The following is a 57,671-nucleotide window of genomic DNA, read 5'->3' as shown; positions in this document are numbered from 1 at the left end:
ATTCGATTATAAAACTATTTGTTGGAGACAAACAACAAAAGGACCTAAAATCACTACAACCGATCGTTGAAAAAGTACGATCTTTTGAAAATTCATTAAACAGTTTATCAAATGATGAATTACGGGCAAAAACAATCGAATTTAAATCGAAAATTAAAGATGCTACCAAATTTTTTAACGATAAAATAGCTGAGCTTGAGGAAGAAGCTAAAAAAGCAGACATCGATCGTCAAGAAGAAATCTATACTGAAATTGATAAATTAAAAGACGAAGCTTACGAAGCATCTGAAGCTGTTTTATTAGATATTATGCCAGAGGCCTTTGCTGTTGTGAAAGAAACAGCAAAACGTTTTGCTAACAATACTGAATTAGAAGTAACTGCCACTCCTTTTGATAGAGAATTATCAGCTACTAGAGAACACATTACTTTAGAAGATGACAAAGCTTTTTGGGCTAACTCATGGGACGCTGCTGGTAAAGAAGTAATTTGGGACATGATTCACTACGATGTACAATTAATTGGTGGATCTGTATTACACCAAGGTAAAATTGCCGAAATGATGACAGGGGAAGGTAAAACCTTAGTTTCTACACTTCCAGTATACTTAAATGCTTTAACTGGTAACGGAGTTCATGTTGTTACTGTAAACGACTACTTAGCAAAACGTGACCGTGCGTGGATGGCTCCTATTTTTGAGTTCCACGGCTTAAGTACTGACTGTATTGATTTCCACCAACCAAATTCTGAAGCACGTAGAGAAGCTTATAATGCTGATATTACTTACGGAACTAACAATGAGTTTGGTTTCGACTACTTGCGTGATAACATGGCTAACTCTAAAAAAGACTTAGTACAACGTGCACCAAACTATGCTATTATTGATGAGGTGGATTCTGTTTTAATTGATGACGCTCGTACTCCGTTAATTATTTCTGGTCCTGTGCCACAAGGAGACAATCATGAATTTAATGAATTAAAGCCTCTAGTTGCCGATTTAGTTTCTATTCAAAATAAATACTTAGTAGGTGTTTTAGCTGAAGCTAAACGTTTAATTAAAGAAGGAGACACTAAAGAAGGTGGTTTCTTATTATTAAGAGTTTACAGAGGTCTTCCAAAAAACAAAGCCTTAATTAAGTTTTTATCTCAAGAAGGAGTTAAACAAATTCTTCAAAAAACTGAAAACTTTTACATGCAAGACAACAACAAGCTAATGCCTGAAGTTGATGCAGAATTATGGTTTACTATTGAAGAAAAGAACAATCAAATTGATTTAACTGATAAAGGTATTGCACACCTTTCTGATATCACAAAAAATGAAACGTTCTTCGTTTTACCAGATATTAGTGTAAAAGTTGGTCAAATAGATAAAAGCGATGCTACTCCAGAAGAGAAAGCTGATCAAAAAGAAGAATTATACCGTGAGTTTAGTGTGAAGAGTGAGCGCATTCATACCATGAACCAACTTTTAAAAGCCTACACGGTTTTTGAAAAAGACGTGGAGTATGTGGTTATGGACAATAAGGTAATGATTGTAGATGAGCAAACAGGTCGTATTATGGACGGTCGTCGTTACTCTGATGGGTTACACCAAGCCATTGAAGCTAAGGAGAATGTAAAAATTGAAGACGCTACGCAAACGTTTGCTACTGTTACTTTACAAAACTACTTTAGAATGTACCGTAAGTTATCTGGTATGACAGGTACAGCGATTACAGAAGCAGGTGAATTCTGGGAAATTTATAAACTAGATGTTGTTGAAATTCCTACAAATAAACCAATTCAAAGAGACGATAAACAAGATTTAGTTTATAAAACTACGCGTGAAAAATACAACGCAGTAATTGAAGACATTGTAAAATTAGTTGGAGAAGGAAGACCTGTATTAGTAGGTACTACCTCGGTTGAAATCTCTGAATTATTAGGAAGAATGTTACAAATTCGTAAAATTCCTCACAATATATTAAATGCAAAATTACACAAAAGAGAAGCTGATGTAGTTGCTGAAGCTGGTAAACCAGGAGTGGTAACCATTGCTACAAACATGGCTGGTCGTGGTACCGATATTAAATTATCTGACGAAGTTAAAGCAGCAGGTGGTTTAGCTATTATTGGTACAGAACGTCATGATTCTCGTCGTGTAGACCGTCAGTTACGAGGTCGTGCAGGACGTCAAGGAGATGTAGGTTCTTCTCAATTCTATGTAGCTTTAGACGATAACTTAATGCGTTTATTTGGTTCTGAAAGAATTGCGAAAATGATGGATAGAATGGGATTAAAAGAAGGTGAAGTAATTCAGCATTCTATGATTTCTAAATCTATTGAAAGAGCTCAGAAAAAAGTAGAAGAAAACAACTTTGGTATTCGTAAGCGTTTATTAGAGTATGATGATATTATGAACGCACAGCGTGAGTTTGTATACAAACGTCGTCGTCATGCTTTAGACGGAAAACGTTTACAAATTGACATCGCAAACATGATTTACGATACCTGTGATTCAATTGTAAGACAAAATAAGGGCGCTAAAGACTTCCAAAACTTTGAGTTCGAATTAATTCGTTTCTCTGCAATGACTTCTCCTTTTTCTGAGGAAGAATTCAATAAAACATCAGAGCAAGATTTAATTGACAAGCTATACAAAATAGTAACGGAACACTACAAAAGCGATGCGGAAAGAAATGCTGAAAATGCATTCCCAGTAATTAAAAATGTTTTTGAAAACGAAGGTGACCGTTACGAGCGTATTGTTGTTCCTTTTACAGATGGTTCTAAAACATTACAGGTAGTTACCAACTTAAAAGAAGCTTACGAAAGTGAAGGAAAATCATTAGTTAACGATTTTGAGAAAAACATCACTTTAGCGATTATTGATGAAAACTGGAAGGATCACTTACGTAAAATGGATGAGCTGAAACAAACCGTTCAAAATGCTACGTACGAGCAAAAAGATCCATTATTGGTTTATAAGTTTGAAGCTTTTGAGTTATTCCAAGAAACGATTGACAAAGTAAATAAAGAAGTTTTATCGTTCTTATTTAAAGGAAAACTACCTAGTCAAGAAGCTTCACAAGTATCTGAAGCTCGTGAACAACAACGTGAGCAATTAGATTTACGTAAAGATGAAGTTCAAAACTCAACACAGCAAGCTATTAGCAATGCACGTAACCAACAAACACAGGAACAACAGGTTGTAGAAACAGTTGTTCGTGAGCAACCAAAAATTGGTCGTAACGAAAAAGTTACCATCAAAAACGTAATGTCTGGTGAAGAAAAAGAAGTTAAGTACAAACAAGCTATTCCTTTATTAGAAAAAGGAGAATGGGTATTGTACAATAAGTAATCTTCAAACAAACTATATAAAAAGCTCGGTTTTTACCGAGCTTTTTACTTTTACATAACATTCACTACACTTTTTAGTAAAGATTTTATTACCAATAATTTATAATTACTTCACTTTTTAAAAACATTCGAAAAGTAACTTTGGTAAACATCGAAGTATACTTAGAATGAAAAAACACAAAAAACGTAAATTAGATATTGCTGTAATATCAGATGTGCATTTAGGAACTTTTGGTTGTAGAGCTACTGAACTTCATAACTACCTAAAAACCATCAATCCTAAAATATTAATCTTGAACGGAGATATTATTGATATTTGGCAATTTAACAAACGTTACTTTCCTAAACCACACATGAAAGTCATTAAGCAACTGATGAATTTCATCACTTCTGGAACAAAAGTGTATTACATCACAGGAAATCACGATGAAATGCTACGTAGGTTTAAAGGTTTTCGCTTAGGAAGCTTCGAAATCGTAAACAAAGTAGTGTTAGATATTGACGGTAAAAAAGGGTGGTTTTTTCATGGAGATGTTTTTGATGTTACCATGCAACATTCAAAATGGCTTGCTAAATTAGGAGGTAAAGGGTACGATTTTTTAATCCTAATAAATACCGCTGTTAACTGGTGTAGTCATAAATTAGGTTATGGTCGATTATCTTTTTCAAAAAAAATTAAAAACAGTGTAAAAAGCGCCATTAAATTCATTAATAATTTTGAAACAACTGCTGCAGACATTGCAATTGATGAGGGATATGACTATGTAGTATGCGGTCATATTCATCAACCAGAGATAAGATCCATAAAAACTGAAAAAGGAAGTACTGTATACTTAAATTCTGGTGATTGGATAGAAAACTTAACTGCTCTGGAATACAAAAACAAAACGTGGTCTTTATATGAATATGAAAAAGATGAGATCGCTAAAAATATTCATTTAGACTACTCTGTAAAAGATCTAGAGCTCATTAGTTCTGAACACAATAATAGTGAACTTTTTACAGAGCTCCTTAAAGAGTTTAACATTAAAACCCAATAATCATGAAGCTTATAATGGGCATTAAGTTAGGAAATGGTCAATACCTACTAAATAGGTAATTTTCTAAAAACAATCAATTATAAAAATTTAAAAAGATGAAAATATTATACGCTTTTCAAGGAACAGGAAACGGACATGCAAGTAGAGCCTTAGAGATAATCCCACATTTACAAAGACGTGGTGATGTTGACATATTGGTTAGCGGCTCACAATATGAAATAGAGCTTCCTTTCAACATAAAATATAAATTACATGGCTTAGGTTTTATTTTTGGTAAAAAAGGTGGAATTGATCTAATTAGCAGCTTAAAAGACTTAAGCCTTAACAAGGTTTACAAAGAAGTTAAAACATTACCTGTAAAAGAATATGATTTAGTTATTAACGATTTTGAACCTATCTCAGCTTGGGCATGTTTATTTAGAAATGTCCCCATTATTTCTTTGAGCAATCAAAATGCTTTGTTAAACGAAAAAAACTCTGCTTTTAAAAGGTTTAGGTTAGAGCGTTTGATTATTAAATACTATGCACCTGCAAAAAATAAATTCGGGTTTCACTTTAAAACTCATTCCTCTTCAACCTTCTTGCCTATTATTCGTAAGGAAATTCGCTATAGAAATATTACAAACAAAGGACATTACACAGTGTATTTACCTTCTTACAGTGATGAAAAAATAATCAAAGTACTTTCAAAAATAAAAGACATAAAGTGGCAAGTCTTTTCTAAGAAAACAAAAGAGCATCAATTCTTTCATAATATTACTATCCTACCAATTAACGACGATGCTTTTATTCGCAGTATGGCTTCAGCTAAAGGAATTATTTGTGGTGCAGGATTTGCAACACCTACTGAGGCTCTATATTTGCGAAAAAAACTATTGGTTATTCCTATGAAAAATCAATACGAACAACAATGCAATGCTGTTACGTTAAAAGAAATGGGGGTTACGGTTGTAAAAAAATTAAGTAAAAAGCAACTTCCTAAAATTGAAAAGTGGATTAACTCAAACAAAACTGTTGAAGTCCACTACCCTGATGTTACCGAAGATATGTTAGATGCAATTATTTTACCCTATTACAACAAAACTATTTTACCAGAAATTACCATTGAATAGTTGGTGAACCAATGCTTTGTAAAAAATCGTTGGTTTTAGAAAAATGTTTGTTGCCAAACCAATACCCACGATTGGCACTTAACGGTGATGGATGACCTGAGGTTAAAATATGATGCTTCTTTTTATCAATAAGCTTTGCTTTTTTCTTAGCAAAACCACCCCAAAGTAAAAACACTACATCTTCTTTTTCTTCAGATATTTTCTCAATTACAGCATCAGTAAATTGTTCCCAACCTTGTTTTTGATGGCTTCCCGCTTCTCCCGCTCTAACCGTTAAAGTAGCATTTAACAGTAATACTCCTTGTTTTGCCCAACGAGATAAATCACCACTTTTAGGGTATGGGATGTTTACATCTTTTTCTATTTCTTTAAAAATATTAATCAATGATGGAGGATGTGCAACACCGTCATGTACCGAAAAACACAATCCGTTAGCCTGCCCTACCCCGTGGTATGGATCTTGACCCAAAATCACTACTTTTAAATCATCTAACGAACAAAAATCAAACGCTGCGAAAATATCCGACCCTTTTGGGTAACACGTATGTTTTGAATATTCATTTTTAACAAAACTGGTAAGATTTTCAAAATACGGTTTCTCAAATTCTGATTGTAAAATATTTTTCCAGCTATCATTAATTTTTACTTGCATTGTTTGTTATTTTTGTCGTGGTTTCAAATATACTATTTTGACTAAAAACATTACAGAAAAAACACTTCAAGATTTAGAATTTACAACGGTTTTAGAACAAGTTGCAACACATTGTATCTCTAATTTAGGAAAAGAGAAAACAATGCAAATTCAACCTATTCCAAACAAAAGAAAATTATTTTTTGAGTTGAATATGGTAAATGAATATCTGTCTTCTTTTGAAAATGAAAATAGAATTCCTAATCATTATTTTGAAGATATTTCTGAAGAAATTAAGCGACTTGCTATAGAAAATAGTTTTTTAGAAACAGACGGTTTCTTAAAGGTTTCAGCTGTTTCAGAAACTGTGAATGAGCAAAAGAAGTTTTTAAAGAAGTTTCAAACCTACTACCCTACGTTATTTGCCCTGAGTGATGAAGTTGAGTTTACAACAGTAATTGTAGATAGTATAAAGAAAATAATTACTCCATACGGTGAGGTTGCCGATAATGCTTCTACTGCTTTAAAACATATACGTAAAGATATTGGGGCTGTTAGAGGTAAAATTTCAGAAAGTTTTTCTCGTGCCTTGAGTAAAAATATTTCGAGTGGTTATTTAGACGATATCAAAGAAACGGTAATTGATAACCAACGTGTGTTGGCTGTTTTAGCAATGCACAGACGTAAGGTTAAAGGAAGTTTATTAGGTTCATCTAAATCAGGGAACATTGTATATATCGCTCCTCAAGCTACGTTGGCTTACAGCAGAGAGTTACAAAACCTACTGTATGAAGAAAAACAAGAAGTTGTACGTATATTACGAGCTTTAGCTACTGAAATAAGACCTTATACTCCGTTACTAACTGAGTACGTTACTTTTTTAACACATTTAGATGTTGTAGGTGCCAAAGCAAAATATGCTAAAAGCATCAACGGGTTACTACCAAAAATCACCAAAGAGAAAAAAGTATTTTTAAAAAATGCGTTTCACCCTATTTTATGGCAAAAGAATAACGCTAAAAAAATTGAAACTATTCCACAGACTCTTCAGTTAAGTGAAGAACAACAAATTATTGTTATTTCAGGTCCGAATGCTGGTGGTAAAAGTATTACGTTAAAAACAATTGGCTTGTTACAAGTCATGTTACAAAGCGGATTGTTAATTCCTGTTCATGAACGTAGTGAAACTACACTTTTCAATACTATTTTGACTGATATTGGTGATAATCAATCTATCGAAAATCAATTGAGTACTTATAGTTATCGATTAAAAAACATGCGTTACTTTTTAAGAAAATGTAATGACAATACCTTGTTTTTAATTGATGAATTTGGTACAGGTTCTGATCCTGAATTAGGAGGTGCTTTGGCTGAAATTTTCTTAGAAGAGTTTTATGAAAAGAAAGCCTTCGGAATTATTACCACACATTATGCTAACCTAAAAGTATTAGCAGATGAATTAGATAATGTTACCAATGCCAATATGCAGTTTGATGAGCGTACTTTAGAGCCTTTATACAAATTGTATATAGGACAAGCAGGGAGTTCTTTTACGTTTGAAGTAGCACAGAAAAACGGAATTCCGTACAGCTTAATCAACCGTGCTAAAAAACGTGTAGAAACCGAAAAAGTTCGTTTAGATAAAACAATCTCAAAACTTCAAAAGGAACGAAATCGTTTACAAAAAACTTCTGAAAGTTTAAACAAACAAAAATCTAAAGGACAAGAGCATATTGAAAACCTACAAGAGAAAGAACTTAAAATACGTGAAAAACTAGAAGGTTTTCAAGAATTATATGACAACAACCAACGTATGTTATCTTTAGGAAGGAATATTAATGAAATGCTTAATAAATACTTCCAAACAAATAATAAAAAAGAACTTTCTGCTAGTTTTTTTAAATGGGCAATGGCAGAAAAGACCAAGTACATAAAGAAAAATCCACCTAAGAAGAAAACCAAAACAGAAAAGAAAGAAGAAAAAGTTGCTACACAAAAACAACAAGAAGCTATTAAAAAAGTAGAAAAAGAAGTACTTCAAAAAGTTGTAAAAGTTCGAGAAGAAAAGAAAAAAGAAGCCGAAAAAATTGCAAAAGAAAGAGCTGCCTATGTTTTTAAAGTAAATGACAGAGTTCGTTTAATTGACGGGAATGCTGTAGGAACTATTGACAAAATAGAAAAGAAAAAAGCTTTTATTAATTACGGGTTATTTACTACAGAAGCTAAAATAGAACAATTAGAATTAGTGGAACGTGCTAAAAAATGATTCATTGATAATACACAAAAAGTTCACATTAAAAAAAATAAGTAAACTAAAAAGCTCAAATTGTAAAAACAATTTGAGCTTTTTCACTAATCTCTATAGTTGTCTTAAAACAGTTCTTCTACTTCAATAATTAAATCATTAATGAAGTTTTCTGCTTTCTTAATATCATTATGTAGTACTCTGTCATCATTTACTAAAGGTACATCTTCTCTAAACATTCCTACAAAAGAAGATAAAAACTCAGAAGTATTCTCTTCTCTAAAAGAAAGCCCTTGAGAAGCATTCATTAACTCTATTGCTAGTACAGAACATACATTATCTACTACTTTTTTTGCTTTCACAGCTGCATTGGCTCCCATGCTTACATGATCTTCTTGTCCATTGCTAGACACAATAGAATCTACACTAGAAGGAGTACAAAACTGTTTATTTGCACTCACAATACTTGCAGCTGTATATTGTGGAATCATAAATCCACTATTTAAACCTGGGTTCGATACCAAAAAGTCAGGTAGCCCTCTTAAACCAGAAACTAATTGATAGGTTCTTCTTTCAGAAATATTTCCTAATTCTGCAACAGCAATTGCTAAATAATCTAAAGCTAGGGCTAGTGGCTGGCCATGGAAGTTTCCTCCTGAAACAATAATATCTTCATCAACAAATATGTTTGGGTTATCTGTTACTGAATTTATTTCTGTTATGAATGTTTTCTTTACAAACTCTAACGTGTCTTTTGTTGCTCCATGAACCTGAGGCATACATCTAAAAGAATAAGGGTCTTGTACGTGTTCTTTTGGTTGCTTGATTAATTCACTTCCTTCTAATACTTCTTTAATACGTTTAGCTGTAGCTAACTGTCCGTTATGTGGACGCACTAAATGAATCAACTCATTAAAAGGCTCAATTCTTCCATCAAAAGCTTCTAAAGAAATTGCACCAATAACATCTGCTAAATAAGAAAGTTTATAAGCCTTTAATAAATTATATACACCATATGCACTCATAAATTGAGTTCCATTTAACAATGCTAATCCTTCTTTAGACTGTAAATTAATTTTCTCCCAACCAAATTTTTCTTTTAAAACATCTCCTGAAACTCGTTCTCCTTCAACATACACTTCTCCTAATCCTATCAATGGTAAAGAAAGATGTGCTAATGGTGCTAAATCACCAGATGCTCCTAACGAACCTTGTGTATATACAACAGGTAAAATGTCTTTATTATAAAACTCAATCAAACGCTCAACAGTGGCCAACTGTACACCAGAATGACCATAACTTAATGATTGTATTTTAAGCAACAACATTAACTTTACAATTTTTTGAGGAACTTCATCTCCAGTTCCACAAGCATGACTCATTACTAAGTTTTCTTGAAGTTGTTGTAAATTATCTCCATTAATTTTGACGTTACATAACGAACCAAATCCTGTGTTAATTCCATAAATAGGATCGTTATGAGTTTTCATTTTCTCATCAAGGTAAGCACGACATTTTAATATCTTTTCTTTTGATTCTTCTGATAAAGAAAGTTTTTTATCTAGTAATACAATACTATGAATATCTTCTAAACCAAGTGGTTGGGAATTTATTATATGTGTAGTATTCATTTTAATATTTTTATAGTGTACAAATAACCAAAAAAAAGAGAAAACTTCAAGCTGATTTTTTATAAAAAATAGAACTAAGTTTAAATAAAATGTTAATTTCTTTGATAAAAAAGTTAAAAAAAGTAACTTCGGCGGCTTAAACACCGTTATTCTCACTAAACATTAAAGAATGAAAAAACTAGTACTTTTAGCCCTCATAGGAGTTACCATAATTTCATGTAAAAAGGAAGAAAAACCTGTTAAAGACTACTTGGTTTTAACTGGTAAAATTGATAACCTTAAAAAAAGAACTGTTACCTTGAATGGTTTTCAATTTGAAAAGAAAATAAAATTTGACAGAAAGACTGGTTCTTTTGTTGATACTCTTAAAATTGATAGAGAAGGCTATTATACCTTGGTTTACAATACAAAGCCTATTAAAGCTATCAACTTATATTTAACAAAGACAGATGATACAGGTATTGTATTTGATTACGACAACCCAGATTTTATTAATTTTGAAGGTGCTAACAAAAAAATAAATAGCTATCTTCATGAAAAACAAAAAACTTGGCCTGAAATACTTGTTAGTGCTAATCAATATTTTGCCTTAGAAGAAGGTGAGTTTTTAGCAAAAACTAATGAATATAAAGATGCTGTAACTGAAGCATCTATTTCTAAACAATTGCCTGCTGATTTCTTAAAAAAGGAAGTCAAAAATATTGACTATGAATGTTTAAGAAACCTTTATAATTATCAAGATTATCACAGAACATTAACAGGAAATAAAGACTTTACCGTTTCTGAAAATTTTCCTGATCCATTAGAGAATTTCAACTATAATGGTAACGATTATACAATTTCATACTTCTATAGAGTGATGTTAGAGACCGAGTTAAAAAATTTAGCTCGAGAAAATAATAAAGAAGGTGATGATTATTATTTAACTTATCTAGAAACTGTACAAACTGAGGTTACTGACTCAATCGCTAAAAACGATTTGTTATATAATAGTGCTCAAAATAGTATTACATATGCTAGTGATTTAAAAGAATTCTACAGAAAATTTATGGCGTATTCTACAAATGAAACACATAAAAAAGAGATTACTAAAGACTACGATCTTTTAAAAACAACAGCAAAAGGCCAACCTGCTCCTAAGTTTAAAGACTATGTAAACTATGATGGTGGCACAACTTCTTTAGATGATTTATTAGGCCACGGAAAGTACTTATACATTGATGTTTGGGCTACTTGGTGTGCTTATTGTAAAAGAGAAATTCCTTTATTAAAGCGATTAGAGCAAGAGTACCATGGTAAAAATATTGAGTTTGTAAGTATTAATGTTGATGCTAAAGGTAATGATGAAAAATGGAAAGAAACCATTCAAGATAGGGAGATGACTGGTATACAGCTAATGGCTGGAGATAGTCACTTAAATTTAGAATGGGCTCAAAACTTCTTAATTAAAGGTTTACCGAGATTTATCTTAATCGACCCTGACGGAAATATTGTAAGCCCTAACGCTCCAGCACCATCAGAAGGAGAACGTTTAATCAATATGTTTGAAGAATTAGGTATCTAATTTACCAATAAAATAAAAAAGACCGCTAATAAAAATTAGCGGTCTTTTTTATTTACTTATATTTCTAAAACCTATTATCTCCATCTAAAATATCTCCTAAACCTCCTAAAACACTTCCTTCTCCTCTATCACCTTTTCCAGTTTGTGGAGCCATAGCCAACACTCTACCTGCTAACCTACTAAATGGTAATGATTGGATATATACAGTTCCAGGACCTCTCAGCTTTGCAAAGAACAATCCTTCTCCTCCAAAAATGGTATTCTTTATACCTCCTACAAATTCAACATCATAATCAACGTCTTGAGTAAAACCAACAATACAGCCTGTATCTACTTTTAAAACTTCTCCTGGTTGTAATACCTTTTTTGCCATTGTACCACCTGCATGCACAAAGCCTATACCATCGCCTTCCATTTTTTGCATAATAAATCCTTCTCCTCCAAACAACCCTCTTCCTAAGCGTTTTGAAAACTCAATTCCGATAGATACCCCTTTAGCTGCACATAAAAAAGCATCTTTTTGACAAATAAACTTCCCTCCAAATTCTGTTAAATCAATTGGAATTATTTTTCCTGGATAAGGGGAAGCAAAAGAAACTTGTTTTTTTCCTTGACCATCATTGGTAAAAACCGTCATAAACAGGCTTTCACCTGTTAAGATTCGTTTTCCTGCAGAAAAAATTTTCCCTAACAATCCTTTTTCTTGATTTGAACCGTCTCCAAAAATTGTGTTCATTTTCACATCAGCATCCATCATCATAAAACTACCACTTTCAGCAACTACTCCTTCTTGCGGGTCTAATTCTATTTCTACATACTGCATTTCTTCTCCAAAAATGCGATAATCTATTTCGTGTGCATTCATAATTTTTTGTTTTTATATTTATAAGAAGAGTTTTTTACTGTTTTGTTACAAAAGATTCATTTTCGCTTAATACTTTTAACACTTTTAAAGCCTTAAAAGTCACTTCTTTTCTTTCTCTACTAAAAAACTTCATATCAAAATTCTTTTTTGGAACTACATTTGTAGCAAAGAAATAAGCATTTTTTTTAACTAAAACATAGCCTACAAACCAACCATTATTTTCTTCACCTCTTACTGACCAACCTGTTTTACCTCTCAATACATACTGATTGCTTTTATGCATTATCATCATACTTTTCATGATACTATCGGTACGCTCACTAATAAGTAACTCTGAATTATGTAATCGTTTTAAAAAGTCTATTTGCTGAAATTGATTAATCTTAGATTTACCTTGTAACCAGAAATTATCTAAAGTCATTTCATTTACATCCATTGAACCAAAATTCAACTTTGCTAAACTAGATTTCATTCTTTCAACTCCAATTTTTCTAGCTACCTCTTGGTAACATGGAACGCAAGAGTAGTGAAAAGCTTCTTTAAACGTTAAATCTTGCTCCCAAATCTTTAGATACCTAGATTCTCCGTTCCATTTAAAGATTGCGCTATCATTTTTTACGACTCCAACTTCTAAAGCAATGATAGAATTCGGAATTTTAAATGTTGACGCTGGTAAATTTCCAGTTTTACACCAATCAAAATTATTAGAATAATACACATCTTTATGCAAATCATAAACTAGTATAGCTCCTTCTAACTTTGCTATATCAAGTACCCCTTGAAACTGATTATTAACTAAAAACTTTGTTTCAACTTTCTCTTTTTTACTCTCTTCTTCACTCTTACAAGAAAATAGCAGTACTATAATTATAAAAATATAATTAAACCTCACCACAAAACTAATTTTTAACCTTTAAACTCCATTCATATTCAAATTTTGAAACAGAAACCTCTTCTTCGTTAAAACCTTCTGAAGTAACAGTTATTGTTTGCCCTTCACCTGTATCAATTGCTTTTTGTATTGTTTCTCTTATTAATTTACCATCGTTACATTCAAAACGTATTTTCCCTGTAGCCTTTTTAGTAAAAGTTCCATTCATATTAGTAACCAGCATAGAAATTTTTTTATTCGAAGCATCTATTTCTTTCATTACCAAAATACCTGTAGATAATTCTGATGCCATTCCTTGTACTGCCCAAAACATTGATTTAAATGGATTTTGATTTACCCATTTGTGGGTAACTTTAACCTCTGCTCTGTCGTTAGTAAGCGACTTTAATCGCACTCCAGTAAAAAAAGCTGAGGGTAACTTAAATAATAAAAAGGCATTAACTTTTCTTGGTGTAAACTTCATTTTTTCAGTATTTACAGGCAATGTACAGCTTTTTATTTAATTATATCGCTTCATTTAAATGTTAAATTTTGTTAATTTTTAGTACTATGTATTGCATAATACCTTTTAAAAGATATATATTTGCATTGTAAAGTATTATATAAATCATTTCACTATGCAACACAACAACCAAAATACCAATGCTTTTTTAATACATATTTCTGCTTTTGCAGGGTATTTATTTCCTTTAGGAAGTATTATCACCCCGCTTATATTATGGCAAACCTTAAAAGAGAGAATTCCTTTTTTAGATGAACATGGTAAAGAGGCCGTTAATTTTAACATCAGTTATAGTTTATACATTTTTATACTAGGCCTTTCTTTTATTCCTTTTTTCTTCGGAAGAATTTTCAACGGATTTGATGGTATAGATATCGACTTTGGTGGATACCATGGACACGGAGGATTGTTTGGTATTTTTGGATTCGCTTCTGTTGTAAGTATTGTCGCTCTTATTAAAGTAGCGCTGATAATTATAGCAGCCATGAAAGCTAATAAAGGTGAAATGTATAAATATCCACTTACAATAAAATTTATAAAATAACCCATAAACCGCATTACATGAAGATAGAAAACACAAAAGCACAAATGCGTAAGGGAGTTTTAGAGTACTGTATCTTATCTATTTTACAAAAAGGAGATGCATACACCTCTGAAATACTCTCAAATCTTAAAAGTGCTGAAATGATTGTGGTTGAAGGAACCATATATCCGTTACTTACCCGCTTAAAAAATGCAGGATTATTAAGTTACAGATGGGAAGAATCAACCTCTGGACCTCCAAGAAAATATTACGTACTCACAGAAAATGGCGGAATGTTCTTGAAAGAATTAGACAAAACATGGCATAATTTAGTAAACGCAGTAAACCAAGTAACAAGTACAAAATCAACTAAAGATGAATAAGACAATAAATATAAACCTGGGCGGATTTTTCTTCCACATAGATGAAACTGCCTATCAGAAATTAAAACGATACTTAGATGCCATCGCTCGTTCGTTAAGCGATGATCCGCAAGGAAAAAATGAAATTATAGCAGATATAGAAGCTCGTATTAGTGAGTTACTATCTGAAAGAATTACCGATGCTCGTCAAGTAGTAAATGAAAGTGATATTGAAGAAATTATTGCTATCATGGGGCAACCTGAAGACTATGCGGAAGCTGAAGAAGGGTATAGCGAAAATACTTCTTTCAACTATAAGAGAAATACTTCTAACAAAAAAATGTTTAGAGATGGTGATGACAAGTTTCTAGGAGGAGTATGTTCTGGACTTGGGCATTATTTTAATATCGATGTGGTTTGGATTCGTTTAGCTTTCCTTATTTTAACATTAGCAGGATTTGGTTTTGGAATTATAGGATATATCATTTTATGGGTTATCCTTCCAGAAGCGAAAACTACTTCAGAAAAGTTACAGATGGAGGGTGAAGCTGTAAATATTGACAATATTGAAAAAAAAATTCGTAATGAGTTTGAAAACCTTTCTTCAAAGGTAAAGGAAGGCGCCCATGATTTATCGGATAAAATTTCAAATGCTGATTATCAAAAACTACGTAACCAAACTAAATCTGGTTTTCAGGATTTCATAGACACTATGGGTAAAATTTTACTAGCCGTATTCAAAGTGTTTGGTAAATTCATGGGCGTTTTATTAATATTTATCGCTGGTATTACAATCATTTCATTGCTACTAACCTTATTTTCTGTAGGAAGCTTAGAAATCTTAAATTTTGATGGAGACATGATTCACTACCCTCCTTTCTTTTATGATTCGGCTATGCCTAAATGGTTATTGATGACATTTGTATTTTTCTTAATAGGAATTCCTTTTGCTGTCCTATTTATTTTAGGATTACGAATTTTATCTCCTAATGTTAAAAGACTTGGTATTGCAACAGTTTTAACATTATTCGGGCTTTGGTTAGTATCTTTATTAGCAATCGGATTCTCTGGTATTGAATATTTTACCACACATGCTTACGATGGTGCACATGTTTCAAAACATAGTATCACCTACAATCAAGAAGAGCCTTTAAAAATACGAGTAGTAAACGATGATAATATTTACTATCAACATAGTTTGCGTAATAGAGATAATTCAGTATCTGTTCATGTAAATGATAAAGAAATGAAATACTCTAACGATATAAATATCGATGTCCGTAAGAGTGAAACTGGTAATGCTTATATAGAAATAAAGAAAACTTCTGAAGGAAGAAAGCGAAATGATGCCAACAGTAATGCAGAAGCTATTCAGTACAACTTTAAAACAGCAAACAATACTATTGTTTTTGATGCCTTTTTTATTAGCGAATACAAGAACATGTGGAAAGATGAAGAAATTGATGCTGTTTTATACATTCCTGAAGGAACAACTATATACTTTGAAGGTTCGTCTCGTAACTTTTTAGATGATGTAAAAAACGTCCAAAATGTATACGACCGTGATATGGCCAACCATCATTTTAAAATGACTTCTAAAGGCTTTAACTGTTTAGATTGTGATGAAGAAGATATTAATAATGAAGATTCTGACGATTGGGATTCTGATAATGATGATGAGGTAAGCTTCTTATTTGACAGCACAATTAATAATACAAAAGCTGAATTTATTATCTCAAAGAAAACTACTGAAAGTGAACTTAACAAATTAATCAACTGGTTTAAAGATCGTAAAAACATAGATATTGATATTGTTAGCGCTAAATTTAATAATGATAAAACAATTGATAATCTAGTTTTAGGAATTGATTGTAACGACGGATATGTAGGTAGTATTAAAGTTTCAAACAGTACATTAGATACTGTATCAAAAGGATTCCGTAGACTGTATAATGAAGAAGGAGCTTTAAGCTTTAAAACTTGGTAAATACATAAACTGGAAAACTATGAATGATTTATTTGACTTCTTCTTTAAGGGTAACTTTTTTATGAAAATAGTTACACTTCTATACACACTTTTACTTTCATGGGTAATGAATGGACAAGTACAAGAAATTCCTAACTACAAACCTGTTGATATTGATCTACACAATCAAATTGTAAAAATGGATAGTATATTCTTTAACGCTTATAATACTTGTGACATGAAAACACAAGCAGGTATTTTAAGTGATGATATTGAATTCTTTCATGACAAGGGTGGTTTATCTACCTCTAAAAATGAAATCATAGCTGCCACTAAAAAAAATATTTGCGGTAAGGTTACTCGTACCTTGATAAAGGGTAGCATTGAAGTATACCCTATTAATAAGTATGGAGCCGTTCAAATAGGTTATCATAAGTTTTTTAATAATAGAGAACCTAACGCTAAATCTATTCCTAGCAAGTTTATTGCTATCTGGAAAAAAGAACATGAAAAGTGGTTAATGACAAAAATTATTAGCCTGCATTAAAAATATAGTTGACACTAACAACATTAGTTCATTGGTTAGCTAACTCCGATGACACTAATACTTGGTTTTATTAGTTAAGCCAAAGCTGTACAGCTTTGGCTTTTTCTTTGCATGAATCTCACTTATTAAAATACTAAAACCTATATCTTTGTTTAAAACATTCCTTGTATGAATTTAACCATTGAGAACATTTTATTAATAGGGTCTTTATTACTTTTAATAAGTATTATTGTAGGAAAAACATCTTATAAATTTGGAGTTCCTACTCTACTCCTTTTTTTAAGTATCGGAATGCTTGCAGGCTCTGATGGTATTGGAGGTATTATTTTTGACGACCCAAAAGCCGCACAATTTATAGGAATTGTTTCTTTAAATTTTATTCTATTTTCTGGTGGTTTAGATACAAATTGGAAAGCTGTTAAACCTATACTTAAAGAAGGGTTAGCACTTTCTACTTTAGGAGTATTGCTTACCGCTGTTTCCTTAGGACTATTTGTTTGGAATGTTACCAACTTTACGATATATGAAAGCTTATTATTAGGTGCTATTGTTTCTTCTACCGATGCTGCAGCTGTATTCTCTATTTTACGCTCTAAAAACTTAGCATTAAGAGAAAACTTGCGCCCTACTTTGGAGCTAGAAAGTGGTAGTAACGACCCCATGGCTTACGTATTAACTATAGCTTTTTTAACACTAGTTATTCATCAAGATCAAAGCTTAACTTCTATAATACCTTTATTTTTACAGCAAATGATATTTGGTGCTATTGCTGGTTTTTTGTTTGGTATGCTTAGCAAAAAAATAATAAACTCAATAAAACTTGATTTTGAAGGGTTGTATCCTGTTTTGGTTATTGCACTTATGTTTATTACTTTTTCTTTCACTGATTTTATAGGTGGTAATGGCTTTTTAGCTATTTATATTTGTGCTGTTTATTTAGGAAATCAAAACTTAATTCATAAAAAAACTATTTTAAAAATGTTTGATGGATTAGCTTGGTTAATGCAAATAGTACTGTTCTTAACCTTAGGACTACTTGTTTTTCCTTCACAAATTGTTCCTTATATTGGTATTGGACTTATTATTTCACTCTTCTTAATTTTTATTGCTCGACCTGTAGGAGTTTTTATTAGTTTACTTTTTTTTAAAATGAAATTAAGGAGGCGTTTTTATATTTCATGGGTTGGCCTACGTGGGGCCGTTCCTATAGTATTTGCTACCTACCCTCTTTTAGCTGGTATAGATAAAGCTAATATTATTTTTAATATCGTATTTTTTATATCAGTTACTTCTATTATAATACAAGGTACAACACTTAGTATTGTTGCAAAATGGTTAAACGTTGCTTTACCTGAAGAAACAAAAAAATTAAGTGCCACAGATATGTTGTTAGAAGAAAATCCAAAAGCTTTAATGCAAGAAATTATAATTACAGAATCATGCAAATCGGCAAATAAAAAAATTGTTGAATTAAACTTTCCTAAAAACGCTATTATAGCCATGATAAAAAGAGATGGTAACTATATTACTCCTAATGGTTCAACTACAATAAATAATGCTGATATTTTAATTGTTCTTGCTGATAAAAAAAGTGTTTTTAAAGAAGTTAATGAAAGTCTTAAAAATTAACTTTTTATGAGTTTTAGTATTATTTAATAAAGTAACTTTGCAGTATGAATAAGGTTTTGAAATTTCTAAGTCTACTTTTTATTACAACGGTATATTTTACCGCTATTGGGTATACTCAAGAAGAGCAATCTTTTTCTAATAAGTTACGCAAACCTAATTCTGCTCTTAAAGAATATAAACAAAAGCTTTCTTCTAAGGGGTTACAGCACACTACAGAATCAGAAAATCTTACCAATCACTTTAACAACCTTCCTTCTACTAATGTAAAAAACACATTCTCAGAAGCAGGCATCAATTTTAAATCTGTTGAATTATTTTTCAACAGAAAATATATTCAATACATTTCTTTATCAAGAAATACTATAGTAAACTATAGAAAATCTGATTTAATATTTCCTTTTCATTACCATTGGTGATTTTTTTGAACTTTAATATTCAACTAATCAATTTTATCATAAAAAATATACTCTTAACTAATAATTAATTAAGAGTAAAACCCAATTTAATTAAAAATAAATGGATTTAGGAACCATAATCATTGGTGCTATACTATTAGTTATATGTATAGCTCCTTTTATACTTGTACGTAAAAAACAATTAACAAAAAAGAAGAAAAAACTTCAAATACTAAATAATATTTCTCTAGAATATAACTGTAATATAGAAGAATATGAATTTTGTAATGATTTTGTTTTAGGAATTGACAAATCTAAAAACTATCTTTTCTATTTTAAACAATCTGAAGAAAACATACAAAAAAAAGTCATAAATCTACAAACAATTGAAGAATGTATTGTTATTAAAAAAACACGAAGCATAAACGATAGAACAATTGAATTAATAAAGTTGAATTTTATAAAAGATAATGAAACTACTTCAATTATTATTTATGATGAAAAAAAAGACCTGTTAATTAGCAACGAATTACTAGTGGCAAATAAATGGGCTCTTCTAATTAATAGTAGTTTAAAAAAACAATAAGCTTTAATATATAATCTAAGCCTTAGAATTACTTAAGGCTTAGATTTTTATTAAACTCTTTTTATACTTGCCTAACATTTTTTTTATGAATATTTTCGACAAAAATTATAGTTATAAATTAACTGCTATGTAAATACAAAAAGAATAAAGTGATTACCAAAAAAGTTTCTTCGTTCTTTCTATTATACAAACAACATTAAATAAGTGAATATGGGAAAAATTAAAATTGAAAGCACTGTTGGTGCTAAAATTTATGCTAATGAAAAAGAACTAGGTTTAATAAAAAAAGAAAACAAAGAATATGTAGTAGAAAACGGCAGGTATGAAATCTATGCCAAAGCGTCTTGGTGTGGTAGTCAAAAAATAAATATAAATGTTACCGATGATAAAACCATCACCTTAACTCTTAACAGTTTTAAATACGAGGGAATTATAAGAACAGTTATGATGTTACTTGTTACTTTATTTATGTTTTCAAAAAGTCTCATTTTTTTAATTCTTGCAGGAATTATTATTCTATATCCTTTATACTATATTTCTTTTGGAAAAGATAATTACTTAGAATTAAATGAGAAGCATGAAAACAACCTAGTTAATACACAAAACATTTAATTTTTACTTTAACAAACCACAACTTGTTTAATTAATACACCTATAAAAAGCTATGAACTACAAAATAATAAAACTACTCTTTGACCCAAGAGAAACGATTAATAAAAAAGAATTTTTATTTGGAATAATAATTTTATTCATTTTAGCCTTCTCTCTAGTTATTAATTTTATCACAAATATCAGTATCACAGCATTTATAAGCCATAAAGGAGTTCAAAAATTAGCTACATATCAAATTATACAGCCATTTACTATCCCTTATTTGCCTATTAACTTTATACTTTTTTACAGTTCTATTATTCTAGCAATTAAAAGAGTTAAAGACCTTAATTCTAAAGTATGGGTAGGTGTACTAACCGGAATATTCATCTTTCTTTTTTTTGATGTTACTTTCTTAAAAACAACTACTAGCACAGGAACACTTTCTAATTTATTAGGAGTAGAAATAAATAATGAAGTAAAAAATTATCATCTATTTAATATGGGGATTTATATACTTTTAGGAGTAAGTTCCATATTCATTCTTTCGATTCTAAAAGGGACAAAACACTATGTAAAAGATGTTTACAATAAAGGAAGATTAACCATCTTTCAATTTATTAATCAATTAGGTTTTTTACTTATTATCATTTTTGTCTTGTCTATACTTTTTATTACTCTTTTTGGTATCGCTAGTAATAACAATACTCTTAATCTCCTTAATCGAAACATGTTTTGGCAATCAATTATTCTTGGTTTTACTGGTCTTTTAATTATTATGTGGTATTTAAAACTGGTTTACATGAGATTAAAAAACACTACTTTTTCTTTCTTGAACTATTTTTTATGTTTTATAGTTTATATTATAAGTTTAGCCTCTTTAATTGTAATAACATATAAAGTTGATAATTTAAATTACATAAATACATATCAAACTTTTTTCTCGCTTATTAATATAGCATTTTCATTTATAAACCTTTCTTTATTTTTGTTAGACATAGACTCGAAACCACTAGTGCTTGGTATTAAAAAACACAATTAATTAAACAGTTCTTCTGAAATTTTTAAATTATTTAAAATAAAACATCTCTATACATGCAAGCTTAAATGCAATAATTCATTTTCCTAATTTAAGTAAAACTAGAGACTTTTTTTATAAAAAATCTGAAAAAAGTATTCTATATTTACTTAAATATCAAAAAGTCATGAAATAATGCATAAAATTTCGGTACTTACCACTATACTTATAACTATCGCTAGTTTTGCTCAAAAAATCCCTAAAAAAATTAATGAAAGTGATTTTTCTATTGGAAAAACTGTTCAAATAAAATCGGCTATTTTAAAAGAGGACAGAACATTAAATATTTATTTCCCTGCTAGCTACAACACCAATAACTCAAAAAAATATCCGGTCATTTATTTACTTGATGGCTCAAAAAATGAGGATTTTATTCACATTGCTGGAATTGTTCAATTTGGTTCTTTCCCATGGATAAATATGCTCCCTGAAGCTATTGTTGTTGGTATTGGAAATGTAGATAGAAAAAGAGATTTCACTTACCCTTCTACTCTTGAAATCGATCAAAAAGAGTTTCCTACTTCTGGGAAATCTAAGCAGTTTATTCAGTTTCTACAAAAAGAACTGTTACCCTTTATTAATGCCAACTACAGAGTCACTAATAACAAAACACTAATCGGACAATCACTTGGAGGGCTTTTAGCTACAGAAGTTTTATTTAAAACTCCCAACCTTTTTAACAACTACATAATTGTAAGCCCTAGTCTTTGGTGGGATGCTGAAAAACTTTTGACCTTCACACCAGTAAAGTATACCACTAAGAAGAACATTTACATTGCAGTTGGTAAAGAAGGCCCAATTATGGAAAGAACTGCCAAAGAACTATACAACAAGCTACTTGATAAAGCAACTGAAAATTCAAAACTTCACTTTGATTTTTTAGAAGATAAAACTCATGGAGATGCTTTACATGAAGCTGTATACAATGCTTTTGAAAAAATATTTAAATCAGATATATAAACCATTTTAAATAACAAACTACCTTTTGTAAATTCTTCTTAAAATTCAACAGGAACTCCATCTATGAAAACAATTATTCTCTATTATTCTTAAGATAGTAAAGCTTTTAAGTTTGTTGTTTAGAATATGTATACTAACTTACTCTCTAATAATATTAAAATTTCATCAAAGCTTGTGTACTAAAAAAGTCAAATTGACTTTTAAAAAACACTTTTTCTGTGAAAAATTGTCTTTTTGGTTTAAAAAAACACACATAAAATCAAATCAACTCAAAATAAACACCAATAAAACAAAATTCATTTTTAAACACACTAAAAAAAATTAAATTTATTTAATTTGTAGCAAATCTCAATAAACTATGTCATCAAAAAATAAACTAGAAAGTTTTACTAATACAACTGAAGAATTTGTCTCTCCAGAGTACATTCGTAACCGCTTCTCTAAAATTATGTCTGATATGTACAAAAATGAGGTACCACTTTATGGTGAGTTACTTGATTTGGTTCATGATATCAATGATAATGTTCTTTCTGAGTCTAAAGAAATTGAAGAGCAGTTAGCACATACTGGCGAATTAACTCGATTAAATATGGAACGCCACGGAGCAATTCGTTTAGGCAAACCCTATGAGTTATTTACGATGAGACGTCTGTTTAAAGTAATGGGAATGTATTCTGTTGGCTACTACGATTTAGCCCCAGCTGGTGTTCCTGTTCATTCTACAGCTTTTAGAGCTATTGAAAGCACCGCCCTTAACCAAGCTCCATTCAGAGTTTTTACCTCTTTATTACGTTTAGATTTAATTGATGATACTCAGCTTCGTAACAATGTTGAAACTATTTTAGAAAAACGTCAAATTTTTACAGAAAAAGTTTTACAACTCATTGATAAGTCTGAAAAAGAAGGTGGGTTAAATAAAGAAGATGCCGAAACCTTTGTTCAAGAAGCATTAGAAACTTTTCGTTGGCACGATACTGCTACCGTAGATTATAAAATGTACGAAGCTTTACTAAATCAACACAGATTAATTGCTGATGTAGTTGCTTTCAAAGGCCCTCACATCAACCACCTAACCCCTAGAACTTTAGATATAGACAAGGTGCAAACAAGTATGGAAACTCGTAATATTCCACCAAAAGATAATATAGAAGGACCTCCTGCAAGAAAATGCCCTATTCTATTACGCCAAACAAGTTTTAAAGCATTGACCGAAAAAGTAACTTTTAAAAACAATGCTGAAAAAGAAGAAATAGGTGAACACAAAGCTCGTTTTGGTGAGATAGAACAACGTGGTGCAGCATTAACTCAAAAAGGACTTGATTTGTATCATGAACTGTTAGGTAAAACACGTAAAGCTATTGGTGGATCACCAACTGCCGAAAACGCCTCAGAATACAATAAATTATTAGCAGAAAATTTTAAAGTTTTTCCTGATAACTATGAAGAGCTACACTCAAAAGAGTTGGCATATTTCCATTATTTCGCTACCGATAAAGCAAAAACTTTATCTAAAGAAAAAGTGTATACAAAAGCAGATGTAAACCAATTATTAGAGGATGGCTATTTAAGCATAGAACCTATGGTTTACGAAGATTTCTTACCTGTAAGTGCTGCAGGAATTTTTGCTTCAAACTTAGGAACAGATGATGCTAAACGAGAATATGAAGGTACTTCAAATCAATCTTTATTTGAAAAAGATTTAGGTGAACCTGTTTATAAGTTAACAAAATGGTATGAAGACATGCAAGATGAAAGCATACAAAACTGCTTAGCAGTAATAAATGCTTAAGCATAAAATAGAATATTGAAAAAGTGTAGCCGTATATTTGCATTATCGGCTACACTTTTTTTTTTCGTTAAAAACGATTGTTTATCTTGTAGCTTATATTAAGTTTATTCTAACAAAATTATTCTTTTGGAAAATCAATTTGATTATATAGACAAACAAATACTTTCAAAATTACGTTTAGACGCTCGTAAAGCCTATTCGCAAATTGCGGAAGAATTAAAGGTTTCCAACTCCTTAATTCATCAACGTATTAAAAAGTTAACTGCAGAAGGTGTAATTAAAAATGCAGAGTTTGTTTTAGAAGAAAAAAGCTTAGGCTATAAAACCAAATCATATACAGGTATTCGATTACGTGAAGCTCGCTTTGCTAAAGAAGTAATGCACGAGTTGGAAAAAATACCCGAAATAACCGAATGTAATTTTGTTTCTGGTTACTACGCTATTTTTATTTTAATATTTGCTAGAGACAACGAACATTTACAAAAAATACTATACGATAACGTACATTTAATCAAAGGAGTGGCAGGAACCGATACTTTTATATGTTTCGATACTTGTTTTAAGCGTCACATTCCAATAGAATAATTAACAACACTACCCACATTTTAGGTATTTAAGATAATGGTACAAACAACACAACTAGAAACGTTCAAAAAATCATTAACTGGCGAACTATTTTTTGACGACCTACATAAAAACATTTACGCAACCGATGCTTCGGTATATCGTAAAATCCCACTAGCAGTTTCATATCCTAAGAACATAGAGGATATTCAGCTATTAATTGATTTTGCTACTAAAAATAACATCACCTTAATTCCGCGTACAGCAGGAACTTCATTAGCAGGACAGTGTGTGGGAGATGGAATTGTTGTAGACGTTTCTAAACACTTTACCAACATACTGGCTTTTGATGAGATTAACAAAACCATTACGGTAGAGCCAGGAATTATTCGTGACGATTTAAACCGCTTCCTAAAACCATTCGGGTTATTTTTTGGTCCGAATACCTCAACCTCTAACCGTTGTATGATTGGCGGAATGGTAGGTAATAACTCTTCAGGAAGTACTTCTATTCGTTATGGAGTAACTCGTGATAAAGTAATTGCTATTCAAGGCTTGTTAAGTGACGGTAGTGAAGTTACTTTTTCTGAAATTACTTCAGCTGAATTCAATCAAAAGAAAATAGAAAATTCGTTAGAAGGAAATATCTATCGTGCTATTTATACAGAACTTTCTCAAGAAGCTGTTCAGCAAGAAATAAAAAAAGAATTCCCAAAAGAAAGCATTCACCGAAGAAATACAGGATATGCTGTTGATGAATTTTTAACTTCCGATTTATTTGGTGGGGCAGAACCAACTATCAACCCTGCTAAATTTTTATCAGGAAGTGAAGGAACTTTAGTGTTTTCAACAGCTATTACAATTCAACTAGACGACCTACCTCCTACACAAAGTATTATGGTATGTCCGCATTTTACTAGTGTAAACGAAAGCTTAAAAGCTACTGTTACTACCATGAAACACACACTCTATGCTTGTGAATTAATGGATAAAGTAATTTTAGATTGCACTAAAAATAACCGTGAGCAAGCCAAAAACCGTTTCTTTTTACAAGGAGATCCGGAAGCTGTGTTAATGTTAGAAGTTTCGGCAGACACTATAAAAGAAGCTGAAATATTAGCCGATAAACTTATTAAAGATTTAAAAGCAAACAATTTTGGGTACCACTATCCTAAAGTATATGGCGAAGACATTGCTAAAGTACATCAGCTACGAAAAGCAGGTTTAGGATTATTAGGAAACATTGTTGGAGACGATAAAGCGGTAGCTTGTATTGAAGATACTGCCGTAGCCTTGGAAGATTTACCTACCTATATTGAGGAATTCACCAAAATTATGGATAAATATCAGCAAAGAGCAGTGTATTATGCACATGCAGGAGCTGGTGAGCTACACTTACGTCCTATTTTGAATTTAAAGAAAAAGGAAGACGTAGTATTATTTAGAAAAATAACTACTGAAACTGCTGAGTTAGTTAAGAAGTATCAAGGATCGTTTAGTGGTGAACATGGTGATGGTATTGTGCGTGCGGAATTTATTCCGTTGATGATAGGTGACAAAAACTACCAATTATTACGAAGAATAAAAAAAGCATTTGATCCGAACAATGTGTTCAACAAAGGAAAAATTACTGATGCTTTTCCGATGGATCAAAGTTTGCGTTATGAGGTTGATAGAAATGAACCTAATATTGAAACCATTCAAGATTTTTCAGATAGCGAAGGTATTTTAAAACTAGCTGAAAAATGTAACGGTTCAGGTGATTGCCGTAAATCTCCCGAAGCTGGCGGGACTTTATGCCCTAGTTATCGAGCAACTCGAAACGAAAAAGAAACTACCCGTGCTAGAGCCAATACACTTCGTGAAGTTTTAACGAATAATACCGCTAAAAACAAGTTCGATTCTAAAGAATTAAAAGATATCCTAGACCTATGTTTGAGTTGTAAGGCTTGTGCTAGTGAATGTCCGAGTAATGTAGATATTGCTTCGATGAAGGCAGAATTCTTGTACCAATATCAAGAAACAAACGGATATTCTTTCCGCAGTAAATTATTTGCTAACAATGCTAAATACAATAAATTAGGAAGTAAGTTCCCTGTACTAACAAATTTCTTTACCAATACTACTCTAGCTAAAAAGGTTATGGGAGTTGCCACAGAACGTTCTGTTCCTAAGTTAGCAAAACAACCTTTAAGTACTTGGTTAGAAAACCATAAACCAATAGCTTCTAAAAAAACAGTGTATTTATTTAATGATGAGTTTACCAACTATTATGATGCAGAAATTGGAAAAGACGCAGTTGTTGTATTGGAAAAACTAGGATATGAAGTAAAAACCGTGAACCACGAAGAAAGTGGGCGTAGCTATATCTCAAAAGGTTTTTTAAAAGAAGCTAAAGAAATTGCTAATAAAAATGTAAACACTTTTAAAGAACTAATTTCTGAAGAAACTCCATTAATTGGATTAGAACCTTCGGCTATTTTAACCTTTAGAGATGAGTACTTACGTTTAGCAGATGATAAAACAACAGCCAAAAAGCTTTCTGAAAACTGTTACACTATTGAAGAATTTTTAGCTAAAGAACATACTAAAGGCTCTATAGACACCACTAAATTTAGCAATGAAACTAAAGAGCTTAAAATACATGGACATTGTCACCAAAAAGCTTTGTCTAGTACACACGCTTCTTTTTCTATTTTAAACATTCCTAAAAACTACAAGGTGACCATTATGAATACTGGTTGTTGTGGTATGGCAGGATCTTTTGGGTATGAAAAAGAACACTATAAAGTAAGTATGCAAGTGGGGGAAGATACGTTGTTTCCTAAGGTTAGAAACTGTTCGGTTGATACAGAAATAGTCGCTGCTGGTACTAGTTGTCGTCATCAAATTTATGACGGAACAAAGCGTTTAGCAAAACATCCTGTAACTATTTTAAAAGAAGCTTTGTTATAAATAATTGATTTTCATTACTTTATTTTGTATTTTTAAGACGTTTAACTCTTAAAATGCATTATTATGTCGAGCAATAAAATCATCTTTAACAATGCAATGCTAATTTTTACGGGTATTGTTTGCTTTTTTTTAGTTATGAAAATTTTTGGATTAGAAGATATATCCGAACTACGTTTTTTAAACTTTGCTTTCGTTCTTTATGGTATTAACAGGGCTATAAAAACCAACATTGTTAAAAACCATGAGTCGTTATATTTCAGTAATTTTTTATTAGGAATTGGAACCTCAATAATTGCTGTAGCCTTAACTGTTTTTGGGCTAATTATATATGTAGATTTTATTGATGCTAGTTTTATGACAATACTTGAACAATCTTCTTTCTGGGGGCAAAATTTAAGTTTACCACTAGTTGTATTTGCATTAGCTATTGAAGGAATTGCTTCTTCAGTTATCTGTTCTTTTATTTTAATGCAGTATTATAAAAACTATAAAATTTCAAATACAATGGTTGCTTAGGCTTTTGGCAAAAAAACCTCAGCCATCATACAACGAGCACTTCCTCCACCACAGGTTTCTATAGTTTCTAGAGAGCTGTGCAGTATTTTACAGTGTTTTTCTATAGCTTTAATTTGATTTGGGTTTAATGATTTAAAGGCGGAAGAACTCATTACTAAGTAACGCTCGTCATTTACTCCTTTAACTTGTAACATATTTCCTGCAAATTGTGTTACTTGTTGCTCTGAGATGGCAATAACTTCTTTTCCATCCGACTTTAAGTGTTTTAATACGTTTTTCTTTTCTTTTTTATCATCTATCGAATCTAAACATACCACTGAAAAACTTTCCGCAACACACATCATTACGTTTGTATGATAAATAGCTTCTCTCCTTCCTTTAACTGTTTGATTTGCTGTAAAAATTACAGGTGTGTATTCAAAATCTTCACAAAACTCAATAAACAATTCTTCATCTGCACGTGGTGATAAGGCACAATAGGCTTTTCTATTGTATCTATCTAAAATCATACTTCCTGTTCCTTCTAAAAAAATCCCTTCCTCTTCTGCTTCTGAATAGTCTACAACATTTTCAATTACAAAACCTTTCTCTTCTAGTTTTTCCAACACGTCTTCTCTACGTTCTAAACGTCTATTCTCTGCAAACATCGGGTAGATAGCTACGTCTCCGTTTTCATGAAAAGAAATCCAGTTATTTGGAAATAATGCATCTGGTGTATTAGGCTCTTTGGTATCTTCAGTAACTACTACACTAACTCCTACAGCTCGCAATTTTTCTACAAAAGCATCAAACTCTTCTTGTGCCTTAACATTGATTGATGCAGGTAACATTCCTGACAACTCTTGCTGGTAATAATTATTTACGGCTGTTTGCTCATTCATCCTAAAGTTTGCAGGACGGACCATTAAAATTGTATTTGTTGTTTGTTGCATACTGCGAAGGTAATAGATTTTTAAGTTTTTATTACAGCACAAAAACAACTAAGTTTTAGTTACGCTATGTTAATTTATCTTACCTATTCTAGGTCTACTACTAAAAACGTTGAACACTTATTTATAACACATTAAATAAAAATTACTTAAACTTTATTTATTAAGATAATAATAATGTTACCAAACAGTTTAAACCTATGAAAAAAGTAGTAACATAAATTTCTTATCAATCTTTACTATATTTTAACAAATTCTATAACAACACCTATTACTATTATAAATATTTTCACCAAAAATAAGCTATAAACTTACAAACATAAAAAACAAACTATGGGATGGTTTAACAGAAAAAAAACTTCAACGAATAATACTCAAACAACTCAAAAAGATTCTTCAATAGTTAGATCTCAATCAATTACTACTTGTCTAGACGCCGGATTTCATCCTGCAAGTTCTCTCCCTACAATTAGAGAAACAAAGTTAAGACCTGCTGATGAAATTGCAGGAAGACTCCACGCTATAAAAGCTCTTGTTTTATGGCTTATGGTGCCTTCAGAAAATTTACCCGACGAAAAAATAATTAACTTCATTAATCAAAATAAACTTTTTGGTTACATGACCCTAGAGGAAAAAGAAATACTTGATGCTTCTAGAAATAATATTGAATTAAGAAATTCTATTGGTTGGAAGTTTGAAAACGCATGGCCACTTGCTTGGTACTTTGGTTATGACGAGCCTGAAATTTCTGGTCAAATGATGACTGGTGAGCAAATGCAGGAAATCTTTATAAATTACACTTGTTCACTTGATACTTTAATTAGTGATTGGCTTCCTCAACAACACACTCTAGAAGAAGAAAAATTAGTAGAAAAAGAAGATTTATTTTACTGTTTGCATAATGCTGTAAGAAGTGCTCAACTAGGAGGAAACACTACTCCTGATGGCTTCGACCCTATTGCGAATGGAGGAGTTATACATGAACGTAGACATTCGTTAACATGGATGCTTTCTAACGGTACTGAATGGGAAAACACCGATCTTAGTACGTAAACAAATAAAACTAGAGACGTTAATTCTAAACTACATAAATTTGCAAAAATTGAAATTTTAAGAAAATAAGAATCTTTATACTAGTAATTTTACTACTTAGCTTGTGTTCATGTAAAAATACAAACAATGACTCTACTTCTTTCTGGGGAAGTGAAGCTTATACTTTTTGAAACGTTACAATACTTAATAAAAATATTACTAGTTATAGTAGTTTTAAAAAAGGGAATTCTATATCTAGAAACAAAGTAAAAATTATAACATATAAAAAGTCTTTCGGTATGAATGTTAAAATAGTTAGAAATAAAATTAATTAAAGAACTCACTATGATTATAAGAAAAGCCACTACTAAAGACACTAAAGAAATTGCTTCTTATATGTTATTAGCAATGGAAGACATTGTTTATAAATTTATAGGAGAAAGTTCTACAAAAAAAGCACTTGCCTTTTTAGAGGCATTAATTATTCAAAAAAACAACCAATACTCTTATGAAAACTGTTGGGTTATAGAAAGTGACAATAAAACTATTGCTGCAGCTAACATATATGATGGTGCAGATTTAAAAAAACTTAGAAAACCAGTAGCTGCATTAATAAAAACCATGTTTAATAAAGAACTAACATACGAATACGAAACCCAGCCTGGTGAGTATTATATTGATTGTATTGGTGTAAACCCTAGCTACCAAGGTAAAGGTGTTGGTTCTAAAATACTAACCTTTTTAATTGATGAATATGTTCATAAAAAGAGTGAAACATTAGGTCTTTTGGTTGATAAAGATAACCCTAATGCTAAAAAATTATATTTAAAGCTAGGTTTTAAAGTTATTGATCAAAAAACATTAGCCGATAAAGAAATGGAGCACTTACAAATACAGTAACTTTATTAAGAAAACTATAACACACAACACTCCGTTTATTTTATAAGTTTACAATGTGAGAAAACACAGTAAAATACCTAATACATCATCCCTATTTCCAATAGTAGGGCTAGTATTTTTATTGCTATTTTCTCCCTGTAAGGTTAGAAACTTTATACAAGCAGAACTTAGTGTTCCTCTTACAGAGGTTTCGAGTAAAAGTCAGACCACCACGAGCAATCTTAGTTGTTATAGTCGTGAGGTTACAGACATTTCTCTACTACAAACAATACCTTCTTCTATTAAGGTTTATCCTTTTTTTATAAATAGAGCTTTTAACCTTTCTTTTAGCTTTGGTGAAATTTTTCATTACAAAACAAGGATTGATTATCAAAAAAAGAGAGATGTAACAACTTCAGTTCCTCTTTATATTTTATTTAAAAACTTTAAGGTTTATCTTTAATACCACTTTCCACTTAATAGTTTACTTTAATAAAAAGTAGAATTTAACAACATCAAGTAAAACAATAACAACCTACATAAACAATGTTTATGTAACTCGTGGCTATGCCTTAAGTTTAAATAGCTAGCCTCACTTAACTTAAATAAAAAAAATGATTAACAACAATATAAAAAATGATTCTGGACTTTTAGTTCTTGCTATACGTTTAGTTATTGGCTGGACATATTTTTCTGCCTTTTGGAGAAGAACAATTTTAGCTAATAAACTTGATCCTGAAGTAGCTGGGTACATTGGAGAAAAATTCAATCACTTTCTCCCTAACGCTTTAGGCATTAAACCTCTTATTCAATATTTAGTAGAAAATCCTGACATCCTATGGTTAAACATGGTAATATTTACCATTATTGAAGGAATTGTAGGTTTATTCATCATATTTGGTTTATTTACCAGAATAATGAGTATTGGTGTATTTGGGTTGGCAATGGGAATTCTCCTTGGCTCTGGTTGGATAGGTACAACATGTCTTGACGAATGGCAAATTGGTGTACTTGGAATTGCAACAGGTTATGTACTTTTTTTAACAGGCAGCGGTAAATATTCAATAGACAACTACTTCATAAAAAACAATTTTTCCTTTACTAAAAAGAAATGGTTTGCATGGTTAGGGTCAGGAGTTATACCAATTAAGAACCATATTTTTCCAAAATTTGTTTTAATAGGATCCTTGACTATTTTAGGAATGACTTTATTCACAAACCAAGTATTTCATGGCGGAGTTTGGGGTACACTTCATAACAAATCAGTAAAACCTAAATTAGAAATAACAGAAGCTAAAATTAGCAACGATATACTTTCTTTTGACCTTTTTAGAACAGAGGGTGTTGATGTTTACGGTTCTTGGGTTATCTCTGTTGAATTATCAAACCAACAAAATAATACTGTTATTCAGTATTCTCAAAAAGACTTAGCTTCTTTAACTAATGAAAACATCTTAAATTATTATGTTGCTAAAATAAAACCAGATAAACACAGCTTGGTTGTGCCTTTAGGTGCTAAAGCTAAAATGATTTTCAAAAATCAAGTTTTTTCTAATCTTTCTAACGGAACATATACATTAAAAATAACTGATATTAGTGGTGCTTTTTGGACACATCAAATAACTAAATAGACCTAAAAACGCAATAGTGATAGAAATACGCTATTGCGTTTCTTTCATAAACTTTAATCATCATTCACAAGCTAATCTTATATTTTTTTTAACAAATTTCGTGTCGATTGCCTTTGTTTTTATAAATAATTTCACCCAAAAAAGCTATTAAGTGTTTTCTACACTTAACCTCTTGCTAATTAAAACACAAAGTAGACTATGAGTAATCAATTAAATTTTAAAGAATTAAACTTTAAACTAGCAGTAATTAATGAATTAATGTATGTTCAAGAAGTATTAGAGCCTAAATTAGACGTTTATGAGTTTATAGAAAAACAGCGAAACTTATCTAGCTCAGAAGCTTATGATGTTATTGAAGAAGAAGGTTATGAAATTATTCCTGAAGTATTAGAACATTTTAAAAACTTAAAAATTACTTCAGAAATGGTTGAAAACATTGAAGAACTAGACATGGATGGTGGTGACGAAATCTATGGTCAAATTATTCCCTTTTGGGATGGTGAAGATGATGTATTTAGTGTAAACTCTGCTGTTGATGCTAAACTACTTCCTAACTTAAAAAACATTTCTCTTCTTTACAGCAAAAATGATTCACTTTTAGAAGAATTTCAAGAAAAAGGAATTGAAGCTGATTGGCTATAAAAAAGTAAAACATATTTAAAAAGTAAAAGTATATAATGGAGACTAGTAAAGCAAACGACAAAGAAATACAACAAGAATGGTGTAAAATTGGCGAAACTTATGCTACTGAGGTTAACAAGATGGTTTCTTTTGGTGAAGAACATGGTTGGGAAAATTGGAAAGGTAAAGAACCAGAAGACAATCGTGATCATTTAGCTGATGTCGTGGTACAAAAGTTAAGAGAAGCCAATAAAACTGGACATATTGAAGAGTTCAGAAAACAATACCCACCTTCTCATACTCCATTAATAAAATATTTTAAAGAAAAAGGACAAAGTATTGAACAGCTATGCTTTATTGAAAATGAAAAAATCGTTTTTGTAACAGGTAGCGCCTATCAAAATAGGCAAGCCTATCTTCTAAACAACAGAACACTTATTAAATTAGATAATACCATTGATGCCATAGGAAAATCTCATCAAAACAACATTTTTGCAATTAAAACTCCAAAAACATTAATTACACGTAAAGAATGGGATGGAGAAATTATTGAAACTTTTGAGTTAGGCGATATAAATGAATTAGGTATTTCAAATATAACACCCTTCAACGATGGAAAAAAAGTACTTATTACTACTTCAGAAGGAATATTTTTAATATCTAAAAACAAGACACACATGATACATCCTTTGCCCGATTTAGAAGATGAAGAATGGGAACCATACATAGACATGGAAAACGCTGCTTTATCTAATGACAATAAATATATTGTAGTTGGTGATCAATCTTTTGATCATCGAGTATTAGATAATGAAGGAAATCAAATTGGAGAAATTGGTCCGCAATCTTCTTATCCTCATTTTTGCCTATTTTCTAAAGACGACAAACAACTTATTACAAACTCTTGTCATTTTTATAACGGAATTACCATAGGGGTTGATGCTAAGAACTTAAACGGATTAGAAGTTGAATCTTATGTAGATGAAGCAGATAATTTTAAGGTTATTGATGATGAAATGAGAGTGTATGTTGGTACAGCTACTAAAGACTATTACATTTTAGGTGATGCTTACGGATACATTAAAGCTTTTGATAAAAATGGGAACTGTATTTGGCGACATTATCTTGGCTCTACCATTAGCGGTATTACAATTTCTGACAACAATCAAACTTTATGGGTAAGTACCTATGCTGGAATTCTTCATAAATTAAAATTAGGTAAAGGGCACAGAGATACACATACCATTGGTAATGGAAATCATTATGAAGATTTCAGATTAATTCTTTGGAAAGAAGAAAAAAAAGAGCTTTGGTGGTAAAGGCTATTAAAATAAAAAGAAGAGTTCTTATTATTTTAGTGCTTCTATTAACAGGTTTTTTAATTCCTCAAAACTTAAAAATGCCTGTTAAGGGAGCTACCAAATCAGATTACAACCCAAAATCATTTTGGTATTACCCTTGGGGAAAATCAATTACTCACAAAGGGGTTGATATTTTTGCTAAGAAAAATACTAAAATCACTTCTTCTACTCTTGGAATAGTTTTATTTTCTGGAAAAACAAGTATGGGCGGAAATACAGTACTAGTTTTAGGTCCAAAATGGAGGCTACATTATTATGCACATTTAGAAAACGTAAAAACATCTTCTTTAACTTTTGTAAATAATAACTCAGTAATTGGTACTGTCGGAACTAGTGGGAATGCCGCTGGAAAAGCTCCACATTTACACTACTCTATACTTACTATAATACCTTATGTATGGAAGATTGATTCAGAAAGACAAGGGTGGAAAAAAATGTTTTATCTAAACCCTATTGAATTTTTAGAAGTTTAATTTTTAATCTAACCCTTCCATTTCTGCATCATAAAACAATCCTGCAGCTTCAATTAAGCTTTCTAACTCATTAGCTAAATCTTGTTCATTTTCATTTGATAAATCTTCAAACCATTCAACTTCATCGTCTTTTAAATTAATTAAAAAACGAGGATATTCAGTATGCAAAACGAAAATATCTTCTGGGTGTTTACTATTATCTGCTAATAAAAATTTAGGTAAGTTCATGGTGTTTTGTTTTAATAAGTTTGATAGTTAATTTGTTAAATCGTATAAATAATAAGATTGACGCTGTAGTTAATCCTGCTAGTAATCCTAACCAAATACCAAAGCTACCATACATATCTTTTGCTCCAAAGAAAAAGCTAATCGGAAAACCAACTATCCAATACGATATAAAAGTTATTAATGTAGGTATTTTAACATCTTGTAAACCACGTAAAGCACCTAACATTACAACTTGTATACTATCACTAATCTGAAAAATTGCGGCAGCAATTAATAAGTTTGCTGCTATACTCATTACCTCCATATTATCTGCATAATTTTCAGCATCGCTTAAATCAACATATAAATTTGGTAATGATTTATGAAAAACAAAGAAGAAAGTAGCAAATACAACCGCTAATATTGTTCCTAAGAAAAATATTGAAAACGCTATTCTTCGTAATTCTTTATAATTTTTTAATCCTTTTTGATTTCCCACTCTAATCATAGAAGCAACACTTAACCCGGTTGCTACCATAAATGTCATCGAAGATAAATTCAATGCTATTTGATTTGCTGCTTGAGGGTTTTTACCTAACAATCCACTTAACCAAATTGCTGCCGTAAAAATAGCTACTTCAAAAAACATTTGCATAGCACTTGGTGTACCTAAATTTAATATTTTTCGAATCATCAAAGTATCTAAAACAAAAAACTTAATATTGGTTACCAAGCGTTTTGAACGTTCCTTTTTACTTAACAACCACCACAGATATACTACCATTACAAACCTTGAAAGTAATGTTCCATAAGCAGCTCCTACTATTCCTAACTCTGGAAAACCAAACTTTCCATAAATAAATAAGTAATTAAGTAGCACGTTTAACACATTAGCTATTAATGTTGCATACATAGGGTAACGTGTCATCGACATTCCATCGCTAAACTGTTTAAATGCCTGAAAAATAATCATCGGAATTAATGAAAAGGCTACCAAATCTAAATATGGAATCGCTAACTCAACTACTTCTATAGGTTGTTTCATTAAATACATTAACGGCTTCGAAAAGAAAACAGCTAAAAACAGTACAAGCCCCATCATAGTGCATAAAAAAAGTCCATGCTTAAAAGTAGATTTTGCTTGCGTAAAATTATTTGAAGAATCTGCTTCAGCAATTAAAGGAGTTATTGCGGTAGAAAAACCAATACCTAAAGACATAGCTATAAACATAAAGCTATTTCCTAATGAAACTGCTGCCAACTCAGCAGTTCCTAATTGCCCTACCATTATATTATCTATAAAACTCACAAAAGTATGTCCCAACATACCTAACATTACAGGAGCTGCAAGTTTTAAGTTATATTTAAATTCTGATGTATATTGCTTAATGTTCAATTTAGTACTCTTTTCAGCTTGCAAAAATACAACTGTTATCTAAAATAATACAGGGTTATGACAAAATAAAAACCGCTTAAAAAAGCGGTTTTTATAACATCAAATAATTACATTATATTCTAATCTTTATGATTTTGGTAATAAAACGCTATTAATTACATGAATTACTCCATTAGATTGATTTACATCTGCAATAGTAACCTTTGCTTTACCTCCATTTGCATCAGATATATAAACATTTTTTCCTTTCATCCATGCTGTGATTTTACCTCCGCTAACAGTTTCTATAGAAACCTTACCTCCTTTATCTTTTATTAATTTCACTAGTTCGTTTGCACTCCATTTACCAGCAACAACATGATACTTCAAAATGGTCTGTAACTTCATTTTATTTTCTGGTTTCAATAATGATTCTACTACTCCTTCTGGAAGTTTATCAAAAGCCTTATTTACAGGAGCAAAAACTGTAAAAGGTCCTTTGCTTGATAAAACATCTACTAAGTTTGCTGCTTTTACAGCGGCTACCAATGTTGTATGATCTTTAGAGTTTACAGCATTTTGTACAATGTTTTTTGATGGATACATTTCTGCACCTCCAACCATTTTTGTTTTTTCTTGTGCCGTAATACTATAGCTGGTTAATAAAGCGACTACTAAAACGGTTACTTTTAAAAAGTTTAAGGTTTTCATAAATAATGATTTTTAAATTAATATTTCTATTTAATCATACCTACGAAAAAGATTGTCTTTTGGTTTTATAAGAAATTAAATCTCTAAGGAAAACTTAGAATATTCTTATAAGTTATTTAATTATTCTTATTTTTGATTTTCCTAAAACACATATAAAATGGCATCAATAACACTAAAAGGGAGCCCTATTGAAACAATAGGTAACCTACCTAAAATAGGAACTAAAGCAATTGATTTTTCATTAGTTGCAACTGATTTATCTATTAAAAAATTAGATAACTTTAATGGTACTAGGTTAATTTTAAATATTTTCCCAAGTGTTGATACAGGTACTTGTGCTACCTCTGTTAGAGAATTCAACAAAAAAGCAGCCAATTTAGAAAACACTAAAGTTTTATGTATTTCTAGAGACTTACCTTTTGCTCAAGATCGTTTTTGTGGTGCTGAAGGTATTGAAAATGTAGTAATGTTATCTGATTTTGCTGCTGGTAGATTTGGCAAAGACTATGGATTGGAAATTGTTACAGGACCTTTAGCAGGCTTACATTCTCGTTCTATTGTTATTATTGATGAAAATGGTACTGTAACCTATACAGAACAAGTAAACGAAACTGTAGACGAACCTAATTATGAAGCTGCGTTAAAAGCTCTTTAAGAATATATGAAGAACCCGAATGACGGCTTTTTAAAAGGACGCATACGTAGTATTAAATTTGCAGTAAAGGGAATGTGGTTATTAATAACTACAGAAGATAGCATAAAGGCTCAACTTACATTTGCTTTAATTGCTGTTTTCCTAGGTTTTTGCTTTAACATATCTGCAACCGAATGGATAGTTCAAGTGTTAGCTATAGGAGTTGTTTTAGTTGCTGAAGCTCTAAATACTGCCATAGAAAAAGTAGCTGATTTTATACACCCAAATTACCATAAAAAAATAGGTTTCATTAAAGATATTGCTGCTGGTGCTCCTGCATTTGCAGCTCTTGTATCGTTAATTATTGCTGGAGTAATTTACCTTCCTAAAATAATAGCTATATTGTAGCGTTCAATTTATTCCTAACAAAAATACATGGCAAAAAAAAAGACAACTGTTCAAAAAAAACAGTCAAAAACTTCTATCATTAAAAAGGCTAAAACCTTTTTTTCAAATAGACAAAACCAAACTATTCTAGGTTTTTTTCTATTACTGTTTTCTATATTTTTAACCGTTGCTTTTATTTCTTTTTTCTTCTCTTGGCAAGAAGATCAAAGCACACTTAGTCAATTTGCAGACAGAACAATTCCTACTAAAAATTTATTAGGAAAAATAGGTGCTAAACTCAGTAATTTTCTTGTATACGACGGTTTTGGTTTAGGGGCTTTTATTATACCTATAACATTGTTTTTAACAGGATCTAGAATTTTACTTCAAACTAATCTAAAAAGAATTATAACCTCTTGGAACTGGGCTATTCTTATTATGTTATGGTTTGCAATAACTCTGGGTTTTTTTGAAAAAAAACATGCCCTTTTATCAGGAGTTATTGGTTTTGAATTAAATGAATATTTACAAACTTTCATAGGTAAAACAGGGCTAGCTATTTTGCTTATTTTCTTTTTAGTTGCTTATTTAATTATACGCTTTAGTATTACTCCTGAAACAATTAGTGAAAAGGTAAAAGTTAATAAAGAGAAAAAAGCTAACGCTATAAAAGATACTCCTAAAGTTAACAGAGATGACTCTACAATTGTAAATGATACTGATGTTAACATCAATTCTGAAGAAGCTAAAACTGAAGAAGCAAAGAAAGATAAATCAGACTTTGAATTATCTCTAGAAAATTTACAACCAACCATTTCTAACTATTCTGGTGTTGATGAAACTTCAAATAACGAAAAGAAAGAAGAAATTTCTTTAGATATTACTCAAACTAACGAGCCTACGATAGATATATTAGAAGACAGTAAAAAAGAAGTAGAAGTTGCTATTGAAAAAATTGCAGAAGAAAAAAGTGTCTCTGAAAACTTATCAGATCAATTACTCAAAGATTTTGGCGAGTTTGACCCTACCTTAGAGCTAGGAAATTTTAAATTCCCTTCTTTTAACTTACTAAAAGAATACAACGAAAGCATTTCTGTTGACCCTACCGAACTTGAAGCTAAGAAAAATCAAATCGTAGAAACTTTAAAAAACTACAAAATTGGTATTGCACAAATAAAAGCAACTGTTGGCCCAACAATTACCTTATATGAAATTGTACCTGAAGCTGGAGTTCGTATTTCAAAAATTAAAAACCTAGAAGACGATATTGCTTTATCACTTTCAGCTTTAGGAATACGTATTATTGCTCCTATTCCAGGTAAAGGAACCATTGGTATTGAAGTACCTAATAAAAAAGCAACTATCGTGTCTATGCATTCGGTAATTTCTTCAAAAAAGTTTCAAGAATCACCTATGCAACTTCCTATTGCTTTAGGTAAAACTATTTCAAATGAAACCTTTGTTATCGATTTAGCTAAAATGCCTCACTTACTTATGGCAGGTGCTACAGGACAAGGTAAATCAGTAGGATTGAATGCTATTTTAACATCACTTCTATACAAAAAACATCCAGCTGAAGTAAAGTTTGTATTAGTTGATCCTAAAAAAGTAGAATTAACACTATTCAATAAAATAGAGCGTCATTACTTAGCGAAATTACCAGATGATTCTGATGCTATTATTACAGATACTACCAAAGTAGTTAACACTTTAAACTCTTTATGTATTGAAATGGATAATCGTTACGACTTGCTTAAAAATGCCATGGTTCGTAATATTAAAGAATACAACGCTAAGTTTAAGGCTCGTAAACTAAATCCTGAAAACGGACATCGCTTTTTACCTTATATTGTATTAGTAATTGACGAATTTGCTGATTTGATTATGACCGCTGGAAAAGAAGTAGAAACCCCTATTGCTCGTTTAGCTCAATTAGCACGTGCCATCGGTATTCATTTAATTGTGGCAACTCAGCGTCCATCGGTTAATGTAATTACAGGTATTATAAAAGCAAACTTCCCTTCTAGAATTGCTTTTAGAGTAACTTCAAAAATTGATTCGAGAACTATTTTAGATGCCCCAGGAGCAGACCAATTAATTGGTAGAGGTGACTTATTGTATTCTGGAGGAAATGATATTACTCGAATTCAGTGTGCTTTCGTAGATACACCTGAAGTAGAAAAAATCACCGATTTTATTGGTTCCCAACGTGCGTACCCAGAAGCTTATTTACTTCCAGAATATGTTGGCGAAGAAGGTGGCACAAATCTTGATGTTGATATTGCAGACAGAGATAAACTGTTCAAAGAAGCAGCTGAAGTTATTGTTACTGCACAACAAGGTTCGGCATCGTTATTGCAACGTAAATTGAAGTTAGGTTACAACCGAGCAGGTAGGTTAATAGATCAATTAGAAGCCGCTGGTATTGTAGGTCCTTTCGAAGGTAGCAAAGCACGACAAGTACTTGTACCAGACTTAATTGCTTTAGAACAATTATTAGAAAGTGAAAAGAATTAATAATTATAAACTATTCCGAAAGTGGAAATAAGAAAGACGATGAAAAAAATAGGATTATTATTTATTGGATTATGTATTAGCATTAGTGCTATGGGACAAACAGATTCTTCTGAAGCAAAAAAACTGTTAGATGAAGTTTCAAATAAAATGGGTACCTACAGAAACATGGTTATAGGTTTTAATTCTTCTTTAATTAACAAAGAAGCGGGTATCACAAATGACCCTCCAATAAGAGGAGAAATTACACTCTCTGGTGAAAAGTATAACCTAGACTATCTTGGAAACACCTTTATTTTTGATGGAAAAAAATTAGTTGTTATTAACCAAGATGAAAAGGAGGTTAGTATTAACAATGGTAATTTAGATGAAGAAGATGGCTTTATTTACCCTTCTAAATTATTAACTTTTTACAAAGAAGGTTATAATTACCAAATGGGGGCATTAAAAAACAGTAATGGACGTAAAGTTCAGTACATAGACCTTACTCCTATTGATAGTAACTCTGATATTGTAAAAGTTCAATTAGGTATCGATGCTAAAACAAAACATATTTATAAACTTACCCAAATAGGCTCTAACGGAGCTGAAACTACTTTTACAATTACTAAATTTAAAAGCAACCAACCTATATCTGCTCAACTTTTTTCTTTTGATAGAACTAAGTATGCTAAGCAAGGATATTATATCGACTAAAAAATTACATAAAAGTTTTGTTACTGATTTGCTCAAAAATCATTAACAAAACTTTTGTGTTTATATGCCACTAACCTACTACCTTTGCATCTGTGAAAACATTAGACAGATATATATTAAAAAGCTTCTTAGTTCCTTTTTTAGCAACCTTCTTTATCATTTTGTTTGTATTAGTAATGCAAGTATTATGGTTAGCTTTTGATAATTTTGCTGGTAAAGGTATTAGCGCAGGAATTATTTTAAAATTCTTGTGGTACACAACTCTTATTGTCACCCCTCAAGCTTTACCTATTGGTGTTTTATTATCTTCTATTATGACACTGGGTAGTTTATCTGAAAATTATGAATTTGCTGCAGCAAAATCTGCAGGTGTGTCTTTACAGCGTATGGTACGCCCTATTGTTTTCTTAGCTATTTTTTTAAGTAGTATTAACTTTTTGTTTCTTAACTATGTATACCCATACGCAATGCTTAAGCAATTAAACATGAAGGTAAACATTAAAAAGAAACAACCTGCAATAGCGTTAGTTGCAGGAAGTTTTAACACTGAAATCCCTAATTTTCAAATAAAATTTAAAGAAAAGTACGGTAAAGATGATAACCTTTTAAAAGAAGTGATGATTTACGACTTATCTTCTAAAAAAGGAAACAATAAAATAATTACTGCAGAACGTGGTGAAATTCTTTCAGAAGAAGGTAGTCGTTATATGACATTGGTTTTAAAAAATGGACATTATTTTGAACATCATTTGAAAAACGGAGTTTCTTATAAAGAGCGAGAAAAAATGCCAGCTTCCTACGCAACTTTTAAAGAATATACTATTAACATTGATATCTCTTCATTTAATGATGATGGTTTGGAAGATGAAAAGTATAAAACAAATTACAATATGTTAAGTTTGGCTCAGTTAAAAGACACTTTGCCAACAATGAAACAAAATTATGATGCTTTTGTTAGTAGTAGAGCTAAAAACTTGTTTTTAAGTATTGATGTAGAAGGTTTATACCAACACCCTGACTCATTAATAAACAAAAACCTTTCTCTAGACATTCTTGAAAACTTTGAATTAAAAGAAAAGCAAAATATTCTTTCGGTAGCTACCTCTAAATTAGAACGTACAATCAACAATAATAAATCCAACAAAGACATCTTAAAAAACAAACGAAAATATTTAAATTTATATGATATAGAGTTTTTTAATCGTATGGCCTTTTCTCTTTCTTGTTTATTACTTTTCTTTATTGGTGCTCCCTTAGGTTCTATTATTAGAAAAGGAGGAATGGGCTTACCTATGATTTTGGCAATTGCCATTTATGTACTATATTTTTTCTCCAATACCTTCGGAAGAAACCTAGCAGAAGAAAGCTCACTTACAGCTATTACTGGCTCTTGGCTAAGTGTATTTTTAATGCTACCTTTGGCTATTATTTTAACAGTTAGAGCTACCAAAGATAAAGGTCTTTTTGATATTAATAGCTTTTTTGCTCCAATACGAAACTTTGTAAAAAACTTATTCTCTAAAAAGAGAAAACCGCAACATAATGACAACACAAACACCAACTAATATTCAATTAAACACAATTGAAGAAGCTATTGAAGATATAAAAAACGGTAAAGTTATTATCGTAGTTGATGATGAAGATCGTGAAAATGAAGGTGACTTTTTAGCAGCTGCAGAAAAAATCACCCCAGAAATGATCAACTTTATGGCAACTCATGGTCGTGGGTTAATTTGTACCCCTCTTACTGAAACTCGTTGTAAAGAATTAGAGTTAGGAATGATGGTTAGTAACAATACCGACCCTATGGAAACTGCTTTTACTGTATCGGTTGACTTACGTGGAAATGGTGTTACTACAGGTATTTCTGCTTCTGATAGAGCTAAAACTGTACAAGCTTTAATTAATCCTAATACAAAACCTTTTGATTTAGCTAGACCAGGGCATATTTTTCCTTTAAAAGCTAAAAACGGAGGTGTATTACGTAGAACCGGTCATACAGAAGCTGCTATAGATTTTGCTCGTTTAGCTGGTTTAGAGCCTGCTGGCGTTATCGTTGAAATTATGAATGAAGACGGTACCATGGCACGCTTGCCTCAACTAATGAAAGTTGCTAAGAAATTTGATTTAAAAATTGTTTCTATTGAAGATTTAGTTGCTTATAGAATGGAGCACGACTCGTTAATTGAAAAGAAAGAAGATTTTAACATTCAAACTCGTTTTGGTGATTTCCGCCTTCGTGCATATAAACAAACTACTAATAACCAAGTACACATTGCCCTAACCAAAGGTACTTGGAGTAAAAATGAGCCTATTTTAACTCGTGTTAATTCTACTTTGGTTAACAATGATATCTTAGGAACCTTAACCAATAATGCTGACAAAAAATTAGATCAAATGTTCAAAGTTATTAATGATGAAGGTAGAGGCGCTATATTATTTATTAACCAACAAATGCAAGCATTAAACCTTTTAAATAGACTTCGCATTTTAAAAGAGAACCAAGCAAAAGGTGAAATGAAAGCTCCTAATGTAGTCATGGACAACAAAGACTTTGGTATTGGTGCACAAATTTTACACGATTTACACATTCATAAACTACGTTTGGTTTCTAATACTAAACAAACTAAACGTGTAGGTATGATTGGTTACGGGCTAGAAATTGTTGATTATGTAAATTATTAATAAAAATTAGGAAGAACTACTGTTTCAATTTTTGAAATCGCCTCACCTAAAGATGTGTCTGACTTTCGTAAATGTAAGGCCATGTGGTTTACACCGGCGTCTTCGTAAGCTTTTAGTAATTCAGTTAAATGATTAATACCAACTGAACCACCAAAACGATGTGGTTTAAACATAGTATTATCATCTTGTAACAGATTTAAATGAAATGCCGAAATATAAGGTTTGCAGGCTTGATCTGTATCGTATAATGCTTCGCACCATCGTTTACGGTTTAAATAGGTTTCTTCAGGTGTTCTTGGATAATTAAACCAACCATTAGCATTTTTGGCAATCCACTCAAGACTTTGTCCGGAATGTCCAGCAACGACTAGCGGAATTTGATGTTTTGGCTTCGGGTATACCGCAACACCTTTATTTAAAAACGGATATATGGCCGATAAATCACTGTTGGTTTTCCAAGCTTCTTGCATAATATTTAGATGATCTCTAAACAATTTTGGTCGCTCTTGATAATCGATACCATACATTGGAAACTCAACAGGTCTATCACCCAAACCTAAGCCTAAAATAAGTCTGCTGTCACTTAGATGCTCTATCGTAGCGGTTGCTTTTGCTAGTTTTATAGGTTGATGTAATGGAGAAACTATTGCGGCTGTACCTAACAACACATTTTTAGTTGCGGCAGATAAATACCCTAAATAACTTAAGGTGTCAAATAACTGTGCGCCATCACCAAAATTAGGATCGTAAACAGGTACTTCTCTAATCCAAACTGCAGCAAAACCAGCCTTATCAATTTGTTTAACGTACTGTAAATGCTTACTGATATCTGGCACACCAAATGGTCTGCCATCTTCCTTTCGTTTTTTATCGCCTTCTAAAGACCAATCGTTATCTAAAGGAAATTCAATACCAAGCGTCATTTTACCTGGTTTGTATAGTTTATCAAAATTTTTCATAAAATTAAAAAAATTGAACTACATCAAACAGTTTAAAACTTAAATAAGTAAACATGTCTGATGTAGTTTTGTTCTTAGTCATTCCAGATACCCTCTGCTGTATACGGACCTTTTTCAACTTCCCAAAAAGTACCATCTATAAAACGATGATTTTTATCTAAAGCTTCAATACGTTTCATATCGTCTTCATTCAATTCAAAAGCAATAGTATTAAAGTTTTCTTGAAGGCGTTTTGGGTTAACCGATTTTGGTATTACCGAAACACCACGTTGTATATCCCAAGCTAAAAGTACCTGTGCTGCAGTCATGTTATTAGCAGTTGAAATATCGTTAACAGTCTTGTTTTTCAACAAATTTAAATCATCATCATCATTTGCACCAGAACCTATTGGTGCATAAGCCGTCATGTGAATGCGATGTGCTTTAGCGAATTCTAACAGTTCGTTTTGTTGTAAAAACGGATGCACTTCTACCTGAAGCATTTCTGGTAAATGTTTAGCATGATCAATAATATCTGTTAAATCATTTTGGTTGAAATTACTCATCCCAATATGCTTAGCTAAGCCTTGTTCTAAAGCATCTTCCATACCTTTCCAAGTGTCTGTAAGTGGCTGGTCTTCAAGCGGAATAAATTCTTCTGCTGTTTTAGGAAACTCGACACCTTTTTTAAAGGCAATTGGCCAATGGATTAGGTATAAATCTAAATACTCTAACTGTAAATCTTTTAAGGTGTTTTGTAACGCAGGAATAACGTTTTCTCTTCCATGAGAATCGCTCCATAATTTTGAAGTAATCCATAGGTCTTCACGTGTAACAATACCTTCTTTAATGGCATCTGCGATAGCGTTTCCTACTTCTTTTTCGTTACCATATACTGATGCACAATCAATATGTCGGTAACCTATTTTAATAGCTTCGTATACCGACGTGTACACTTCGTTAGGTTCTGATCTAAAGGTACCAAGACCTAAAATTGGCATTTCGTCGTTATTTCTAAATTGTAAAGTTTTCATTGTTTTAAAGTTTTTCTTTTTTGTATAAAATCAAAGTGATTAAAAAGCCGACTATTACTAATATACTACCTACCCAAGGTGTTGCGCCAACACCAAGTGAAGATTCAATAATAAGTCCGCCAACATAAGCACCAATTGCAATACCTACATTAAAGGCTGCTATATTTAAAGCTGATGAAACATCTTCGGTACCTGGCAAGTACTTTTCAGACATTTTTACTACATACAATTGTAATGCTGGCACGTTAGAAAAGGCTAATATGCCCATAAAAAATAGTGTAACCACTGACCATATTTGGCTAGATGCTGTAAAATAAAGTATTAACAATACTATAGCTTGTAAGGCAAACATAACCATTAAGGCTTTCCCTGGTTTTTTATTAGATACTTTACCGCCTATTACATTACCTAATGCAATTGCAATACCGTAAACTAGTAATAAAATACTCGTCATATTTGCTGAAAAACCAGTAACTTCTTCTAATAAAGAAGCTAAATAGGTAAAGGTTACAAAAGTACCACCATAACCTAAAGCTGTGATAGAAAGTACCAGCAAAATAGAACGGTTTTTAAGTACTTTTAACTGATCTACAATACGAAGTGGTTTTGATGTTTTAATCGACGCTGGTACCAAAAAGTAACTTGCTACCGCACCAATAATTCCTAAGATAGCAACACCTATAAAGGTGGCACGCCATCCAAAGTTTTGTCCTATATAGGTTCCTAATGGTACACCAGTAACGATTGCTACAGTTAAACCTGCAAACATTATAGAAATGGCAGAAGCACGTTTATCTTCCGGCACTAAACTAGCTGCAATTGTTGAGCCTATTGAAAAAAACACACCATGTGCAAAACCTGTTAAGATTCTAGCTAAAATTAGTAAGATAAAACTAGGTGCAATAGCTGCCAATCCGTTACCAATTATAAATAATAGCATTATGGCTATTAGCAGTCGTTTTCTTGCAATTTGACTTGTTAATGCGGTTAATACTGGCGCACCAATTGCAACGCCAACGGCGTACAGACTTACTAATAAACCTGCAGAGGATATTGAGGTGTTTAAATCGTTTGCTACTGTTGGCAGTAAGCCAACAATAACAAATTCTGTAGTACCGATACCAAATGCACTTATGGTTAATGCCCATAATGCAGCTGGTAGGCTTTTACGTTTTGATTTTGCTTTTAAAGTTCCTATTTGCGTTTCCATTTTTAGTGTTTAGCCTTTAAAAGTTCTACAATTTTTTCTGCTACTAATTTTGCAGAAGCAGGATTTTGACCTGTTACTAAACGCTCATCTACGCTTACTTTTTCTTGCCATACAGTCGCTTTATCAACAGTTGCACCACGTTCAATAAGTTTGTTTTCTAATAAAAATGGCACAACGTTTTCCAATTTTACATTGGCTTCTTCTTCATTTGTAAATACACTTACCGTTTTACCATCGACTAAATAATTACCATTAGATAATTTAATATTTACTAAAGCCGAAGGACCATGACAAACAGCTGCTACAATACCATCATTTTCGTAAATTTTTGCAGCAATCTTCGCTAGTTTTTTATTGTTTGGGAAATCCCACATTGTTCCATGTCCACCAGCATAATAAATAGCGTCGTAATCTTTAGCTTTTACTTTTGAAGTTTTTAATGTGTTTTGAAGTTTGTTCTGAAATGTTGCATCATTCCAATATTTATTATTCACTTCATCCTTAAGATCAAAACCATCTACTGGCGGGTTTCCTCCTTTTGGACTAACTAGTGTTATCTCATAATTATTAGCTTCAAAAACCTCATAAGCATGCGTAACTTCACTTAAATAGTAGCCAGTTTCTTTTCCGGTTTTACCTAATTCTTGGTGACTAGATAGTACCATTAACACGCTTGGTTTGTTTTGTTTTTTTTGTGCTATTAATGCAGTGCTAAAAAATAAAGCAAGTATGAATGTATAAAATCTTGTTTTCATTGTTTTGTTTTTTGTTTAAATTTCTTAGACAAAATTCAATGAAAACCTTAGCATATACGAGGATGTATGTCACAATTTTAAAGTGATGTATCGCAATATAAAAATGTGATGTATATCATTTTTTAACCTTTAAAACGACTTAAAGTTTCTCTAGAAACTCCTAAGTAAGCTGCTATTAATTTTTTGGGTACGCGTTGTACTAGCTTAGGTAATTTAAATAATAGAGCATCATAACGTTCTTCAGCTGTTTGAGTTAATAAAGATAAAATTCGTTGCTGTAGGTTAATAAAACCGTAATTAGATTTAACCCTAAAAAAGTTTGCTATTGCAGGAATTTTTTCGCAGATAATTTCTCTTGATTCAAATGATAAACAGAAAAATTCTGAATCTTCAATACAATCTACTATAGTTGTCGCTAACTCTTTATGCTGAAATGCATAATAATCACTAACCCAATACTCTTCCATAGCAAATTGAAGAATATGCTCGTGCCCTTTTTCATCTATAATATATGATTTTATGAGCCCTTTAATAATCCAAAACTCACAATCTACTGGTTGTCCTGTTTGTATTAAAAACTGGTGCTTTTTAAGTTTTTTAAATTGAAAATGAGGTTTTATAATATTCCATTCCTCATCTGTAACCTTAACAATTTCTTCAAAATGCCTCCTCAGTAATTCATATTTATCTTGCATTCGACAAATTTAAATAATAATTTCAATAGAGTTTATATACAAAAAACAACACATTAATTATATAAACAAAGTGTTTAATAACTTTTCACAGAACTTTAATATAATTTATACTAAAAAGAAAATAATTTTGTCCTTTGCAATTAACTTTATAAATTATAAAACAATGAAAACATATCCTAAACGATTTTCTCATATTGGAATTACAGTACCTGATATTAATAAAGCTGCTAAGTTTTATTCAGAAGTAATGGGCTGGTATACTATTATGCCTCCATCTCTAGTAAAAAAAGAAACCGATACAGCCATAGGGCAAATGTGTATTGATGTATTTGGTGACGATTGGGAAACCTTTGAAATTGCCCATTTAGCAACCTCTGACGGAATAGGTGTTGAGCTTTTTAGTTTTCCTCACGGCAAAAAAGAAGCTCCAAAATTTAACCCATTCAATACAGGGTTGTTTCATTTTTGCATCCAAGATCCTAATATTGAAGGCTTAATTGAAAAAATAGTTGCAGCTGGAGGAAAACAACGTATGCCTATTAGAGAATATTATCCTAAGGACAAACCCTATAAAATGTGTTATGTAGAAGACCCTTTTGGAATTGTTTTCGAAATTTACACACACAGCTACGAGTTAACATATTCTTCTGGTGCTTATGCTAATGAAGAAAAGTAAAATATTTTAAAATGAAAAAAATACTCATACTATCGCTATCTATTTTCTCTCTTATTACTTGTAAAAACGAAACTAAAAGAGAAACTAAAAAACCTGAAAACAAGCAATCTATTTCAGAAAACAAATCAAACATTACAGAGATTGCTAGCTTTAAAGGGCAGCAAGTTACAGGAGTTACTGTAACTCAAGACGGTCGTGTATTTGCTAATTTTCCTAGATGGCGAGATTCAGTAAAGTATTCAGTAGTCGAAGTGTTTAAAAATGGTTCGTATAAACCTTACCCAAACGAGGTTTGGAATCTTTGGCAACTAGAGGAACACCCAAAAGAAGATCAATTTCTTGCTGTACAATCTGTTGTTGCTTTTGAAGATAAACTATACATTTTAGATACGAGAAACCCAAAGTTTAATGGTGTTGTAGATGCTCCTAGAGTGTTTATTTTCAACTTGAATACTAATATTTTAGAGCAAACGTATAAATTAGAAAAGGACAGCTATCATACCGATTCTTACATTAACGATTTACGTGTAGATAAGACCAATAACAAACTATATCTTACAGATTCTAACCACGCAGGATTAGTCGCTTTAAATTTAAACACAGGAAAAAGTACCCGTATTTTAGATAATCATAAAAGTACCATGGCTGAAGTATCTGAACTTACGTTTGACAACACAGTTTGGAAAAACGTTGTGCATTCCGATGGAATTGCGTTTGACCAAAAAAATCAACGTTTATTTTACCATGCACTTTCAGGTTATAGCTTGTACTCTATTCCAGTAAATAGTTTCAATTTAAAAGACAAATCTAAAATAGAAGCTTCTGTAAAATTTGAAGCTAAAACGTCTGCGCCAGATGGAATGATTTTTGACCAAAAAGGTAATCTTTATTATGGCGATTTAGAGCACAACAAAATTAATTATATTACTCCAAATGGTACTATTAAAACTTTAATAGAAGGTGAAAAAGTAAAATGGGCAGATACTTTTAGTATATACGATGGAGACTTGTATTATACCAATTCTAGAATTAATGAAGCCTCAGGCGATATCAGTAACCTAAATTTTACCATTAATAAAATTGCATTGCCAAAATAATGTAATATCAATACATCTTTATTAAAGCATTATCGTCTACTAAGTGAATATGAAAAATAATTCACCTATGAAAATAGACAAACATTGTAATCGTTAAAACAAAAAATCGGCTTAAGTTTTTTGAAATTTTAAGCCGATTTTTTATACTGAGACATTACTACAAAGTCCATTTGAGACATCTATACACTAAACACTTTTTTAATAAATAAAAAAGTATTGTAAACTATATTTATAAGTAAAAAATAAAGTTGAAATAAATGACTTTTAGATAGCAAACGCTTCTAATATTTATTAATACATTGAAAAAAATGGAAAATAATAGTTATTTAGTTGATAAACTTCAAGATAAAATGACTGTAAAATATAAAAATAATCAACGTCTTAATTATATACTTTTGTAAAGTCTATTGTTTAGTTTCGTCTTTAAATAGTATGCAACACTTTAAAAATATAGCCGCTTATTGTAAGGCAATTAATATTTCACCACCAAAGCATCCCGATTTTGACATCAGAAGCTTTAAAGACAATATGCCTACAATAGTTAGTCAAATGCCCGCTTTTAGGCATGAGTTTTATGCTATTGCTATAAAGGTTGAAGGTAGTGGCATTGCTATTACAGGTCATTTTAAAGATTTTCCAGACGGTTCTGTTATTTTTTTTAACTCGCCTTTTCAACTTATTTCCTGGGATATTATTCCAGATTGGAATGGTTATTATTTGATGTTTTCTAAAGATTTTATCGCTAAATCTAATTTTCTTCAAGATATTTTAAGTCACTTCTCGTTTTTAAAAATTGAAAAAAGCACGCCTTTTGAGGTTAGTAAAGATGATGTGACTAAAATACTGTCTGTATATAATGCTATTTACAATGAATACCACAGCGATAACGTTGACAAGTTTCAACTTATCGAATCATATTTATTACTATTACTAAATGTGGTAAAACGGTACTTTCACAAAAACATTAGCAATACAAATGCTGCTGCTGAAATACGTAAAACCGATTTAAAAATTCTATCTCGTTTTCAATCACAAATTGAAATAAGCTTTTACCCTAACTCAATTATTTCTAATAAAACCAATCCGCACACCACACGATTTTATGCCGAATTATTAAATATTCATCCTAATCATCTAAATGCTGTAGTAAAGCTAATTACTGGTCAAACTGCAAAACAAACTATACAAAAACACGTCTTGCATTTGGCTAAATCACGTTTAATACATTCAGAAGCCAGTATTAAAGAAATTGCTTATGGTTTGCATTTCGATTCGCCAAACAGTTTTAGCAGCTTCTTTAAAAAACACACGCAAAAAACACCTGCTAGTTATCGTAAAATAGCTAATCTTTGATTTTTATACCTCTTGCTTTGATTCTGTAAATTTTTCTTCGCTGTTCTGTAGCATCTTTGTACTGTAATACAAGCACTATGAAATATTTATTAACAATTGCTACGCTTTTAACAGCAATTACAATACAAGGCAAAACAATGACATCACCAAAAGACATCGTTTTAAAGTTATTTAAAGCATCTGATGAAAGGGATTGGTCTCAAGTAGAAGACTGTTTTAACACCGAAGTTGTATTAGATTATTCCTCTATGGGAAGTCCAGCAACGACCTTAAAACCATCAGAAATTACTAGCACTTGGAAAACCATTTTACCAGGTTTTACCTACACTCATCATCAAATAAGCAACCTTACGGAAACCATAAATGGGGAAACTGCCAAAGTGTTTGCTTATGGCACGGCAACCCATTATTTAGAAGACGACAAAGGACATGTTTGGACGGTAGTTGGCACTTATAATTTAGACTTAAAACTAATAAATAAACAATGGAAAATCACTAAAATGATATTTAATTTTAAATATCAAGATGGTAACCTTTCCTTACCGCAAAAAGCTATCAATAATGTTACAGGACATGTAAAAGAATTATCAACTTCAGAAAAAAACATCCGTACGGTTAAAGCATTCTTTAAAGCACTTGAAGATGAAAATGCAGGAACTGTAGCCAATCTTTTTGCAGAAGATGGTAAGCAAATTAATCCATACCATTCAGACCTTTTTCCTAAAGGAGCGCAAGGACAAGCAGGAATAAAAGCCTATTGGGAACCTGTTTTTCCAAATTTTGATGGAATGACATTTAACATTGAAGACATTTTTGCAATGGAAAATACTGCAATGGTATATGCAAAATACACAGGACACATAAAACTAAAACATAATGCAGGCATATACAGTAACAACTATTATTCAACTTTTAAGTTCAATACTGAAGGTAAAATTACCGAATATGTCGAAATTTTCAACCCAATAGTAGCCGCAAGAGGTTTTGGCTTAATCGATAAAATCAAATAAACATGAAAATATTAACAATAGCACTTACAGCATTTATAGCAATTACTGGCTATAAAGCCATCACAAAAAACAGCCCACAAAAACTAACAAAGACAAAAGAAATAACACATAAAAAGATGAAAAAAGTAACATTTAAAAGCGATGGATTAAACTTAGTAGGCCATTTATATTACCCAGCAAATTATAGAGAAGGAAACACGTATCCTGCAGTAGTCGTTTCAGGAAGTTGGACAACCGTTAAAGAACAAATGGCTGGTTTATATGCTGAAAAACTAGCGGAAAAAGGGTTAATTACATTAGCTTTTGATTTTAGAAATTATGGTGAAAGTGAAGGTGAACCGCGTTTTTACGAAAGCCCTAATCTTAAGAAAGAAGATATTAAAAATGCCGTCTCATTTTTAGAAAGTCTAAAAGACGTAGATAATTCAAAAATCGGTGCTTTTGGTGTTTGCGCAGGTGCAATGTACACCTTAATGGCATCTTCAGAAGACAACCGCATTAAATCTGTAGTCACTACAGCATCTTGGTTACACGATGCAGAAGCTGTAAAATTATTCTATGGTGGTGAAGAAGGTGTGCAGGCAAAAATTAAGGCAGCACAACAAGCAAAAAAAGTGTACGGAGAAACAGGAGAAGTGGCTTATATCCCAACGATTTCAGAAACAGACCCAACTGCAGCAATGTACGGACCATACGATTATTATTTAAATAAAGATCGAGGTGCTGTAAAACAATGGAGTAACGATAAATTTGCTGTAGCAAGTTGGGAAGATTGGTTAACAGTAGATCCAATGCCAACTGCAAAGCAATTGCACAAACCTGTATTAATGATACATTCAGACGGAGCGGTATTACCAGCATACACCAAAAAATATTTTAATGACATTGCAGCAACCGACAAAGAATTACACTGGATGGATACAGAATTAGAGTCACCCTTTCATCAATTCGCATATTACGACCAAGATACCGAAGTGAACGCAGCGGTAAGTAAAGCAAGTAACTGGTTTGTTAATAAAATGTAAAAAAGAAATAGGTTATAATAGTGATTTAAATCACTATTATAATTTTAAGTTAAAAAATTGTATGTACAACTAATTACATATAACTTTGTCTCATAATTTTAATAAAAAAATGAGTACACCTTTAAAGTCTTTTCAGGAATGCTGTTTGTATTTTACTACAAACACTCTATCAAGGTATATAGGTAAACTGGCAGAAGATGCCTTCAGAGTTACTAGTCTAGCACCATCTTATGCTCATTTAATGTTATTAATAATTGATGAACCTAATTTAAGTCAAAACGAATTAAGTAAGCGTATAAATGTAAAAGCATCTACAATGACTCGTTTTATAGATAAATTAGTTCTGATGCAATTAGTAGAACGAACTCACGAAGGTAGAAACACACTTATTATTCCTACTGAAAAAGGTAAGAACCTAAAACCTTCATTAGACGAAGCACTGGGTAACTTATATAAAGCTTACTGTAATTTATTAGGAGAAGAATTTGCTGTAAAACTAACTGCTGACATGCATTTAGCTAATACAAAACTTAACGAAGTAGAATAAAAGTCTATCAATACTTTGATAAATGAAAGACTCTAAATTAAATTGTATGTACAACTAATTTAAATACTAATGAATACAAAAACTATAGAGTATGAACAACTAATGCATACTTTTCGAAATAGAAAATTTACTAAAAATGATATTAAAAGCTTTGTTTACAAAATATTTTCTATGTATGAACGGGCTACTTGTAATAACGAACATGTATCTGCAGAAGCTTTCAATAAATTAATTGCAGATGATATTTTCGTAGACTTTCCAGCTTACAAAAATATACATTCAAAATCTGAATTTTTGGAATGGCATAGATGGATACATGATTTACTCATTTCTGATGATCATGACATCGAAAAAATAGATGTAAGTTACCTTAGTAACGGTAAGTATATGGCTCAATTTATTGTACACTGGCGGGCTCTTTTTAAAGACAACACTTACTCTGATCTCCGTGTAGATCAACAATGGATAATGCGAGAAGATACCAATGAACCATTACCTATTATAGAACGCTATTTGGTAACGGACGCCACAAATTTTAAACAAAAATGAAAACATTAATGATTTTAGCGCATCCAAATCTTAAAGATTCGGTAGCCAATAAACATATATCAACAGAAATTGCTGCACAATTTAATCATTTTGAGATCAGTGATATCTTCAACCAATATCCCGATTTTAAAATAGATGTAGAAGCCGAACAAGCCAAACTACTTGCTGCAGATACGATTATTTTTCAATTTCCATTTTTTTGGTACAATATGCCAGCCATTTTAAAACAATGGTTTGATGAAGTGTTTAGTTTCAACTTTGCATATGGTTCTAAAGGTGATAAATTAAGAGGTAAAAACTTTTTGTTAAGCATTACCGTTGGCGGACCAGAAGAGGCATACACGCCAATAGGTTACAATCATTTTGCCATAGAAGAACTAATCAGACCTTTACAACAAACGGCATATTTAAGTCAAATGAATTATCTAAAACCGGTTTATACACATGGTTTAACTTATGTTCCGGGTGTGTATAATACCAAAGAGGTTGTTTTGCAACGTGCCGATAATCATATTAAAAAATTAGCTGCTGTTTTAGAGGGAATAACCAATACTAGTGCAGAAGTACGTATTGAGCGCTTTGTAAAAGATTGGTTTGCCAAGTTTGATGTTTTGGCAGATGCATCTTCATTTACGCCTTATATAAATAACGATACGCAATTTCAATTTGTTGAGGGAGAATTTACTGGTATTAAAGGGTTTGAAACTTGGTACACCAACATTAAAAATACCTTAAAACCCAATAATGAACATCGTATTGAGTCCATAATCATTCAAGAAGAAAACAATGCTTTTGATGTGTATTTAACTATTAAGCTAAAAGCAGAAAAAGTATCTGGTGAATTATTACAGCTCAATGTTAAAGAACATTGGAAACTAGTCCTAACAACTAATGGTCAAATACAAATTAAAGAATATATAGTAAACGAATTATAAAAATGAAAAAAGTAATTATAGTCGGTGCAACAGGCATCATTGGTTCAAAAGTACAAGATATTTTATGTATAGATTATGAAATTATTACTATTAATCGTACAAGTGGCAATTATAAATTAGACATGGCAAATGCAGAAGCAGTAGATACTACGCTTAAAAGCATTGGTGGTTTTGATGCACTAATAGCAACAAGCGGTTATGGTAAATGGGGAAACATAGAAGAACATAGTATTCAAGATTTTCACGACGGTTTGCAAAGTAAGTTAATGGGGCAAATAAACTTAGTTATGCTGGGTAGAAAGTATGCCAATCCAGGTGCGACTTTCGTATTATCTTCTGGTATCTTAGCACAACAACCAATGGTTGGTGGTTTATCTTTAAGCGTTATCAATGCAGGTGTAGAAGCGTTTGTAAAAGCAGCTACTGTAGAAAGCAAAGAATTTAAAATTAATGCGGTAAGTCCATCTTTTGCAAAAGAAACTATGGAACAAATGGGAATGGATTCTACCTATGGTGTACCAGCAATTGAGTTTGCCAAATTGTATAAACAAGCCATAGAAGATGATAAAACAGGTATGATCTATCACATAAACCAATAAACATATTAGTATGAAAAAAAAACAGTTTTTAATGGTAATTTTTACAGCCTTAATGCTGTTAAATTGCACCCAAAATCAAACAAAATCTTTAGAAAAAAAAGAAATTAAAACCATGGAACAAACAGCTACAGGTTTACCACAGCTCCATCAAGCTATTATAGATAATGATGAAATTAAAGTACACGAACTAATTGCCAATGGTGCCGATGTTAATCAATTAGATAGTCGTATGGGTAATGCTCCATTACATATTGCTTCGCAGACCGATAATCCAAAAATGATTGATATTTTAATTAAAAACGGTGCTTTTGTAAACCAAATTACACCACGTGCTGGGCACTCACCTTTAATGGTTGCTGCTTGGTACAGTAAAGGTGAAAATATAAAAGCTCTTTTAAAAGCAAAAGATATTAATATTTATGTAAAAAGCCCTAACGGTGGCATTATGGCTAGAGATATGATTGGTGGTTGGGATTCTTCTCCAAACGATAATGACCAGAAGAGGTATGATTCTCTTCGCAAAATAATTGATGATTATGAGGTGGATTTGAAAGAAAAAATAGCTGAGCAAAAAATATATCAGGTAGTAATAAACAAACAGCTAACCGAAGACCAAAAGCTTGAAAAAGTAACTGCTTTAATAGCAGCAGGAGAGCCTGTAAATACTGAATCGTATATAACAGGAACAGGTAACGATAAACATTCTCCGCTATTAGTAGCTTCTAGGAATAATTATCCTAAACTTGTTAATATATTACTGAACGCTGGTGCAAACATTGGTCAGCGTGGTTACCCAATGAATGCAATTGCGTTTCATAAAGGTGGTTATAAAG

Annotated in this window: 55 protein-coding genes (2 of these 55 running past the window's edge); 41 read left to right on the top strand and 14 right to left on the bottom strand. The window is 31.4% G+C overall.

What is annotated here, in order from left to right; all coding sequences use genetic code 11:
- The 3 genes from secA to ABMY20_RS07810 form a co-directional block, all read left to right on the top strand.
- Window positions 1–3,338, top strand: the 3' portion of a protein-coding gene (gene secA, locus ABMY20_RS07820) for a preprotein translocase subunit SecA (protein WP_349265021.1). It extends 13 nt beyond the left edge of the window; the window shows 3,338 of its 3,351 coding nt (coding positions 14–3,351); its start codon lies beyond the left edge, outside the window; it ends in the stop codon at window positions 3,336–3,338.
- A 166-nt stretch (window positions 3,339–3,504) separates the two neighbouring features.
- Window positions 3,505–4,377 (top strand): UDP-2,3-diacylglucosamine diphosphatase, encoded by an 873-nt coding sequence (locus tag ABMY20_RS07815; protein WP_349265020.1) that lies wholly within the window; start codon window positions 3,505–3,507, stop codon window positions 4,375–4,377.
- 95 nt (window positions 4,378–4,472) lie between these two features.
- On the top strand, window positions 4,473–5,489 hold the full coding sequence (locus tag ABMY20_RS07810) for a glycosyltransferase family protein (RefSeq protein ID WP_349265019.1): 1,017 nt from the start codon (window positions 4,473–4,475) through the stop codon (window positions 5,487–5,489).
- Here ABMY20_RS07810 and ABMY20_RS07805 read toward each other — a convergent pair.
- The gene (locus tag ABMY20_RS07805) at window positions 5,476–6,141 is read right to left on the bottom strand and encodes a uracil-DNA glycosylase (RefSeq protein ID WP_349265018.1); all 666 of its coding nucleotides are present in this window, start codon (window positions 6,139–6,141) and stop codon (window positions 5,476–5,478) included. The genes ABMY20_RS07810 and ABMY20_RS07805 overlap by 14 nt on opposite strands.
- Before the next feature lie 37 nt (window positions 6,142–6,178).
- Between ABMY20_RS07805 and ABMY20_RS07800 the strand changes: the two genes are divergently transcribed.
- On the top strand, window positions 6,179–8,386 hold the full coding sequence (locus tag ABMY20_RS07800; RefSeq protein WP_349265017.1) for a DNA mismatch repair protein MutS: 2,208 nt from the start codon (window positions 6,179–6,181) through the stop codon (window positions 8,384–8,386).
- A gap of 104 nt (window positions 8,387–8,490) precedes the next feature.
- Here the strand turns inward: ABMY20_RS07800 and hutH are convergent, their stop codons facing one another.
- Entirely contained in the window at window positions 8,491–9,996 is a 1,506-nt protein-coding gene (hutH, locus tag ABMY20_RS07795) for a histidine ammonia-lyase (protein WP_349265016.1), read from the bottom strand.
- A gap of 169 nt (window positions 9,997–10,165) precedes the next feature.
- Between hutH and ABMY20_RS07790 the strand changes: the two genes are divergently transcribed.
- Complete coding sequence (locus ABMY20_RS07790; protein ID WP_159615440.1) at window positions 10,166–11,560, top strand: TlpA disulfide reductase family protein; 1,395 nt, start codon at window positions 10,166–10,168, stop codon at window positions 11,558–11,560.
- Between the two features lie 64 nt (window positions 11,561–11,624).
- Here the strand turns inward: ABMY20_RS07790 and ABMY20_RS07785 are convergent, their stop codons facing one another.
- Genes ABMY20_RS07785 through ABMY20_RS07775 form a run of 3 tightly spaced genes read right to left on the bottom strand, consistent with a single transcriptional unit; the run spans window position 11,625 to window position 13,801 of the window.
- Entirely contained in the window at window positions 11,625–12,425 is an 801-nt protein-coding gene (locus ABMY20_RS07785; RefSeq protein WP_047789456.1) for a TIGR00266 family protein, read from the bottom strand.
- A gap of 34 nt (window positions 12,426–12,459) precedes the next feature.
- A complete protein-coding gene (gene blaOXA, locus ABMY20_RS07780; RefSeq protein WP_349265015.1) occupies window positions 12,460–13,317 on the bottom strand; it encodes a class D beta-lactamase in 858 nt (285 codons plus the stop codon).
- 7 nt (window positions 13,318–13,324) lie between these two features.
- Complete coding sequence (locus tag ABMY20_RS07775; RefSeq protein WP_349265014.1) at window positions 13,325–13,801, bottom strand: DUF4442 domain-containing protein; 477 nt, start codon at window positions 13,799–13,801, stop codon at window positions 13,325–13,327.
- 133 nt (window positions 13,802–13,934) lie between these two features.
- On the opposite strand from ABMY20_RS07775, the gene ABMY20_RS07770 reads away from it, so the two are divergent.
- The 14 genes from ABMY20_RS07770 (at window position 13,935) to ABMY20_RS07705 (ending at window position 28,280) form a co-directional block, all read left to right on the top strand.
- Window positions 13,935–14,363 (top strand): DUF4870 domain-containing protein, encoded by a 429-nt coding sequence (locus tag ABMY20_RS07770; protein ID WP_349265013.1) that lies wholly within the window; start codon window positions 13,935–13,937, stop codon window positions 14,361–14,363.
- A gap of 17 nt (window positions 14,364–14,380) precedes the next feature.
- Complete coding sequence (locus ABMY20_RS07765; protein WP_047789417.1) at window positions 14,381–14,725, top strand: PadR family transcriptional regulator; 345 nt, start codon at window positions 14,381–14,383, stop codon at window positions 14,723–14,725.
- Window positions 14,718–16,691, top strand: coding sequence for a PspC domain-containing protein (locus tag ABMY20_RS07760; protein ID WP_349265012.1), 1,974 nt, complete (start codon window positions 14,718–14,720; stop codon window positions 16,689–16,691). The genes ABMY20_RS07765 and ABMY20_RS07760 overlap by 8 nt, the downstream gene beginning before the upstream one ends.
- A 19-nt stretch (window positions 16,692–16,710) precedes the next feature.
- A complete protein-coding gene (locus ABMY20_RS07755) occupies window positions 16,711–17,217 on the top strand; it encodes a nuclear transport factor 2 family protein (protein WP_239178894.1) in 507 nt (168 codons plus the stop codon).
- A gap of 168 nt (window positions 17,218–17,385) precedes the next feature.
- Window positions 17,386–18,846: a potassium/proton antiporter gene (locus tag ABMY20_RS07750; RefSeq protein ID WP_159490841.1), complete on the top strand. Its 1,461-nt coding sequence runs from the start codon at window positions 17,386–17,388 to the stop codon at window positions 18,844–18,846.
- A gap of 44 nt (window positions 18,847–18,890) precedes the next feature.
- Window positions 18,891–19,262 (top strand): hypothetical protein, encoded by a 372-nt coding sequence (locus ABMY20_RS07745; RefSeq protein WP_047789415.1) that lies wholly within the window; start codon window positions 18,891–18,893, stop codon window positions 19,260–19,262.
- A 100-nt stretch (window positions 19,263–19,362) separates the two neighbouring features.
- Window positions 19,363–19,827, top strand: coding sequence for a hypothetical protein (locus ABMY20_RS07740; protein WP_349265011.1), 465 nt, complete (start codon window positions 19,363–19,365; stop codon window positions 19,825–19,827).
- Window positions 19,828–20,037: 210 nt separating this feature from the next.
- Window positions 20,038–20,439: a hypothetical protein gene (locus ABMY20_RS07735; protein ID WP_349265010.1), complete on the top strand. Its 402-nt coding sequence runs from the start codon at window positions 20,038–20,040 to the stop codon at window positions 20,437–20,439.
- Between the two features lie 52 nt (window positions 20,440–20,491).
- Complete coding sequence (locus tag ABMY20_RS07730; RefSeq protein WP_349265009.1) at window positions 20,492–21,460, top strand: hypothetical protein; 969 nt, start codon at window positions 20,492–20,494, stop codon at window positions 21,458–21,460.
- A gap of 171 nt (window positions 21,461–21,631) precedes the next feature.
- Complete coding sequence (locus ABMY20_RS07725; RefSeq protein ID WP_159616058.1) at window positions 21,632–22,456, top strand: alpha/beta hydrolase-fold protein; 825 nt, start codon at window positions 21,632–21,634, stop codon at window positions 22,454–22,456.
- A 358-nt stretch (window positions 22,457–22,814) separates the two neighbouring features.
- Window positions 22,815–24,245 carry a VOC family protein gene (locus tag ABMY20_RS07720; protein ID WP_173360652.1) on the top strand — a complete coding sequence of 477 codons (1,431 nt, stop codon included), beginning with the start codon at window positions 22,815–22,817 and terminating at the stop codon, window positions 24,243–24,245.
- A 126-nt stretch (window positions 24,246–24,371) separates the two neighbouring features.
- Window positions 24,372–24,830: an Lrp/AsnC ligand binding domain-containing protein gene (locus ABMY20_RS07715; RefSeq protein ID WP_047789278.1), complete on the top strand. Its 459-nt coding sequence runs from the start codon at window positions 24,372–24,374 to the stop codon at window positions 24,828–24,830.
- A 36-nt stretch (window positions 24,831–24,866) separates the two neighbouring features.
- On the top strand, window positions 24,867–27,764 hold the full coding sequence (locus ABMY20_RS07710) for an FAD-linked oxidase C-terminal domain-containing protein (protein WP_349265008.1): 2,898 nt from the start codon (window positions 24,867–24,869) through the stop codon (window positions 27,762–27,764).
- A gap of 63 nt (window positions 27,765–27,827) precedes the next feature.
- Window positions 27,828–28,280, top strand: coding sequence for a hypothetical protein (locus tag ABMY20_RS07705; RefSeq protein WP_047789280.1), 453 nt, complete (start codon window positions 27,828–27,830; stop codon window positions 28,278–28,280).
- On the opposite strand, the gene ABMY20_RS07700 is transcribed toward ABMY20_RS07705, so the two are convergent.
- Window positions 28,277–29,212, bottom strand: coding sequence for an arginine deiminase-related protein (locus ABMY20_RS07700; protein WP_349265007.1), 936 nt, complete (start codon window positions 29,210–29,212; stop codon window positions 28,277–28,279). The two genes, ABMY20_RS07705 and ABMY20_RS07700, sit on opposite strands and share 4 nt — an antisense overlap.
- A gap of 330 nt (window positions 29,213–29,542) precedes the next feature.
- Here ABMY20_RS07700 and ABMY20_RS07695 point away from each other — a divergent pair, with 330 nt between their 5' ends.
- The 6 genes from ABMY20_RS07695 (at window position 29,543) to ABMY20_RS07670 (ending at window position 35,206) form a co-directional block, all read left to right on the top strand.
- A complete protein-coding gene (locus ABMY20_RS07695) occupies window positions 29,543–30,262 on the top strand; it encodes a DUF4272 domain-containing protein (protein ID WP_349265006.1) in 720 nt (239 codons plus the stop codon).
- A 324-nt stretch (window positions 30,263–30,586) separates the two neighbouring features.
- A complete protein-coding gene (locus tag ABMY20_RS07690; RefSeq protein WP_047789283.1) occupies window positions 30,587–31,141 on the top strand; it encodes an N-acetyltransferase in 555 nt (184 codons plus the stop codon).
- Window positions 31,142–31,734: 593 nt separating this feature from the next.
- Window positions 31,735–32,751 (top strand): TQO small subunit DoxD, encoded by a 1,017-nt coding sequence (locus ABMY20_RS07685; RefSeq protein ID WP_349265005.1) that lies wholly within the window; start codon window positions 31,735–31,737, stop codon window positions 32,749–32,751.
- Between the two features lie 198 nt (window positions 32,752–32,949).
- A complete protein-coding gene (locus ABMY20_RS07680; RefSeq protein ID WP_349265004.1) occupies window positions 32,950–33,393 on the top strand; it encodes a hypothetical protein in 444 nt (147 codons plus the stop codon).
- A 35-nt stretch (window positions 33,394–33,428) separates the two neighbouring features.
- Complete coding sequence (locus ABMY20_RS07675; RefSeq protein WP_349265003.1) at window positions 33,429–34,691, top strand: hypothetical protein; 1,263 nt, start codon at window positions 33,429–33,431, stop codon at window positions 34,689–34,691.
- Window positions 34,658–35,206 carry a M23 family metallopeptidase gene (locus ABMY20_RS07670; RefSeq protein ID WP_349265002.1) on the top strand — a complete coding sequence of 183 codons (549 nt, stop codon included), beginning with the start codon at window positions 34,658–34,660 and terminating at the stop codon, window positions 35,204–35,206. Before ABMY20_RS07675 ends, ABMY20_RS07670 begins: the two co-directional genes overlap by 34 nt.
- A 3-nt stretch (window positions 35,207–35,209) precedes the next feature.
- Here ABMY20_RS07670 and ABMY20_RS07665 read toward each other — a convergent pair whose 3' ends face one another.
- The 3 genes from ABMY20_RS07665 to ABMY20_RS07655 all read right to left on the bottom strand — a co-directional run bounded on the left by ABMY20_RS07665 (window position 35,210) and on the right by ABMY20_RS07655 (window position 37,499).
- The gene (locus ABMY20_RS07665) at window positions 35,210–35,434 is read right to left on the bottom strand and encodes a hypothetical protein (protein WP_073181286.1); all 225 of its coding nucleotides are present in this window, start codon (window positions 35,432–35,434) and stop codon (window positions 35,210–35,212) included.
- Window positions 35,421–36,809 (bottom strand): MATE family efflux transporter, encoded by a 1,389-nt coding sequence (locus tag ABMY20_RS07660; protein ID WP_349265001.1) that lies wholly within the window; start codon window positions 36,807–36,809, stop codon window positions 35,421–35,423. Before ABMY20_RS07660 ends, ABMY20_RS07665 begins: the two co-directional genes overlap by 14 nt.
- Before the next feature lie 126 nt (window positions 36,810–36,935).
- Complete coding sequence (locus ABMY20_RS07655; RefSeq protein ID WP_349265000.1) at window positions 36,936–37,499, bottom strand: fasciclin domain-containing protein; 564 nt, start codon at window positions 37,497–37,499, stop codon at window positions 36,936–36,938.
- Between the two features lie 157 nt (window positions 37,500–37,656).
- Here ABMY20_RS07655 and tpx point away from each other — a divergent pair, with 157 nt between their 5' ends.
- The 6 genes from tpx to ribB all read left to right on the top strand — a co-directional run bounded on the left by tpx (window position 37,657) and on the right by ribB (window position 44,415).
- Complete coding sequence (gene tpx / locus ABMY20_RS07650; protein WP_047789290.1) at window positions 37,657–38,154, top strand: thiol peroxidase; 498 nt, start codon at window positions 37,657–37,659, stop codon at window positions 38,152–38,154.
- A gap of 6 nt (window positions 38,155–38,160) precedes the next feature.
- On the top strand, window positions 38,161–38,541 hold the full coding sequence (locus tag ABMY20_RS07645; protein WP_349264999.1) for a diacylglycerol kinase family protein: 381 nt from the start codon (window positions 38,161–38,163) through the stop codon (window positions 38,539–38,541).
- A 27-nt stretch (window positions 38,542–38,568) separates the two neighbouring features.
- Window positions 38,569–41,037: a DNA translocase FtsK gene (locus tag ABMY20_RS07640; protein ID WP_349264998.1), complete on the top strand. Its 2,469-nt coding sequence runs from the start codon at window positions 38,569–38,571 to the stop codon at window positions 41,035–41,037.
- Window positions 41,038–41,076: 39 nt separating this feature from the next.
- Entirely contained in the window at window positions 41,077–41,730 is a 654-nt protein-coding gene (locus ABMY20_RS07635; RefSeq protein WP_047789293.1) for an outer membrane lipoprotein carrier protein LolA, read from the top strand.
- Window positions 41,731–41,822: 92 nt separating this feature from the next.
- A complete protein-coding gene (locus tag ABMY20_RS07630) occupies window positions 41,823–43,295 on the top strand; it encodes an LptF/LptG family permease (protein ID WP_349264997.1) in 1,473 nt (490 codons plus the stop codon).
- The gene (gene ribB / locus ABMY20_RS07625; RefSeq protein WP_073181292.1) at window positions 43,273–44,415 is read left to right on the top strand and encodes a 3,4-dihydroxy-2-butanone-4-phosphate synthase; all 1,143 of its coding nucleotides are present in this window, start codon (window positions 43,273–43,275) and stop codon (window positions 44,413–44,415) included. Before ABMY20_RS07630 ends, ribB begins: the two co-directional genes overlap by 23 nt.
- On the opposite strand, the gene ABMY20_RS07620 is transcribed toward ribB, so the two are convergent.
- From ABMY20_RS07620 to ABMY20_RS07600, 5 genes are all read right to left on the bottom strand, one after another.
- Window positions 44,412–45,374, bottom strand: a complete 963-nt coding sequence (locus tag ABMY20_RS07620; protein ID WP_349264996.1) for a TIGR03571 family LLM class oxidoreductase — start codon at window positions 45,372–45,374, stop codon at window positions 44,412–44,414. The genes ribB and ABMY20_RS07620 overlap by 4 nt on opposite strands.
- A 74-nt stretch (window positions 45,375–45,448) precedes the next feature.
- Entirely contained in the window at window positions 45,449–46,387 is a 939-nt protein-coding gene (locus ABMY20_RS07615; RefSeq protein WP_159616074.1) for an aldo/keto reductase, read from the bottom strand.
- A gap of 4 nt (window positions 46,388–46,391) precedes the next feature.
- Window positions 46,392–47,597 (bottom strand): MFS transporter, encoded by a 1,206-nt coding sequence (locus ABMY20_RS07610; protein ID WP_173360665.1) that lies wholly within the window; start codon window positions 47,595–47,597, stop codon window positions 46,392–46,394.
- Between the two features lie 2 nt (window positions 47,598–47,599).
- Complete coding sequence (locus ABMY20_RS07605) at window positions 47,600–48,352, bottom strand: type 1 glutamine amidotransferase domain-containing protein (protein ID WP_349264995.1); 753 nt, start codon at window positions 48,350–48,352, stop codon at window positions 47,600–47,602.
- A gap of 122 nt (window positions 48,353–48,474) precedes the next feature.
- Window positions 48,475–49,047: a Crp/Fnr family transcriptional regulator gene (locus ABMY20_RS07600; RefSeq protein WP_073181299.1), complete on the bottom strand. Its 573-nt coding sequence runs from the start codon at window positions 49,045–49,047 to the stop codon at window positions 48,475–48,477.
- A 163-nt stretch (window positions 49,048–49,210) separates the two neighbouring features.
- Between ABMY20_RS07600 and ABMY20_RS07595 the strand changes: the two genes are divergently transcribed.
- The 10 genes from ABMY20_RS07595 to ABMY20_RS07550 form a co-directional block, all read left to right on the top strand.
- Window positions 49,211–49,723 carry a VOC family protein gene (locus ABMY20_RS07595; RefSeq protein ID WP_349264994.1) on the top strand — a complete coding sequence of 171 codons (513 nt, stop codon included), beginning with the start codon at window positions 49,211–49,213 and terminating at the stop codon, window positions 49,721–49,723.
- 11 nt (window positions 49,724–49,734) lie between these two features.
- Window positions 49,735–50,820 (top strand): L-dopachrome tautomerase-related protein, encoded by a 1,086-nt coding sequence (locus tag ABMY20_RS07590; RefSeq protein ID WP_349264993.1) that lies wholly within the window; start codon window positions 49,735–49,737, stop codon window positions 50,818–50,820.
- A gap of 432 nt (window positions 50,821–51,252) precedes the next feature.
- Window positions 51,253–52,173 carry a helix-turn-helix domain-containing protein gene (locus tag ABMY20_RS07585; protein WP_073181305.1) on the top strand — a complete coding sequence of 307 codons (921 nt, stop codon included), beginning with the start codon at window positions 51,253–51,255 and terminating at the stop codon, window positions 52,171–52,173.
- 77 nt (window positions 52,174–52,250) lie between these two features.
- Window positions 52,251–53,183 (top strand): nuclear transport factor 2 family protein, encoded by a 933-nt coding sequence (locus ABMY20_RS07580; protein ID WP_173360667.1) that lies wholly within the window; start codon window positions 52,251–52,253, stop codon window positions 53,181–53,183.
- A 2-nt stretch (window positions 53,184–53,185) separates the two neighbouring features.
- Window positions 53,186–54,208: an alpha/beta hydrolase gene (locus ABMY20_RS07575; protein ID WP_253679866.1), complete on the top strand. Its 1,023-nt coding sequence runs from the start codon at window positions 53,186–53,188 to the stop codon at window positions 54,206–54,208.
- A gap of 109 nt (window positions 54,209–54,317) precedes the next feature.
- Window positions 54,318–54,755: a MarR family transcriptional regulator gene (locus tag ABMY20_RS07570; protein WP_073181308.1), complete on the top strand. Its 438-nt coding sequence runs from the start codon at window positions 54,318–54,320 to the stop codon at window positions 54,753–54,755.
- Between the two features lie 69 nt (window positions 54,756–54,824).
- Window positions 54,825–55,304, top strand: a complete 480-nt coding sequence (locus tag ABMY20_RS07565) for a hypothetical protein (protein ID WP_156167025.1) — start codon at window positions 54,825–54,827, stop codon at window positions 55,302–55,304.
- On the top strand, window positions 55,301–56,239 hold the full coding sequence (locus ABMY20_RS07560; protein ID WP_349264992.1) for an NAD(P)H-dependent oxidoreductase: 939 nt from the start codon (window positions 55,301–55,303) through the stop codon (window positions 56,237–56,239). Before ABMY20_RS07565 ends, ABMY20_RS07560 begins: the two co-directional genes overlap by 4 nt.
- Before the next feature lie 2 nt (window positions 56,240–56,241).
- Window positions 56,242–56,838, top strand: coding sequence for a short chain dehydrogenase (locus ABMY20_RS07555; RefSeq protein ID WP_349264991.1), 597 nt, complete (start codon window positions 56,242–56,244; stop codon window positions 56,836–56,838).
- Window positions 56,839–56,848: 10 nt separating this feature from the next.
- Window positions 56,849–57,671, top strand: partial view of an ankyrin repeat domain-containing protein gene (locus ABMY20_RS07550; RefSeq protein WP_167713494.1) — the 5' portion only. It continues 248 nt past the right edge of the window; the window shows 823 of its 1,071 coding nt (coding positions 1–823); its start codon is at window positions 56,849–56,851; the stop codon falls past the right edge of the window.

The sequence above is a fragment of the Tenacibaculum sp. SSH1-16 genome, from assembly GCF_040104435.1.
GTDB lineage: Bacteria > Bacteroidota > Bacteroidia > Flavobacteriales > Flavobacteriaceae > Polaribacter > Polaribacter mesophilus.
This window is presented reverse-complemented; position numbering and strand designations above follow the sequence as displayed.

What these genes read in the sequence shown, in the direction of transcription:
- ABMY20_RS07815 (WP_349265020.1), top strand. Translation starts at nt 3,505, where the DNA reads ATGAAAAAACACAAAAAACGTAAATTAGATATTGCTGTAATATCAGAT.
- ABMY20_RS07810 (WP_349265019.1), top strand. Translation starts at nt 4,473, where the DNA reads ATGAAAATATTATACGCTTTTCAAGGAACAGGAAACGGACATGCAAGT.
- ABMY20_RS07805 (WP_349265018.1), bottom strand. Translation starts at nt 6,141, where the DNA reads ATGCAAGTAAAAATTAATGATAGCTGGAAAAATATTTTACAATCAGAA.
- hutH (WP_349265016.1), bottom strand. Translation starts at nt 9,996, where the DNA reads ATGAATACTACACATATAATAAATTCCCAACCACTTGGTTTAGAAGAT.
- ABMY20_RS07790 (WP_159615440.1), top strand. Translation starts at nt 10,166, where the DNA reads ATGAAAAAACTAGTACTTTTAGCCCTCATAGGAGTTACCATAATTTCA.
- ABMY20_RS07785 (WP_047789456.1), bottom strand. Translation starts at nt 12,425, where the DNA reads ATGAATGCACACGAAATAGATTATCGCATTTTTGGAGAAGAAATGCAG.
- ABMY20_RS07770 (WP_349265013.1), top strand. Translation starts at nt 13,935, where the DNA reads ATGCAACACAACAACCAAAATACCAATGCTTTTTTAATACATATTTCT.
- ABMY20_RS07765 (WP_047789417.1), top strand. Translation starts at nt 14,381, where the DNA reads ATGAAGATAGAAAACACAAAAGCACAAATGCGTAAGGGAGTTTTAGAG.
- ABMY20_RS07760 (WP_349265012.1), top strand. Translation starts at nt 14,718, where the DNA reads ATGAATAAGACAATAAATATAAACCTGGGCGGATTTTTCTTCCACATA.
- ABMY20_RS07755 (WP_239178894.1), top strand. Translation starts at nt 16,711, where the DNA reads ATGAATGATTTATTTGACTTCTTCTTTAAGGGTAACTTTTTTATGAAA.
- ABMY20_RS07750 (WP_159490841.1), top strand. Translation starts at nt 17,386, where the DNA reads ATGAATTTAACCATTGAGAACATTTTATTAATAGGGTCTTTATTACTT.
- ABMY20_RS07745 (WP_047789415.1), top strand. Translation starts at nt 18,891, where the DNA reads ATGAATAAGGTTTTGAAATTTCTAAGTCTACTTTTTATTACAACGGTA.
- ABMY20_RS07740 (WP_349265011.1), top strand. Translation starts at nt 19,363, where the DNA reads ATGGATTTAGGAACCATAATCATTGGTGCTATACTATTAGTTATATGT.
- ABMY20_RS07735 (WP_349265010.1), top strand. Translation starts at nt 20,038, where the DNA reads ATGGGAAAAATTAAAATTGAAAGCACTGTTGGTGCTAAAATTTATGCT.
- ABMY20_RS07730 (WP_349265009.1), top strand. Translation starts at nt 20,492, where the DNA reads ATGAACTACAAAATAATAAAACTACTCTTTGACCCAAGAGAAACGATT.
- ABMY20_RS07725 (WP_159616058.1), top strand. Translation starts at nt 21,632, where the DNA reads ATGCATAAAATTTCGGTACTTACCACTATACTTATAACTATCGCTAGT.
- ABMY20_RS07720 (WP_173360652.1), top strand. Translation starts at nt 22,815, where the DNA reads ATGTCATCAAAAAATAAACTAGAAAGTTTTACTAATACAACTGAAGAA.
- ABMY20_RS07710 (WP_349265008.1), top strand. Translation starts at nt 24,867, where the DNA reads ATGGTACAAACAACACAACTAGAAACGTTCAAAAAATCATTAACTGGC.
- ABMY20_RS07705 (WP_047789280.1), top strand. Translation starts at nt 27,828, where the DNA reads ATGTCGAGCAATAAAATCATCTTTAACAATGCAATGCTAATTTTTACG.
- ABMY20_RS07700 (WP_349265007.1), bottom strand. Translation starts at nt 29,212, where the DNA reads ATGCAACAAACAACAAATACAATTTTAATGGTCCGTCCTGCAAACTTT.
- ABMY20_RS07695 (WP_349265006.1), top strand. Translation starts at nt 29,543, where the DNA reads ATGGGATGGTTTAACAGAAAAAAAACTTCAACGAATAATACTCAAACA.
- ABMY20_RS07690 (WP_047789283.1), top strand. Translation starts at nt 30,587, where the DNA reads ATGATTATAAGAAAAGCCACTACTAAAGACACTAAAGAAATTGCTTCT.
- ABMY20_RS07685 (WP_349265005.1), top strand. Translation starts at nt 31,735, where the DNA reads ATGATTAACAACAATATAAAAAATGATTCTGGACTTTTAGTTCTTGCT.
- ABMY20_RS07680 (WP_349265004.1), top strand. Translation starts at nt 32,950, where the DNA reads ATGAGTAATCAATTAAATTTTAAAGAATTAAACTTTAAACTAGCAGTA.
- ABMY20_RS07675 (WP_349265003.1), top strand. Translation starts at nt 33,429, where the DNA reads ATGGAGACTAGTAAAGCAAACGACAAAGAAATACAACAAGAATGGTGT.
- ABMY20_RS07665 (WP_073181286.1), bottom strand. Translation starts at nt 35,434, where the DNA reads ATGAACTTACCTAAATTTTTATTAGCAGATAATAGTAAACACCCAGAA.
- ABMY20_RS07655 (WP_349265000.1), bottom strand. Translation starts at nt 37,499, where the DNA reads ATGAAAACCTTAAACTTTTTAAAAGTAACCGTTTTAGTAGTCGCTTTA.
- tpx (WP_047789290.1), top strand. Translation starts at nt 37,657, where the DNA reads ATGGCATCAATAACACTAAAAGGGAGCCCTATTGAAACAATAGGTAAC.
- ABMY20_RS07645 (WP_349264999.1), top strand. Translation starts at nt 38,161, where the DNA reads ATGAAGAACCCGAATGACGGCTTTTTAAAAGGACGCATACGTAGTATT.
- ABMY20_RS07640 (WP_349264998.1), top strand. Translation starts at nt 38,569, where the DNA reads ATGGCAAAAAAAAAGACAACTGTTCAAAAAAAACAGTCAAAAACTTCT.
- ABMY20_RS07635 (WP_047789293.1), top strand. Translation starts at nt 41,077, where the DNA reads ATGAAAAAAATAGGATTATTATTTATTGGATTATGTATTAGCATTAGT.
- ribB (WP_073181292.1), top strand. Translation starts at nt 43,273, where the DNA reads ATGACAACACAAACACCAACTAATATTCAATTAAACACAATTGAAGAA.
- ABMY20_RS07620 (WP_349264996.1), bottom strand. Translation starts at nt 45,374, where the DNA reads ATGAAAAATTTTGATAAACTATACAAACCAGGTAAAATGACGCTTGGT.
- ABMY20_RS07615 (WP_159616074.1), bottom strand. Translation starts at nt 46,387, where the DNA reads ATGAAAACTTTACAATTTAGAAATAACGACGAAATGCCAATTTTAGGT.
- ABMY20_RS07610 (WP_173360665.1), bottom strand. Translation starts at nt 47,597, where the DNA reads ATGGAAACGCAAATAGGAACTTTAAAAGCAAAATCAAAACGTAAAAGC.
- ABMY20_RS07605 (WP_349264995.1), bottom strand. Translation starts at nt 48,352, where the DNA reads ATGAAAACAAGATTTTATACATTCATACTTGCTTTATTTTTTAGCACT.
- ABMY20_RS07600 (WP_073181299.1), bottom strand. Translation starts at nt 49,047, where the DNA reads ATGCAAGATAAATATGAATTACTGAGGAGGCATTTTGAAGAAATTGTT.
- ABMY20_RS07595 (WP_349264994.1), top strand. Translation starts at nt 49,211, where the DNA reads ATGAAAACATATCCTAAACGATTTTCTCATATTGGAATTACAGTACCT.
- ABMY20_RS07590 (WP_349264993.1), top strand. Translation starts at nt 49,735, where the DNA reads ATGAAAAAAATACTCATACTATCGCTATCTATTTTCTCTCTTATTACT.
- ABMY20_RS07585 (WP_073181305.1), top strand. Translation starts at nt 51,253, where the DNA reads ATGCAACACTTTAAAAATATAGCCGCTTATTGTAAGGCAATTAATATT.
- ABMY20_RS07580 (WP_173360667.1), top strand. Translation starts at nt 52,251, where the DNA reads ATGAAATATTTATTAACAATTGCTACGCTTTTAACAGCAATTACAATA.
- ABMY20_RS07575 (WP_253679866.1), top strand. Translation starts at nt 53,186, where the DNA reads ATGAAAATATTAACAATAGCACTTACAGCATTTATAGCAATTACTGGC.
- ABMY20_RS07570 (WP_073181308.1), top strand. Translation starts at nt 54,318, where the DNA reads ATGAGTACACCTTTAAAGTCTTTTCAGGAATGCTGTTTGTATTTTACT.
- ABMY20_RS07565 (WP_156167025.1), top strand. Translation starts at nt 54,825, where the DNA reads ATGAATACAAAAACTATAGAGTATGAACAACTAATGCATACTTTTCGA.
- ABMY20_RS07560 (WP_349264992.1), top strand. Translation starts at nt 55,301, where the DNA reads ATGAAAACATTAATGATTTTAGCGCATCCAAATCTTAAAGATTCGGTA.
- ABMY20_RS07555 (WP_349264991.1), top strand. Translation starts at nt 56,242, where the DNA reads ATGAAAAAAGTAATTATAGTCGGTGCAACAGGCATCATTGGTTCAAAA.